The 56,322-nt window shown below is 61.4% G+C and carries 52 protein-coding genes, 2 tRNA genes and 1 pseudogene (2 of these 55 running past the window's edge); 17 read left to right on the plus strand and 38 right to left on the minus strand.

The annotated features are described in order from the left end of the window. Nucleotides 1–16: the start of a hypothetical protein gene (locus ACILSL_RS07880; RefSeq protein ID WP_395731457.1), read on the minus strand. The gene continues 236 nt to the left of window position 1, outside the view; the window shows 16 of its 252 coding nt (coding positions 1–16); it begins with the start codon at nt 14–16; its stop codon lies off the left edge, out of view. A 109-nt stretch (nt 17–125) separates the two neighbouring features. Here ACILSL_RS07880 and ACILSL_RS07885 point away from each other — a divergent pair, with 109 nt between their 5' ends. The 4 genes from ACILSL_RS07885 to ACILSL_RS07900 all read left to right on the plus strand — a co-directional run bounded on the left by ACILSL_RS07885 (nt 126) and on the right by ACILSL_RS07900 (nt 3,345). Next, the gene (locus ACILSL_RS07885; protein ID WP_395731458.1) at nt 126–1,340 is read left to right on the plus strand and encodes a Tm-1-like ATP-binding domain-containing protein; all 1,215 of its coding nucleotides are present in this window, start codon (nt 126–128) and stop codon (nt 1,338–1,340) included. Nucleotides 1,341–1,402: 62 nt separating this feature from the next. Continuing rightward, nucleotides 1,403–1,996: a hypothetical protein gene (locus ACILSL_RS07890; protein WP_395731459.1), complete on the plus strand. Its 594-nt coding sequence runs from the start codon at nt 1,403–1,405 to the stop codon at nt 1,994–1,996. A gap of 204 nt (nt 1,997–2,200) precedes the next feature. Then, nucleotides 2,201–2,794 (plus strand): hypothetical protein, encoded by a 594-nt coding sequence (locus ACILSL_RS07895; RefSeq protein ID WP_395731460.1) that lies wholly within the window; start codon nt 2,201–2,203, stop codon nt 2,792–2,794. Between the two features lie 17 nt (nt 2,795–2,811). Continuing rightward, nucleotides 2,812–3,345 carry a hypothetical protein gene (locus ACILSL_RS07900; protein ID WP_395731461.1) on the plus strand — a complete coding sequence of 178 codons (534 nt, stop codon included), beginning with the start codon at nt 2,812–2,814 and terminating at the stop codon, nt 3,343–3,345. Nucleotides 3,346–3,362: 17 nt separating this feature from the next. Here ACILSL_RS07900 and ACILSL_RS07905 read toward each other — a convergent pair whose 3' ends face one another. The 9 genes from ACILSL_RS07905 to ACILSL_RS07945 all read right to left on the minus strand — a co-directional run bounded on the left by ACILSL_RS07905 (nt 3,363) and on the right by ACILSL_RS07945 (nt 13,222). After that, nucleotides 3,363–3,644, minus strand: a complete 282-nt coding sequence (locus tag ACILSL_RS07905) for a DUF167 domain-containing protein (protein WP_395731462.1) — start codon at nt 3,642–3,644, stop codon at nt 3,363–3,365. A gap of 2 nt (nt 3,645–3,646) precedes the next feature. Then, on the minus strand, nt 3,647–5,941 hold the full coding sequence (locus ACILSL_RS07910; RefSeq protein ID WP_395731463.1) for a hypothetical protein: 2,295 nt from the start codon (nt 5,939–5,941) through the stop codon (nt 3,647–3,649). Nucleotides 5,942–5,959: 18 nt separating this feature from the next. Further along, complete coding sequence (locus tag ACILSL_RS07915) at nt 5,960–8,116, minus strand: BatA domain-containing protein (RefSeq protein ID WP_395731464.1); 2,157 nt, start codon at nt 8,114–8,116, stop codon at nt 5,960–5,962. Further along, the gene (locus ACILSL_RS07920) at nt 8,113–9,006 is read right to left on the minus strand and encodes a DUF58 domain-containing protein (protein WP_395731465.1); all 894 of its coding nucleotides are present in this window, start codon (nt 9,004–9,006) and stop codon (nt 8,113–8,115) included. Before ACILSL_RS07920 ends, ACILSL_RS07915 begins: the two co-directional genes overlap by 4 nt. 27 nt (nt 9,007–9,033) lie before the next feature. Beyond that, nucleotides 9,034–10,035, minus strand: a complete 1,002-nt coding sequence (locus tag ACILSL_RS07925; RefSeq protein WP_395731466.1) for an AAA family ATPase — start codon at nt 10,033–10,035, stop codon at nt 9,034–9,036. Between the two features lie 159 nt (nt 10,036–10,194). Next, the gene (ispF, locus tag ACILSL_RS07930) at nt 10,195–10,671 is read right to left on the minus strand and encodes a 2-C-methyl-D-erythritol 2,4-cyclodiphosphate synthase (protein WP_395731467.1); all 477 of its coding nucleotides are present in this window, start codon (nt 10,669–10,671) and stop codon (nt 10,195–10,197) included. Nucleotides 10,672–10,680: 9 nt separating this feature from the next. Then, a complete protein-coding gene (locus ACILSL_RS07935) occupies nt 10,681–12,006 on the minus strand; it encodes a histidinol-phosphatase HisJ family protein (protein ID WP_395731468.1) in 1,326 nt (441 codons plus the stop codon). 81 nt (nt 12,007–12,087) lie between these two features. Then, nucleotides 12,088–13,023: a hypothetical protein gene (locus ACILSL_RS07940; RefSeq protein ID WP_395731469.1), complete on the minus strand. Its 936-nt coding sequence runs from the start codon at nt 13,021–13,023 to the stop codon at nt 12,088–12,090. 124 nt (nt 13,024–13,147) lie between these two features. Further along, nucleotides 13,148–13,222, minus strand: a tRNA-Thr gene (locus ACILSL_RS07945). Nucleotides 13,223–13,410: 188 nt separating this feature from the next. On the opposite strand from ACILSL_RS07945, the gene ACILSL_RS07950 reads away from it, so the two are divergent. The 6 genes from ACILSL_RS07950 (at nt 13,411) to ACILSL_RS07975 (ending at nt 17,680) form a co-directional block, all read left to right on the plus strand. Further along, nucleotides 13,411–13,620 carry a hypothetical protein gene (locus tag ACILSL_RS07950; protein WP_395731470.1) on the plus strand — a complete coding sequence of 70 codons (210 nt, stop codon included), beginning with the start codon at nt 13,411–13,413 and terminating at the stop codon, nt 13,618–13,620. A 55-nt stretch (nt 13,621–13,675) separates the two neighbouring features. Continuing rightward, on the plus strand, nt 13,676–15,142 hold the full coding sequence (locus tag ACILSL_RS07955; RefSeq protein ID WP_395731471.1) for a sulfatase: 1,467 nt from the start codon (nt 13,676–13,678) through the stop codon (nt 15,140–15,142). A gap of 80 nt (nt 15,143–15,222) precedes the next feature. Beyond that, nucleotides 15,223–15,642, plus strand: coding sequence for an exosortase system-associated protein, TIGR04073 family (locus ACILSL_RS07960; protein WP_395731472.1), 420 nt, complete (start codon nt 15,223–15,225; stop codon nt 15,640–15,642). Between the two features lie 99 nt (nt 15,643–15,741). Beyond that, complete coding sequence (gatC, locus tag ACILSL_RS07965) at nt 15,742–16,032, plus strand: Asp-tRNA(Asn)/Glu-tRNA(Gln) amidotransferase subunit GatC (protein WP_395731473.1); 291 nt, start codon at nt 15,742–15,744, stop codon at nt 16,030–16,032. 40 nt (nt 16,033–16,072) lie between these two features. Next, a complete protein-coding gene (gatA, locus tag ACILSL_RS07970; protein WP_395731474.1) occupies nt 16,073–17,494 on the plus strand; it encodes an Asp-tRNA(Asn)/Glu-tRNA(Gln) amidotransferase subunit GatA in 1,422 nt (473 codons plus the stop codon). Between the two features lie 109 nt (nt 17,495–17,603). Continuing rightward, nucleotides 17,604–17,680 (plus strand) — tRNA-Arg (locus ACILSL_RS07975). Nucleotides 17,681–17,795: 115 nt separating this feature from the next. Here the strand turns inward: ACILSL_RS07975 and ACILSL_RS07980 are convergent. Then, nucleotides 17,796–17,960 carry a hypothetical protein gene (locus tag ACILSL_RS07980; RefSeq protein ID WP_395731475.1) on the minus strand — a complete coding sequence of 55 codons (165 nt, stop codon included), beginning with the start codon at nt 17,958–17,960 and terminating at the stop codon, nt 17,796–17,798. A gap of 339 nt (nt 17,961–18,299) precedes the next feature. On the opposite strand from ACILSL_RS07980, the gene ACILSL_RS07985 reads away from it, so the two are divergent. The 7 genes from ACILSL_RS07985 to ACILSL_RS08015 are packed head-to-tail and all read left to right on the plus strand — an operon-like array spanning nt 18,300 to nt 24,623. Continuing rightward, nucleotides 18,300–18,878: a hypothetical protein gene (locus ACILSL_RS07985; RefSeq protein WP_395731476.1), complete on the plus strand. Its 579-nt coding sequence runs from the start codon at nt 18,300–18,302 to the stop codon at nt 18,876–18,878. A gap of 14 nt (nt 18,879–18,892) precedes the next feature. Further along, the gene (locus ACILSL_RS07990) at nt 18,893–19,450 is read left to right on the plus strand and encodes a hypothetical protein (RefSeq protein ID WP_395731477.1); all 558 of its coding nucleotides are present in this window, start codon (nt 18,893–18,895) and stop codon (nt 19,448–19,450) included. Continuing rightward, on the plus strand, nt 19,447–20,535 hold the full coding sequence (locus tag ACILSL_RS07995) for a hypothetical protein (protein WP_395731478.1): 1,089 nt from the start codon (nt 19,447–19,449) through the stop codon (nt 20,533–20,535). The genes ACILSL_RS07990 and ACILSL_RS07995 overlap by 4 nt, the downstream gene beginning before the upstream one ends. Continuing rightward, nucleotides 20,532–20,987, plus strand: coding sequence for a hypothetical protein (locus tag ACILSL_RS08000; RefSeq protein ID WP_395731479.1), 456 nt, complete (start codon nt 20,532–20,534; stop codon nt 20,985–20,987). Before ACILSL_RS07995 ends, ACILSL_RS08000 begins: the two co-directional genes overlap by 4 nt. Continuing rightward, a complete protein-coding gene (locus ACILSL_RS08005) occupies nt 20,984–21,514 on the plus strand; it encodes a type II secretion system protein (RefSeq protein WP_395731480.1) in 531 nt (176 codons plus the stop codon). The genes ACILSL_RS08000 and ACILSL_RS08005 overlap by 4 nt, the downstream gene beginning before the upstream one ends. Next, entirely contained in the window at nt 21,511–23,460 is a 1,950-nt protein-coding gene (locus ACILSL_RS08010; protein WP_395731481.1) for a hypothetical protein, read from the plus strand. The genes ACILSL_RS08005 and ACILSL_RS08010 overlap by 4 nt, the downstream gene beginning before the upstream one ends. A gap of 8 nt (nt 23,461–23,468) precedes the next feature. Then, a complete protein-coding gene (locus ACILSL_RS08015; protein ID WP_395731482.1) occupies nt 23,469–24,623 on the plus strand; it encodes a type IV pilus twitching motility protein PilT in 1,155 nt (384 codons plus the stop codon). Here ACILSL_RS08015 and ACILSL_RS08020 read toward each other — a convergent pair. The 27 genes and pseudogenes from ACILSL_RS08020 to ACILSL_RS08150 all read right to left on the minus strand — a co-directional run. After that, the gene (locus tag ACILSL_RS08020) at nt 24,601–25,518 is read right to left on the minus strand and encodes a hypothetical protein (protein ID WP_395731483.1); all 918 of its coding nucleotides are present in this window, start codon (nt 25,516–25,518) and stop codon (nt 24,601–24,603) included. The two genes, ACILSL_RS08015 and ACILSL_RS08020, sit on opposite strands and share 23 nt — an antisense overlap. Continuing rightward, nucleotides 25,494–26,273 carry a hypothetical protein gene (locus ACILSL_RS08025; protein WP_395731484.1) on the minus strand — a complete coding sequence of 260 codons (780 nt, stop codon included), beginning with the start codon at nt 26,271–26,273 and terminating at the stop codon, nt 25,494–25,496. The genes ACILSL_RS08020 and ACILSL_RS08025 overlap by 25 nt, the downstream gene beginning before the upstream one ends. After that, complete coding sequence (locus ACILSL_RS08030; protein ID WP_395731485.1) at nt 26,270–26,950, minus strand: ATP-binding cassette domain-containing protein; 681 nt, start codon at nt 26,948–26,950, stop codon at nt 26,270–26,272. Before ACILSL_RS08030 ends, ACILSL_RS08025 begins: the two co-directional genes overlap by 4 nt. A 19-nt stretch (nt 26,951–26,969) precedes the next feature. Next, entirely contained in the window at nt 26,970–27,380 is a 411-nt protein-coding gene (locus ACILSL_RS08035; RefSeq protein ID WP_395731486.1) for a type II secretion system protein, read from the minus strand. A 3-nt stretch (nt 27,381–27,383) separates the two neighbouring features. Next, nucleotides 27,384–27,749 carry a hypothetical protein gene (locus ACILSL_RS08040; RefSeq protein ID WP_395731487.1) on the minus strand — a complete coding sequence of 122 codons (366 nt, stop codon included), beginning with the start codon at nt 27,747–27,749 and terminating at the stop codon, nt 27,384–27,386. Between the two features lie 15 nt (nt 27,750–27,764). Continuing rightward, on the minus strand, nt 27,765–28,982 hold the full coding sequence (locus ACILSL_RS08045; protein WP_395731488.1) for a type II secretion system F family protein: 1,218 nt from the start codon (nt 28,980–28,982) through the stop codon (nt 27,765–27,767). A 3-nt stretch (nt 28,983–28,985) separates the two neighbouring features. Continuing rightward, entirely contained in the window at nt 28,986–30,677 is a 1,692-nt protein-coding gene (locus ACILSL_RS08050) for a GspE/PulE family protein (RefSeq protein WP_395731489.1), read from the minus strand. Then, on the minus strand, nt 30,674–31,261 hold the full coding sequence (locus ACILSL_RS08055) for a hypothetical protein (RefSeq protein WP_395731490.1): 588 nt from the start codon (nt 31,259–31,261) through the stop codon (nt 30,674–30,676). The genes ACILSL_RS08050 and ACILSL_RS08055 overlap by 4 nt, the downstream gene beginning before the upstream one ends. A gap of 63 nt (nt 31,262–31,324) precedes the next feature. After that, on the minus strand, nt 31,325–33,160 hold the full coding sequence (locus ACILSL_RS08060) for a type II secretion system protein GspD (RefSeq protein ID WP_395731491.1): 1,836 nt from the start codon (nt 33,158–33,160) through the stop codon (nt 31,325–31,327). An 8-nt stretch (nt 33,161–33,168) separates the two neighbouring features. Next, complete coding sequence (locus ACILSL_RS08065) at nt 33,169–33,786, minus strand: hypothetical protein (RefSeq protein ID WP_395731492.1); 618 nt, start codon at nt 33,784–33,786, stop codon at nt 33,169–33,171. After that, a complete protein-coding gene (locus ACILSL_RS08070) occupies nt 33,783–34,346 on the minus strand; it encodes a hypothetical protein (protein WP_395731493.1) in 564 nt (187 codons plus the stop codon). Before ACILSL_RS08070 ends, ACILSL_RS08065 begins: the two co-directional genes overlap by 4 nt. An 8-nt stretch (nt 34,347–34,354) precedes the next feature. After that, nucleotides 34,355–36,196: a hypothetical protein gene (locus ACILSL_RS08075; RefSeq protein ID WP_395731494.1), complete on the minus strand. Its 1,842-nt coding sequence runs from the start codon at nt 36,194–36,196 to the stop codon at nt 34,355–34,357. A 44-nt stretch (nt 36,197–36,240) separates the two neighbouring features. After that, entirely contained in the window at nt 36,241–36,675 is a 435-nt protein-coding gene (locus tag ACILSL_RS08080; protein WP_395731495.1) for a type II secretion system protein, read from the minus strand. 475 nt (nt 36,676–37,150) lie between these two features. Further along, a pseudogene (locus ACILSL_RS08085) lies at nt 37,151–37,867 on the minus strand (sulfate/molybdate ABC transporter ATP-binding protein); the annotation flags it as partial. Continuing rightward, the gene (gene cysW / locus ACILSL_RS08090) at nt 37,864–38,724 is read right to left on the minus strand and encodes a sulfate ABC transporter permease subunit CysW (protein ID WP_395731496.1); all 861 of its coding nucleotides are present in this window, start codon (nt 38,722–38,724) and stop codon (nt 37,864–37,866) included. The pseudogene ACILSL_RS08085 and the gene cysW, both read right to left, overlap by 4 nt. Before the next feature lie 56 nt (nt 38,725–38,780). Further along, nucleotides 38,781–39,608, minus strand: coding sequence for a sulfate ABC transporter permease subunit CysT (gene cysT / locus ACILSL_RS08095; protein ID WP_395731497.1), 828 nt, complete (start codon nt 39,606–39,608; stop codon nt 38,781–38,783). A gap of 90 nt (nt 39,609–39,698) precedes the next feature. Next, nucleotides 39,699–40,688 carry a sulfate ABC transporter substrate-binding protein gene (locus ACILSL_RS08100; RefSeq protein WP_395731498.1) on the minus strand — a complete coding sequence of 330 codons (990 nt, stop codon included), beginning with the start codon at nt 40,686–40,688 and terminating at the stop codon, nt 39,699–39,701. Between the two features lie 59 nt (nt 40,689–40,747). Further along, entirely contained in the window at nt 40,748–42,175 is a 1,428-nt protein-coding gene (locus ACILSL_RS08105; protein ID WP_395731499.1) for an alginate export family protein, read from the minus strand. 240 nt (nt 42,176–42,415) lie between these two features. Continuing rightward, a complete protein-coding gene (locus ACILSL_RS08110; protein ID WP_395731500.1) occupies nt 42,416–46,138 on the minus strand; it encodes a beta strand repeat-containing protein in 3,723 nt (1,240 codons plus the stop codon). 269 nt (nt 46,139–46,407) lie between these two features. Further along, nucleotides 46,408–47,025 carry a Verru_Chthon cassette protein D gene (vccD, locus tag ACILSL_RS08115; protein ID WP_395731501.1) on the minus strand — a complete coding sequence of 206 codons (618 nt, stop codon included), beginning with the start codon at nt 47,023–47,025 and terminating at the stop codon, nt 46,408–46,410. A gap of 14 nt (nt 47,026–47,039) precedes the next feature. Next, entirely contained in the window at nt 47,040–48,140 is a 1,101-nt protein-coding gene (vccC, locus tag ACILSL_RS08120) for a Verru_Chthon cassette protein C (RefSeq protein WP_395731502.1), read from the minus strand. Further along, entirely contained in the window at nt 48,137–48,622 is a 486-nt protein-coding gene (gene vccB / locus ACILSL_RS08125; protein ID WP_395731503.1) for a Verru_Chthon cassette protein B, read from the minus strand. Before vccB ends, vccC begins: the two co-directional genes overlap by 4 nt. A gap of 30 nt (nt 48,623–48,652) precedes the next feature. After that, on the minus strand, nt 48,653–52,981 hold the full coding sequence (vccA, locus tag ACILSL_RS08130; RefSeq protein ID WP_395731504.1) for a Verru_Chthon cassette protein A: 4,329 nt from the start codon (nt 52,979–52,981) through the stop codon (nt 48,653–48,655). 476 nt (nt 52,982–53,457) lie between these two features. Then, the gene (locus tag ACILSL_RS08135; RefSeq protein ID WP_395731505.1) at nt 53,458–54,426 is read right to left on the minus strand and encodes a CNNM domain-containing protein; all 969 of its coding nucleotides are present in this window, start codon (nt 54,424–54,426) and stop codon (nt 53,458–53,460) included. 69 nt (nt 54,427–54,495) lie between these two features. Beyond that, entirely contained in the window at nt 54,496–55,272 is a 777-nt protein-coding gene (locus ACILSL_RS08140; protein WP_395731506.1) for a succinylglutamate desuccinylase/aspartoacylase family protein, read from the minus strand. 5 nt (nt 55,273–55,277) lie between these two features. Then, nucleotides 55,278–56,240 (minus strand): cysteine synthase A, encoded by a 963-nt coding sequence (cysK, locus tag ACILSL_RS08145; protein WP_395731507.1) that lies wholly within the window; start codon nt 56,238–56,240, stop codon nt 55,278–55,280. Nucleotides 56,241–56,271: 31 nt separating this feature from the next. After that, nucleotides 56,272–56,322, minus strand: partial view of a YezD family protein gene (locus ACILSL_RS08150; RefSeq protein ID WP_395731508.1) — the end only. The gene runs 132 nt beyond the window's last position; the window shows 51 of its 183 coding nt (coding positions 133–183); the start codon falls outside the window, past its right edge — the gene reads right to left on this strand; the stop codon is at nt 56,272–56,274.

The raw sequence follows: 56,322 nt of genomic DNA on the forward strand, positions 1-56,322 counted from the left end.
GACGTTCGGCGATCATGGTGTGAAGATAAAGGCCCACGACTGACCCGTCAACCCTGGTGCAGCCCGGATAGGAGGTGGTGTGAAACGGTTGCTGTTCTTTGGCTCCCCGCTTTTATCCTGCCATCATGGCAACCATCGCAGTTCTCGGCACGCTCGACACCAAAGGTCACGAACACGCCTACGTGGCGGAAATCATCCGCGCACGCGGGCATCAGACGCTGCTGATTGACACGGGCAGCGGGGATGTGCCGCAGGTGCAGCCGGACGTGACGCGGGAGCAGGTCGCGGCGGCAGGGAAGGTGGATCTAGCAGGCATCATGGAGCGTCAGGACCGTGGCGAGGCGGTGACTGCCATGGCAGGCGCGGCGGCAGCGTTTTTGTCGGCTTTGGTTGCAAGCGGGAAGATGCAGGGCGTGATTTCGCTCGGCGGCGGCGGAGGCACGGCCATCGGCACAGCAGCCATGCGGGCGCTGCCGGTGGGTTTTCCGAAGGTCATGGTGTCCACGCTGGCGGCTGGCAATGTGGCGCCGTATGTGGGCACGAAGGACATCGTGATGTTTCCGAGCATCGTGGACGTGAGCGGCATCAATCGTATTTCCCGCGTGCTGCTGGCCCGCGCGGCGGGGGCGATTTGTGGAATGGTGGAAACGACGGTGCCCGAGGGCGCGGACAAGCCGCTGATCGCCGCCTCGATGTTTGGCAACACGACTGAGTGCGTGAACCGGGCGAAGCAGGTGCTGGAAGACGCCGGGTATGAAGTGCTGGTATTTCATGCTACGGGCACGGGCGGCAGGATCATGGAGTCGCTGATCGAAAGCGGCATGTTTGCCGGTGTGCTGGACATCACCACCACGGAATGGGCGGATGAACTCGTGGGCGGCATCCTGGGTGCAGGACCCACCCGGCTGGATGCCGCTGGCAAGGCGGGCGTTCCAGCCATCGTGACGCCGGGCTGTCTCGACATGGTGAACTTCGGCGAGCGCGCGAGTGTGCCGTCGAAGTTTGAAGGACGACACTTTTACATTCACAATCCGCAGGTGACTCTGATGCGCACGGATGCTGCCGAATGCGCGGAACTGGGCCGCATCCTGGCGGAGAAGGTGAATGCTTACAGCGGCCCCGTGACCGTCCTGCTGCCGCTGCAGGCCATCAGTATCATCAGCGCCGCAGGCAAGCCGTTCCATGATGCCGAGGCGGATGCGGCGCTGTTTGACGCCATCCGCCAGCATCTGCGGCCCGGCATTCCGCTGGTGGAGATGGATTGTGAGATCAATGCGCCGGAGTTTGCGGCGGCGTGTGCCAATGCCTTGCTGGGCAGCATGCCTGGTAAGGCAGGCTGATTGCAATCTCACGACTGTAATATCATTGCAACCGTGAGTCGTCCGACCACCTTGGCGGCCACATGTACTACCCGCTCAACTTCCGCTTCAAGCTCATGACAGTCTCGCCGGAGATTGATGTCACGGATGCTTATGGCGGCACGATCTGCCATGTGAGGCAGCAGTTTTTTCGCTTGAAAGAGAAGGTGGAGGTGTTCGCGGATGACTCGGAGCGGACACTGCTGGCGACGATTGAGGCGGACCGCATCATCGACTGGTCGGCACGCTACACGTTCAAATCTCCCACGGGTCAGGTTCTGGGGGCGGTGGGCCGGCGCGGAATGAAATCCATGTGGAAGGCGCACTACGATGTGTTTGCTTCCGGCGAGGAAAAACCGACGTTTACGATCCAGAATCTTAATCCTCTTATCACCATGGTGGACGCCCTTGTGAGCGATATGGGCATGAACATGCTCTCAGGCTACTTGCTGCGCCCGAGCTACCTTGCCACCCGTCGCGAAGGCGGAACTCCCACGATGCGCCTGACCAAGCAGCCTTCGCTTTTCGACGAAGGAAGCTTTGGATTGAAGCAGGAAGGTCCAGCGGACGAAGGCGAACAACTGGCCCTGATGCTGTCTTTCCTCATGATGAGTTTGCTGGAGCAGGCCCGGGATTAAGGGGAAACAGCCTTGTTGCGTTGCAACAGAAATCCCTGATCTGGACGGGCAAAGCTGCTGCCAAGCAAAGTGGCTCCTGGCACTGCCGAGTGCGAGACATGTCAGGCATGTGCCAGGGCAAACTTTCCAAGATGAGCTCCGATTGCAAATCCACGGCCGTTCTGTCATTGCATGCCAGAGTGATGACGCCACCTTGGCTCTCTCATGCACTACCCGCTGACTTTCCACTTCAAGCTTCTGGCCTTCTCTCCGCAGATCTACGTGACGGATGCCCATGGCGGCACGGTTTGCTATGTGAAGCAGAAGCTGTTTCGCTTCAAAGAGAAGGTGGAGGTGTTTGCGGATGACACGATGAGGGTGCAGCTGGCGACGATTGAGGCGGACCGCATCATCGACTGGTCGGCGCGTTACACTTTCAAATCTCCCACGGGTCAGGTGCTTGGCGCCATTGGCCGACGCGGAATGAAGTCGCTGTGGAGAGCGCACTACGATGTCTTTGCTCCAGGAGCGCAGACACCGACATTTGCGATTCAGGAAGCGAATCCGTGGACGAAAATGCTGGATGGCTTGGTGGGCGAGATTCCCATCGTGGGAATATTCACCGGCTACATGCTGCACCCGAGCTACATCGCAACTCGTGGCGAAGCGTGTGCTCCCACGCTTCGCCTGACCAAGCAGCCCGCACTTTTCGAAGGCCGCTTTGGACTGACGCAGGAAGGCCCGGCCGATGAGGGCGAGCAACTGGCGCTGCTGCTGTCTTTCCTGATGATGAATCTGCTGGAGCGGGCGCGAGGGTGAGCCTTAAATCCGCGTCAATGAAACTCGCACTTCGAGTGGTGGCCTTGGTTGGCGGGCAAATGGCGGCCGTCCTGTTGCTGGCACGTGCCGTGAGATACAAGACTGATTCGTTCAGCGGAATGAGTGTGCATTTTTGGGCGGCCTGCGCTTACGGCATCCCGGCGTTTCTCGCGTTTCTAGGCTGCCTTCGTTTTGTGAGGCTGCCACTGGTGGATTTTCGAGGGAGGATTCTCAGTGTTGCTGTGGCATTGCTCAGTGTGTTCGTTGGTTTTTACGCGAGTCTCGTCGTTCTGCAGCAAAGCGACATGTGGCTCACGTCTCGTTACATCCAGCGAATGCAGGCTCAGCTTCAGGCCGACGCGCGCTTTAAGGAGGTCCGGCTGATCGGCTATAGCGATGATTACATCCTGTTCCCGTACATTCCGGTTGGAGGGAGCGTGGCGAGTGAGGAGGACCTTGCTGAACTCAAGAGCAGATTGAACGCGTCAAATCCTCCCGCTCATATAGGTGCTGGCAGGCATCTTGTGCGGAAGGTGTCGGTCGATCAGTAGTTCCTCGACTTTCGCGATTACTTCGGCAGCCGCTCCATAACCGCCGCAGGGACTTCGAGGGACTTCTGCCGGCCCGACGTGCCGCGCAGCAGGGTGATCTGGCCTTTCGGGCAGTCCAGTTCATCGGCGAGGAAGCGGATGAGTTCGGTGTTGGCTTTGCCATCCACGGGCGGGGCGTGCAGTTTCACCAGCAGCACGGGGCGGCCTTTTTCATCGGCGGTCCAGCCGGCGAATTCAGATTTTTTGGCGTTCGGAGTCACGCGAACGGCAAGTTGGGCACGATCTTTAGGGGCGGCCATGTTCAGACGAGTTTGAGGCGCTTGCGCATGAGCCACTCGACGGTGAGCAGCAGGATGGCGGCACCAAACCACCACCAGCTGGACCAGAGATTGGTCTCCTGGGTGATGACCTGCTTGCGGTCGATGCTTTGCAGCAGACTGGGGAGATCGGTGGCGGCCTGTTCTTCACGCAGGAAACGACCGCCGCTGTTGGTGGCCATGGTTTCGAGCAGCGTGCGATTCATGGTGAGCGTGGCCCACTCGGGATTGCCGGTGTCAGAGACGTGGAGGGAGAGGCGTGCCTCACTGCGCGGTGCGCTGGGGCTTTCGGCCACGGCGATCTCATAGGTGCCAGCTTTGAGCGGTGGCGTGAGTGCGCGATAGACGCCGATGTGAGTGGGGTCTGCTTCGAGCTGCAGGGTTGCTACATCTGCGCCGTCGTGGATGAGGTAGGCGCGGGGTTGTGCATCAGTAACGATGTCGCCTTTGTCATTGCGCACGCGCACACGGATTTCGGAGGCTTCGCCGGGCGAGTAACGCAGGCGGTCGGTGCCGACGGAGAGCTTCTTTTGATCGATCTGAAACGGCGGGGCGGCGATCCACGCGCCGAGCTGCATCCACAGGCGCTGATGATACAAGTCCGCGACCTGGAAGCGCCAGCGCCAGAGTTCATCCGTGCCGAGGTAAAGCACCGCACCGGCACCGACCTGACGAAAGACGATGGTGGGCTGCTGGGCTTTGGCGAGCGTGATGGCGGCTGGCAGGGGCTCCACGTTCGCGTGCCAGTTCACTTTGGAAAGCGTGGGCCAGAGCGCGGTGTTGGCGCTGGGGCTGTCGCTGAGGCGCAGTGCATCGAAGCGCTGGCCATCGGTGGTGAGTTCGAGGCTGGTGGGCTGATGCCTGGTGTTGGAGGGGCCAAACTTGACGGGGATGAGCGGGGCTGTTTTGCCCTGGCTCCATTCGTGCAGTTTGCCGCGCTGACCATCGATCATGATCAAGCCACCGCCGCGTTTTTCGACGAACTCAAGGATCCAGTCGAGGCTTTCCGGCTTGAGGCGGGTTGGTATGACTTCACCAAGAATGATGAGGTCATAGCTGAGCAGCTCGTCGCGTGTTTTGGGGAAGTCTTTTTGCAGGGGGGCGGTGGCGGCGTTGTCGGCCATGTCATCAAAGATGGCGGTGGCCTGCCAGCGCTCATCGCGGTCGAAGTGATTGTGGATGTAGCGTGATTCCCAGCGCGGACGGCCATCGAGGATGAGCACTTTGCGTTTCTTCTCCAGCAGGTGAATGGAGAGCTCGCGGGCGTTGTTGGAGCGTGTCTTTTCCAGCGCGGCGCGGTCGCCGCTGGCGGAGATGAGGATGTTCACGCTGCGCAGGGTTTTATCGCGCTGACCGGGGGCGGGTGGTGGCAGTTCGGTGACGGGGAAGATGAAATCGAAACCCTTCTCGCCTTTGCCATCGGTGGTGAAGTCTTTTTTCCACAGCACCTTGCCCTGGCTTTCAATGCGCACATTCGCAGGAACCCCGGCGGGCATGCTGTCGTTGACGGTGAGTCGGCCCTGGAAGTTTTCCTTGGAGAAGACGGATTCGGGAGCTGTGACAGCCAGCAGGGCCAGATCTGGCGGAGGGATTTCAGTGCCGAAACCGATGGTGAAGATGGCCGTGCCGCTGGCCTTCAGCGCGGTGCTGAATTCTTCGGGAGAGCCGGTGGAATTGTGCTGGCCGTCCGAGAGCACCACGAGTGCGGTACCCGCAGTCACGGGACCGAGGGCGGCGCGCAGGGTTTGATCGAGATTGGTGATGGGAGAGGTGGCGGGCAGCTCAAACGTGGCGGGCATGTCGCCGGAGGTGTCCTTGCCACCCTGGCGGTACCACCACAGGCGCTGAGTGTTCATGCCACGCAGGGCCACGAGCTCCACATCCTGCGTCTCAGCGAGTTTTTTCAGCAGCGGTGTGGTGCCTTTGAGCAGGAGATCTTCGGCGCGCAGAAAGCGGGCTTTGGAAGTGCCAGCGGCAGCCCCGGCGGCTTCATCGGTGAGCTGCATGCTGGCGGAGCTGTCCACCGCGACGATGACGCGGCCAAGCTGACGCAAGGTGGTAACGTGGCGCAGGATGGGACCCGCGAGCGCGAGCACGAGAATGAAGACCGCCAGCGAACGCAGGATCGCGGGCACCTGCGCCGCGCGGCTGCTGACGAATTTTAATTCGCGGCGGTAGAGAAACCACATCAGCGCCGCAAGACCGAACGCGAGCACGACCACCGGGAGCGGCGAATAGCCGCCGGTGAAGCGCAGGGAGGTTTCGGTTTGGGGTGTCATTCAGTCAGTCAGATTGTTTCAGCCCTTGGCGATGTGTTGCTGCAGCAGCACTTCGGCGAAAAGAAGGACCAGCAGGGCGATGAGGAGGGGCTGCCAGAGTTCGCTGCCATGACGGCGGGTGCGGTCGAGGGCCTGGTAAGCGGGCAGGGTGTCGGCGTAGGCGGCGTCGTAACGGGTGGCGATTTTTTGGATGTCAGCGGGAGGCAGGGCTTTGAGATCGGACTCGGTGCCGTCGATGTTGAAGGCGAGGAGCATGGTCTTTTCGGTGCCGACTTTTTGCAGTTGGAAGATGCCGGGCTGGGTGATGGCGGGGCTTTGGACGAAGACGGCGTCACCTTCTTTGACGGACTTCAATGTCTGCGTCTGACCGGTGGGATCGCGCAGGGTGAACTCGGAGCCGAGTTCGGCTTGTTCTAGCGGCAGGCGAATGGAGGAACCCACGAGCTGCCACGCGGGAGCGCTGCCGACGGTGGCGAGGTAGGTGGTGAGGCGCTGCATCAGCGGGACGAAGAAGGGCTGCAGTGGCAGATTGCTCCACTCGGCATTGGCCGTGGTGGCGGCGGCGATGACGCGGCCACGCCCGTATTTCTTCTCGATCATCAGCGGCACATTGCGGTCGAGATTGAAGATGCGCTGAGTTTGATCCCCCTGCGGCGTGAACTCCAGCCAGTGACGGAACTCGGCGTCCTGGAGGCGGCCCGCACGTGCGTCATTGAAATACAGCGCGGAGGGATGCGTGAAGCGCTGCATAAGGATGCGCGCAGGCTGGGAGTCGGAATCGGCGCGGGCCTGGCCCTTGATGGCGGCGGGATACAGGCCTTCGCCTTTGCGGAAGAAGTCGCGGTTGTACCAGTCCAGGTCGCAGTCAGGTCCGGCGAAGACGAGCAGGCCGCCGCCTGCTTTGACGAATTTGTCGATCTCATTCTGAGTGTTGCCTTGCAGGCGCTGCACATCGGCCATGATGATGACTTCCTGCTGACGGAGGTCTTCATTGCGTAATTTGCGCAGATCGATTTTCTTGGTGCGGATGAGATCCTTCAGCGTGGCTGCTGCGACGGTGTGCGGCGTGAGGGCGATCTCCAGGAAGTCGGTGGCGCCGCTGAGCGGTTCTTTGCCGGGGCTGCCATCAATGAGCAGGACGTTGAGCTGATTGCGCACCTGCACGATGGAGTGGAAGGCGTTGTCATCGGCGAAGCTGTCGCCCTCAAGGCGGACGGAGAGGGAGTGGTCGCCGACTTTGTCGAAGGCATGCGTGAAGGAGAGCACAGCCTCGCCTTCGGGGGCGAGTGACACGCGCGCGGTGCGCAGGCGCGCGCCGTCGGCTTCGAGATGCACGGGGATGTCCTGCCAGGGACGCTTGCCGTGGTTTTTGATGCGGACGCGCAGGCCGATGGGCTGGGACTCTGCGGCGACGAGTGCGGAGATGTCGGCGCTGGCGATGCTGATGTTCTCCGCGAGATCACTGCCCACGCGGAAGAAAGTGATCTGCGGCTTGGGCTCCTGCTTGCTGAGATTTTCGAGTGCGGGCAGCTCGGCCCCGTCGGCGATGGCTTTCCAATCAGCTTCCTGGAAATCGGAAAGGATGACGACTTCGCGTGCGGCATTGGGCGAATCCTTCAAGGCCGAAGTGGCAGCCTGGAAGGCAGCGTTTGCCGCCAGCGGACCGGACATGGAGGGCACCTCGCTGAGCTGCTTGGGAATGAGGGTGCGATCCGTGGTGGCCTGATCCAGCAGCTTGCGCGGCGTGCCGCCGGAGAGAACTACCTGGGCGCTGGAGCCGTCCGGCAGATCGGTGAGCATGGTCTGCATGTCCTGCCGCGCCTGCTGCATGACGGTGCCGCCGGGCAGCGTGGTCTGGGCGGCGGGGGCGCGCATGGAGAAGGAGTCATCCAGCATGACGATGAGCGAGGAGCTGCCGAGCCCGAGTGAGCGCAACGCCGTGAGCACCGGTCGTGCGAGACACAAGGCGAGTACGATGGGAATGGCGATGCGGATGATGAGCAGCAGAAGCTGCTCGACCTTCATCTTGCGCTTCCGCTGGCGGATGACCTCGTGCAGCAGGTGCATGGCACCCCAGCGCACGGTGACGACCTTCCGCTTGTTGAGCAGGTGGATGATCAGCGGAATGAGGAATGCCGCTGCGCCGAAGAGAAGGATGGCGTTGAGGAAACTCATCGCATTCTCAATGCTAAATAACTCCGCAGCGCGGCGGAGTGGGATTCATCGGTAGGCAGGCTCAAGTAATCGACCTGATGTTTGCGAAAGCCTTCTTTGAGCTGTTCGGCGAAATTCTGCTGGGCCTCGATGTAGCGCTGGCGAATCGTGGCGGGGTCGAGGAGGAGGAAGTCGTCGTCGTTTTCGAGGTTTTCAAAGCGGGCCCAGTTGCCAAAGGGGAAGTCAATTTCATCGCGGTCCCAGAGTTGGAGCGCGATGATCTCGTGGCCCTTTTTGCGCAGGACGCCGATGGAACGCAGCAGGGCTGCGGGGTCGTCGAAGAAGTCGCTGATGAGGATGACAAGGCCGCGTCGCTTGAGGCGCTGGGCGAGGGATTCGAGCACCGGGGCGAGGCTGGTGTCCTTGCCGGGCTCGGTCTTGACCATCGTCTCAAGCAGCAGATGCAGGTGCGTGATCTTGGTGCGGCAGGGGATGACGTCGCGGATTTTGGAGTCGAAGGTGATGAGGCCCACGGCATCCTGCTGGCTCATGAGCAGGTAGGCCAAGGAGGCGGCGAGCTTGCGGGCGTAGTCGAACTTCTGTACGCCCTTCTGGCCGCGATAGCCCATGCTGCCGCTGGCATCGAGCACGACGGTGGCGCGCAGGTTGGTCTCCTCATCAAACTCACGGATGTAGAAGCGGTCGGTGCGGCCGAAGATCTTCCAGTCGAGGCGGCGGATTTCATCGCCCTGTACATAGGGGCGGTGCTGGCGGAACTCGACGCTGAAGCCCTTGTGCGGGGAGGCATGCTGACCGGTGGTGAAGCCTTCGACAACCGTGCGCGCAAAGAGCTGCAGAGACTGCAGACTGGTGATGTCTTCGGCTTGAAGGATGTCTGAAAGCGTGGCCACTGGGGAGGGGAAATGGGAGAGCCGCGATTACAGCACGCGCGCATCGCTCTTCTTCGTCTTCTTCACCAGCTCGGCGATGATCTGATCCACGGTGATGCCTTCGGCTTCGGCGTGGAAGGTGGGAACGAGGCGGTGGCGCAGGGCAGGGGCGGCGAGGGCCTCGATGTCATCCGTGGTGACGTGCGTGCGGCCCTGGAGAAGGGCGCGGACTTTGCCGGCGAGGACGAGCATCTGGCTGGCACGCGGGCCGGCACCCCAGCTGAGCATGCTCTTCACGTATTCGGAGGCGTCGGGTTCGGTCGGCCGTGTGGCGCGGACGAGATCGAGCACGAAGTCGATGACGTGATCCGGCACCGGCACCTTGCGTGCGAGCTGCTGGGCGGCCTGCAATTCCTCGGCGGTGATGACGGCCTCGATTTCCTGCGTCTCGCCGCCGGTGGTGCGGGCGATGATTTCGCGCTCGTCGTTGCGAGTGGGGTAATCGACTTTGATGAGGAAGAGGAAGCGGTCTTTCTGGGCTTCGGGGAGCGGGTAGGTGCCTTCCTGCTCGATGGGGTTCATCGTGGCGAGCACGAAGAAGGGCTTGGGCAGTTCATGCGTGACCTGACCGACGGTGACGTGCTTTTCCTGCATGGCCTCCAGCAGGGCGGCCTGGGTCTTGGGCGGCGTACGGTTGATTTCGTCCGCGAGGATGATCTGGGAAAAGATCGGGCCAGGCTGGAAGATGAGCTTGCGGCGGCCGGTCTCCGCGTCTTCCTGGATGATCTCGGTGCCGGTGATGTCGGCAGGCATCAGGTCAGGCGTGAACTGGATGCGGCGGAAGCTCAGGTGCATCGCGTCCGAGAGCGACTTGACGAGGAGGGTCTTGGCCAGGCCGGGCACCCCTTCCAGAAGGCTGTGGCCACCGGCGGCGATGGCGATAAACACCTGCTCAATGACGGCCTCCTGTCCGACGATGCGTCTGCCGAGAGCAGCTTTGAGTTTGTTGTAACCTGAGACGAGAGCGGCGGCAGCAGCGGAGTCGGACATGGGGGGGAGATGACGAAATCAGAATGACGAGTGACGATTAAGGCCGTGAGAGGCTTCAACAGAGGAGGAGTGAACACGAGGACGGAGCACGAGTTCTTTCCACTCTTGCATACATGCTGGCAAGAAGACAAAAAAGAAGGATTCGCCAGGCCGGCTGGATCAGATTTTGCTGACGCAGGCGACGGCCATGGCGGCGATGCCTTCCTCACGCCCGACGAAGCCGAGGCGCTCGTTGGTGGTGGCTTTGACGCCGACCTGATCGGGCTGGATGCCCAATGCGGCGGCGATGTTCTTTTTCATCGCGGCGGCGTGGGGATTCACCTTGGGCGCTTCAGCGATGAGAGACGAATCCACGTTCTCAATGCGCATGCCCTTGTCTGAGGCGATCTGGGCGCACTTTTCGAGAATTTTGAGGCTGCAGATGCCTTCGATGGTGGGATCACTGGGTGGAAACCAGTAGCCGATGTCGGGCTCGCCAAGGGCGCCGAGCACGGCGTCTGCGATAGCGTGGCTGAGCACGTCCGCATCCGAATGGCCTTTGAGGCCGCGCGAATGCGGGATGGTGACACCGCCGAGGACGAGCGGGCGGCCTGTTTCAAAGGAATGTACGTCGTAACCGATGCCTGTGCGAACCATGGGAAGAAATCAGGCGTTGTGGTCGGCGGCTTTCTTCAAGCTGGCAAGCACCTCGGAGATGGGGAGGTCGATGCGCTGGCGGTTGAGGAAGTAGCTGACGTTTTCGTAGCCTGCTTCAGTCAGGTGGTTCAAGGCGGTGACGAAATGCTCGCCGACGCGAACCGCGCGATGCGAGTCGGAGCCGAGGACGATGGGGATCTTGCGATCGGCCATCATGCGCAGCATTTCATTCCCCGGATTCATTTCGGAGTAGCTCTTGTTGAGGCCGGAGGTGTTCAGCTCCATGGCCACACCGGTGGCCGCGATGCGGTCGAGAGCGGTGGCGACGGTGTTTTTGACGATGGCAAAGCACCAGGAGTCCGGGTGGTAGTTTTTGACCAGGTCAGGGTGTGCCAGAGAGTCGTAGAGGCCGGATTCGGCCGATCTGGCAAGGTGCTCGAAGTAGGTGCGGCGGAAGTTTTCGATGGTGCCGGTTTCGAACTTGTTGAGGTATTCCTTGGCCTGCCAGTGGACGGCGCCGAGCACGTAGTGGAAGTCGGCACGCTTGTGGAGGTTGGCGATGTATTCCTCACAACCGGGGAAGTATTCGCTTTCGATGCCCAAGCGGATGTCGAGCTTGCCCTTGAAGGCATCGGCGGCGCGCTGCACGAGCGCGACGTAGGTGTCGAATTCGCTCTCTGACATGCGCACCGTGGGCCAGAAGCCGTTCGGCATGGGGCAGTGGCAGGTGAAAATGATGCCTTTGAGGCCGGCTTTGAGGGCCTGCTGGGCATACTCTTCCGGCTCACCCCAGGCATGCTTGCACAGCGGGGTGTGCATGTGGGAATCGTAAAACAAAGCGCCAGTCTTGGTGGGGCCGGGAGGGGGCAGCGGCTGGGCCGGTGCTTTCTTGACCACGGCGACCACCGGAGCGGGGGGCTCTACGGGTACAGCCACTTCCACCGTCGGAACTGGGGCGGGAACGGGGGCCTTTTTGGCGGGCGCGGGCTTCGCAGGAGCGGGCGCTGGTGGGGCTTTGACAGCCACAGGGGCTTTGGCGGCGGCAGGCTTGGAAGGAGCGGGGGGCTGCGGTTTGGCCGCTTTAGCCGCCGACTTGGGGGCTGGCTTGGCCGGAGCAGGAGCGGGCTTCGCCGCGACAGTTTTAGTTTTTGGCAGAGGAGCCTTGGCCGCAGGTTTCTTCACCACGGGCTTGGGGGAAGGAGCTTTTTTGACCACCTTCTTAGGGGCAGGCTTCGACGCTGGTTTTTTAGGCACCGCCTTTTTGGCAGGAAGCGGCTTCTTTTGGGGCAGCGTTTTCTTGGCTGGCACGGATTTGGCTTTGGTTTTGGAGGCCACGGCTTTTTTGGATTTTGCCGCAACAGGCCTGGCCTTACCTTGGGCCGCCTTTTTCGTGTTTCGTTTAGGTTTGCTCACAGTCTAGCTCCTGGTTCCATGCAATATCAGCCATCCTTTTCCTTCGACATCCGCGATCCGTGCGTTTTTACCGCTGCCAACTGGGCCTGGAAAACAAAGTCGTAAAGTTAAAGGGACATCTTTCCAGTTTCCGGTCTGCAGTTGCTGGAGAAGGGGAATGAATTTAGGATCTTTACGATCAAAGTAGGCATAGACGACGTCATTATCGTCGGGATGCTTGATTTCGAGCAGTTCGCTGCCCATCGGAGCCGCCTCCGGTGGAATATTCTGAGGTTTGGACGCGATCACACGGAAGAGCGTGGGCGCGGACGGCTGGGTTTTGATAAATTCCTCCCAGTCGATTTCGCCGTAACGAACGGAACTTTCCCAGTCCACCCGGAAGGTGCCGTCCGCCATTTCTTCAATGATGAGGCTGACAGGCTCGGCATTGGCAAAGACGGCCTGGGCATACCCGAGACGGTAGCCTTCCTCCTCCACCGGAAGTGCCCAGCCCAGAGCTTTCCACTCGTGTGGCGTATGGGGATGGCTGCTGTAGTAATGCTCCATCAAGGGACGCACCCGCTGGGGATCACGGACAAAAGCGAACTGCTGGTCTGTGGTGGAGGCGGCAAAAAAGCGCCGAAGAGTCTGTTCGATTTGGGGTCTTTTGCTCTCGATGTCCACGATGGAGGAGGGGCTCGGGGCACCTGAACCCATGAGTTTCAGCGCGCTGGACTGGGAGCTGACCGGAGTGTTGGCGCTGACTTCATGGGGGGCGGCGCCAGCGGACGGACGGATTTCGGAGGGATCTCCCAAAAGAGCAGGCTGCTCTTTGGCATTGCCCGACCAGTGATGATCCTTGTCATTATCATACACCGACTGTACGTACTCAGGATTGACCCGGGCGGACTCCCAGAGCTTGATCATGACGACCCGTACAACAGTGGCGATCATGATCACCAAGGCCATGCAGCCGAGAATGGTGGCAACGGCGTTGATCATGGCCTCTCTGCGCCGGGCTCGGCTGCGGCGTGGCGGATCATTGTCAGCGATGCTCGGATGTGTCATGGCAAACACGCGTTGGTGGAGCCGAAGGCGGGATTTGAACCCGCGACCCTCGCATTACGAATGCGATGCTCTACCACTGAGCTACTCCGGCATGAACGTGTGACTTTAAGACGCTAATTATATAAGGGGTGCTCAGATCTTGTCATTTGCTTTCTTTGGCAGGTGGAAAAATTCTTAGCTCAAGGGCGGCTGAGGAAAGCTGGGGGAGGGGCGGATGACTGCCGCCCGCCTCCCGACACCTCGTGCTTGAATCTTGGGTGAACTCACGGAACATGGCCCATGCCCAGTCCGACCATCACTGCACAAGCTGGAACTCCCTATGGTGAATTTCTTGCCGAGCAGGAGGAAATTCAACGCCTGAAGTGGCTCGCCAGCGAGAGCGAAGGCCATGACATCGGGTTTGAGTTCGCGCTCAATGACTGGGCCCAGAACCACCGCGCCGAGTGGCGCAGCATGCGAAACCGCATGCAGCAGCAGCGGCAGGACTGAGTTTTTGCCCGCCGGCCGGGCAATATTGCTGAGAATGATGCGTTATGAGCCGGTCATGATTTGTCGTGCTGCCGCCCTTGGGGTGATGTTATTGCTGTTTGTCCCACCGCTGCACGCTGCGGCGCGCACCAACGTTTTGTTCATCATGGCGGACGACCTGCGGCCGGAGCTGGGCTGCTACGGCTCGGTGGCAGTCACGCCCCATCTGGATGCGCTGGCCAGACGCGGCATGCTTTTCCGGAAAGCCTACTGCCAGCAGGCAGTGTGCAATCCCTCCCGCTCCTCCATGCTGACCGGGCAGCGGCCGGACACCCTGGGGCTGTATGTGAATGGGACGCATTTTCGTGAGATGAAGCCGGCGGTGAACACGCTGCCAGGGTGGATGAAGGAGCACGGCTACACCACCCGCTGCGTGGGCAAAATCTTCCACAACTGGCACACCCAGGAGCATGGTGACCCGCGCTCCTGGAGCGCTCCGGAATTCCTGCACTATGCAAATCATGGCGATGACGTGCCGCAGGTCAGCGAGCCGCTGCCGCCAAACCTGGCCACGCTCTCCAGCACCCTGCGCCAGTACGGCAAGGTGCCGCTGTGTGAGTGCCGTGATGTGCCGGATGAAGCCTATTATGATGGGCGGGTGGCTGCCGAGGCCGTGCGTGTGCTGGGAGAGATCAAAGACGAGCCGTTTTTTCTGGCCGTTGGTTTTTGGAAGCCGCACGCCCCGTTCAATGCCCCCAAAAAATACTGGGACATGTATCAGCGGGACCGGCTGCCGGTGCTCGATCCCGCACGGCCTGCCGCCGCACCGGAGATCGCCTTTCATCAGAGCACGGAGATTCTGGGGCCGGTGAAGGATCAAAAGCAGCCCACCGCAGAGCAGGCGGCGGAGATGAGGCATGGGTATTTCGCTGCCATCAGCTACATGGACGCCCAGCTGGGGAAGGTGACTGCCGCGCTGGAAAAGCAGGGCCTGCTGGACTCCACCCTCATCGTCTTCTGGGGAGATCACGGGTATCATATAGGCGAGCACAGCCTATGGGCCAAGACCTCGAATTTCGAACTCGATGCACGCGTGCCGCTCATCATTGCACCACCGCAGGCAAAGCATGCCGGGGGCAGCACGGATGCCCTGGTGGAAATGGTGGATCTTTTTCCCACCATCACCGCCCTGTGCGCTGTCCCGGATGCGCCGGGCCTGGACGGGGTCAGCCTTGTGCCGCTGCTCAACGATCCCATGGCCAAAGTCAAAGACGCCGCCTACACGCAGTTTCCACGGCCTGCCTATCCGGACCGCACCCCGCGTGGCAGGCCGGAGGTGATGGGCGTGAGCGTCCGCACCCCGACGCTGCGCTACACCGAATGGCGGGATTTTGACACAGGCAGCGTAGTGGCCAGCGAGCTGTACGAGCACGTCCGTGATGCGGCGGAAATGAACAATGTGATCGCTACTCCGGCTGATCGTGCGGCCCTTGAACAGGCGCAGCAGCTTTTGGTACGCCAATTTCCGCGTGGAAAGCGATAAAACAGGAAAAAGGACTGTAAAAAAGCGCAACTTAATGGTTGCCAATGACGCCCAAATTTTGTTAATCATCATTAAGCCACATGAAAAATCGTTTTCTATTCCTTGCCCTCACCGTCTGCGCCCTTTCCAGCATCGCTTATGGTGACATCCAGTCTCCTCCCGGACACCACTTTACCTGGAGCCGGAAACTCAGTCGCGGTATCGGCAACGTTCTGTTTGGCTGGTTCGAATACCCGGCCGTCTGGCGCAAGTCAAACGAGTCGGATGGCTCCATCGCAGCTGCTTCCGACATGATCGTCGAAGGGACCAAGCGCACCTTGGTGAGAGCTGGTTACGGCCTCTATGAGATTGCCACCTTCCCAGTTCCTAGCTGGAAGCGCACCTACCGCCCACCTTATCACCACAAGGAAAATGTGGACACCTGGTGGGGCTACACCGAGTTCGCTCCTGAAGTGGGCTTCCGCTCCGAGGTTCCTTACTCCACTTCTCAAGGCTGGTAACCGCCAGCAAGGCAAGTTTCTCAAGGCACAGACTGCAAACAGTCTGTGCCTTTTGTTTGCAAAGCAGGGTTCCTGCTGGCAAGAAAGAACCGTTTCCTCATGCCTGAAGCTCATAAGATCGACATCCACCATGTGGCCAAGCTGGCCCGGCTTACGCTCACCGACGAAGAAGCCAAGCGCTTCGAGTCCCAGTTAGATGGCATTCTGACCTACATCGACACGCTGACGCGTTACGATCTGGAAGGAGTGGAGCCGACGGCGCATGCCATGCCCGTCTATGATGTGCTGAGGGCGGATGAACCCCGACCTGGGTTTACCCAGGAGCAGGCGCTTTCCAATGCGCCCAAACGTATCGCCGACCAGATCCAGATCCCCAAGGTGATCGAGTAACCGTCCACCCGCTGCCGCTGCTTCCAGCTTTCTTTTTCCTATGCTCGCCTCCTCCACCATCGCAGCCCTGCGCAAAGGCATCACTGCGGGTGAAATCACACCACGAGACATCGTTTTGGATGTCGCCAAATCCATCGAAGCAGGCAATGCTGAGATCGGTGCTTATTTGTCCTGGGACGTCGATGCCGCGCTCGCGGAAGCCGACCGCGCCGATGTCACGAAGCCGCTGGGTGGCATCCCCATCGCGGTGAAGGACAATATGAACGTGACCGGCCAGCCCTGCACCTGCGGCTCGCGCATTCTGGCTGAAAACTACACGGCGCCCTACGATGCGGGCGCCATTCAGAAGCTGCGGGCGGGTGGTGCCATCCCCTTTGGCCGGCTGAACATGGATGAATTTGCCATGGGCTCCAGCACGGAGAACTCCGCGCTCGGCGTCACGCGCAATCCGCGTGATCTTTCCCGCGTCCCCGGCGGCTCCAGCGGTGGCAGTGCGGCAGCGGTGGCGGGGGATCTCGCCATTGCGGCTTTGGGTTCAGACACGGGCGGCTCCATCCGTCAGCCTGCGGCGCTCTGCGGCTGCGTGGGCATCAAGCCCACCTATGGCCGTGTGTCCCGTTATGGACTCGTGGCGTTCGCTTCTTCGCTGGACCAGATCGGCCCGGTGACCAAGACGGTGGAAGACTCCGCCCTTTTGCTGAATCACCTCTGTGGTTACGACGCGCACGACTCAACTTCGCTGAATATCGAGGTGCCTGATTTTACCGCCGCACTCGGCCAGGACATCAAGGGCCTGCGCATCGGTTTGCCCAAAGAGTACTACATCGACGGCATCCACGCCGGGGTGTCGGCCAGCGTGCAGGCGGCCATCCGCCAGCTGGAATCTCTCGGGGCCATCATTGAAGAAATCAGCCTGCCGCATACGGAGCTCGGTGTGGCCACTTATTACGTGCTCGCACCTGCAGAGGCATCGGCCAACCTCGCCCGCTTTGACGGTGTGCGTTACGGCCACCGCAGCAGCAGTGCAGGGGATTTGATGGAGCAGTACACCAAGTCCCGTTCGGAAGGTTTCGGTCCCGAGGTGAAACGACGCATCCTGCTGGGCACCTACATGCTCAGCTCCGGCTACTATGACGCGTATTACATCCGTGCGCAGAAGGCGCGCACGCTGATCCGCAATGACTTCACGGAGGCCTTCAAGAAGGTGGACGTGATCCTTTCCCCCACCAGCCCCACCCCTGCGCACAAGCTGGGAGAACTCAAAGACAACCCGCTGGCCGCCTACCTGGAAGACGTGTTCACCATTCCCGTGAATCTGGCCGGCCTCCCCGGCATCAGCCTGCCATGCGGTACGGTGGAGGTGGAAGGCAGGGCACTTCCCGTGGGACTTCAGATCGTGGGCAAGGCGCTGGACGAAGCCACCGTGCTGCGTGTGGCGCATGCGTATGAGCAGTCGCGCTGAGCAGCTTGAATAAAGTGAAGAAAAACTCTCCACAGAGTTTGACAAAAGAACGCACTGGTCTACTCTCGTTCCCCGCTGCTTCAAACACAGCGGCTCAAAAAAAATCAACGCACCCGTAGCTCAACGGATTAGAGCATCTGACTACGGATCAGAAGGTTTCAGGTTCGAATCCTGACGGGTGCGCCACTCATCAATGATGAGTTATGTGGCTTTGGTCCCTTTGCTAAAAATTAGCGTGTGCACTTTTCAAGGAATGCGCAATTACCTGGACTCTGAGTTTTTGACCCTGCAATCACGCCTCTCAGGCCATCAAACTCAGCGCCAACTGCAGCAAAAAAATCGGCCTGCCCCAGTTCAGCAGCCACAGCTTCAGCGCCTCGGTTGAAGTCGAACTCAACGGCATCACCCAGATGGCTGGCAGCACCTTGTCCTCTTTGAGGATCTGGCGGCCTCTCTCTTCGCGCACTTTTTAACCGCGTTTTATACTCGTAGGACGCCAGGTCTTGTCGATTCACTTGGCAGAACTGGAGGGACAGTTTTTTCCGGTGCTGGTTCTCAGTGACCGTCATCGCGATGGCCGATCCGCCACGATCATGGTGCTCGCTGAGCCTGAGGGCAATAGCCCGAGGCTAAGATCACGTAGCAGTCGCATGGATGCACACGAATTCGTCCCGACTCAGGGATCGGCAGGTGAATGAAACTATATTTATTATGATTACTATTATTCGAGGGAATAAATGTACGATCTCATCAAGGAGCCAATTCAGAAAATAAGACCGCAAACAACTACTGAGGGACCCATCCTATGAAAACGTCATTCCTACTCTCCTGTTTGTTGGCTGCGGCACTGGCCAGTTCAGGTGCCAAGGCAGACATCCTGCTCGGCGCGCCCGGGGTGCCTGCGGGCACACGCATTGCGACCAAGGTGCCGTTCAAAATCAGTTACACTCTGCCGAACTCCTACAAGTTCATCTTTTCCGGCATTCAGGCCAAGGGCGACACCCTGGGGGCTCCTGGTGCCTCGGGCACCAATGGCAATGGCGGACAGTTTCATCTGAAGGCCGCCGTCTCGGGAGTCGGGTGTGCTTCGGAGCGTGCAGGACAGCTCGAGTTCCGTGACATTCAGGACTACAATCTCTCGCCGCTCCAGACGCTCCTTGTTTCTCCCATCGCCGTGTTCCAGGCGACCACCACCCCCATCACCATCAGTCTGGAATGGTCGGGCCAGGGGAATGCCCACAAGCCCAACGGGATCTTCAACATCCTGGGTGAGTATCAAAAAGACCCACCGGTCCCAACGGGGTCGCTCAGCTTTTCCTCGGGTGCCTGGATTCTTGAAGAGAGTCCCAATCCCGAGGGAACCGTGACCATTGTTCGTCAGTAACCCCGGAATTTTCCATGAAGCCCGTCCGTCCATTCCGACCTGCCACACGCTTCGGCGTCGAATTGGTCCTCGGCATCATCGCGATCACGGGCTGCCTGTCGGCCCAGCAGGCGCGGGATGTGGTGAGCGAGGAAGCTCTGCGCAAGCAGGTGGCCGAGGCACCCAGCCTGAAATCTCAACTCACCGCGAAAGCCAGGCCACTCACGAAGGCAGCTCCGTCCATTCAAAGTTCGCTCTGGACGAATTCGATTATTCTGGCGGACGGTGAGAAGTTCACCCTCGTTCCCGTGGGTTCCATTCTGCATCTGCCTGCGGAACTGCGGGGCCATGTCGCGGCCTCACCCCAGGGTGACTTCACCTTCTGGCCAAGCTTTCTGAAACGCAACACCACCTGGCTGGCTGCCAAAGAGGTGTCCCTGTCACTTTCACGCGGCAATGCCCAGGAGGCGAAAACTCTGCTCAAAACCCTGTCCTATGACAAGCGCCTCATTGTCGCCACCTACAAAGGGGGGCCGATCACGATCCTTGAACCAGCGCCCACACATTCGGGTTCCAATCGCGCCTCACCGTGAATTCGAACACACTATTCTGTCTCTGCTGCTTCAGCACCGCCCTGTTCGGACAGACTCCCGAAGCCTGGGTGCGGCAGACCGACCTGACCACCGGCCAGATCTACGACACCCCCATCACGGGAGGCGGCGGAGCCTACACGGCCCCCATGCAGGTCAGCAAAAGCGGTTCGCTCTTTGAGCTCTTTGCGCGCGGCACGGCCTGGGACAGCAACATCTACCTGCTCGACACCAAAGTCATCGGAACGTACAATCCCCAGGTGTCCGTCAGCATCTCCTCGGAAGACGACTATGTGCGTGGAGATCCGGCTGGATCGAGCTTTGTGAAACGCACCCGTGCCGACCGGTCCTTCTCCGTGAACATCCAGGTGCAGGGGCTCGTGCCGGACAGCAGCAACCCCTCCGAGCACGACGTCTATCTGGGCGTTCAGGGCAAGAATTATGACCCTGAAACCTACTCGTCCTTGAACCAGGCTCAGTATTTGATCGATGAATCCAATCTGGAAAACGGCAGTTACACCTTCGGCCCCATCTATCATCAGCTCACATCGCCCACGCTGAGTTCAGGCAACGGCGAGCAGACTTTCACCATCGTTCGTTATGCCTCCTACCAGGTGCCAGACACGATCATCGCCCAGCCGAAAATCGAGATCTGGCCTGTGGCCTCGGCGAGCGTCAGCAACATCACTCCTGGGCAGGTCTTCATCGACCGCATTCCGTCTCTTGTGGTAACGCTCAGTCATCTGTACCCGGACTCCCGCACCTACGTGCAGGTTTACAAGGGCAACCAGGTGCTGGGGACCTCGGGCAAGCTGGTGAATGGGACCGAACTGCGGTTCGGCGGATACTACAATCCGGATCAGGCGCAGAGTTCCACCAATGTGCCGCAGAGCCTGACGGTGTCTGTCGATGACCTTTCCAACTATGCCTCAGAGGATGGCACTTACACGCTGGAGGTCGTCACTCACACGCCGTTCTTTGGGCGCACGGCCGAGCGTTTATTCCACGTCACCTTTGAAGTGGACCGCGTCATCACTTCTCGCGGCCAGATCAGCACCACGGAGCTTGCCAGCCCTGTTTCGCCATGAAGCCGCCACGTCGCCAGCGCCTCCGTCCACACGGAAGTTTGCTGATCGAGGTGTCAGCCGCTCTCGCGCTGACCGCCGCGCTGGCGCTGATCATGATGCGCGCCTCCTTGCTCGCGATTTCGGGCAATCAATGGACCATCATGCAGACGCTGACCGACGCCTATCTCTCACGTGAAAGCGCCCTGTCCAACCGCCTGCCTTTTGCTGATCTCACCGCCTCCCAGTCTGCTTGGCCGGATATCGCGGTTGATCCGGTGCCGGAACTGACCGTCACCTTGGGCCGCGTCGCCGGCGGTCAGGCGATGCAGGGCACCTTGCGGCGCTTTCGCGCAGCCGAGGTCGCCTCCAATGCGGAGACCCCGCTCACGGTATGGCGGCTGCATTCCGTACTGAGCTATCGCGTCGGCAGCCAGGAATACCTCAAGAGCCGCTCCACCCTGCGTCTCCAATGAAATGGCCGCTCCATCACTCCCGTCTGAATCCCAGGGGGTTCACTCTGATGGAGATTTCCACCGCCATGGGCCTCATGGTCATGCTCAGTGCTGCCTTGGTGGTCATGCTCCAGCAGCATCTGAGCTTCATGGGAATGGCCCGGCGGCAGAACTTCCTGGCTCAAGAGGCTCCGCAGATCGGCAACATCCTGGGCCGGATCTTTCAGCAGGCAGATCACTTCTTCATCTACTCCAGCCGTGAAAGCGCGCTCAGTGGTGGCACGCCGGTCATTCAAAATGGCACTGCGGTGCGGCTGTTTTTCAAAACCGCCGTACAGACCACCCAGGAGCGCCTGATCGCAGCGGAGACCAGCAGCAAAGGCACTGCGCTGCGGTTCTATACCCCCCAGCCTGACGGCTCCGAAACTTCCTGGCTGATCTGCCAGGGACTCCAGAGCGCTGTTTTCAATGCCAGCGAAGGAATTCTCACGGTCACGCTCACCGGACCGAATGGCGAAGAAATCACCTACTGCGGAGCCAGCCGATGAACCCACACACTCTCAAACGTAACGCAGGTTATGTCTCGCTGCCGATCGTGACCGGACTGGCCATCATGTTCACCCTCAGCCTGACGATGCTCTTCAAGAGCACGCTGATGAATCGTGACCAGGCCTCGAAGTCACAACTGCGCGTGGACTACCGTCAGCGCGAGGAAGCACTCCTGCATGCGCTCGTCGCCTCCTTTCCAGGCAGGGCCATGGATTGCATGAAAGCCGGTTATGCCGAGGGAGCCGACTATGCATGGAGCAACATTTTTGCCGAAGCCGTGGCACTTTCAGCCTCCTCACAACGCCTGTCCCCTGACATCCTGCAAAGCCTCAATCTGGGCGGCAAACTCAGTGGCGATGTCGGCGACAACAACAGCAGCGCCGTGCAGAGCTGGATCACTTCGCTGACAGGTGAACCCGGACGCGTGACGCCCGGCACCACCGATTATGCCGACGTGTTTGCACTGCCCGCCTTCGCGGGAAAGGTGCCGCCGCTGCTGGATCTGAGCGCCACATTGCAAACCGCAGACGCCCTGCGCCCAGTCGTCACACCGCTGAAGCATTACCCGACACAAGTTCCTGGTCTGCTGGCGGATGTGACCGCGTATCCGGTTTACAACTTAATCGCCTACCCCAACATCCGTTTTGGATATGCCGCCCCGGGGGAGCCGTTCGTGGCGAAGCGCAACTGGTGGGCCTTCACCGTAAACTACGGCAGCAGCGCCGGCACCGTGGCACGGCATTACGTGCTGTCACTGTATGAAATTCCATCTCAAATGCCGATCGAGGCCGCCACGTTTGCCGCCATTGGCACGCATCAGGACGGCACGGCGTGGAATGTGGATACGGTCAGCATTCAAGGTTCCGTCTATGCTGCGCGCATGAGTGTGGCCGGGGCTTACGGTGCGGCACGGCTTGCCGGGCGCAGCGGCATCGAGATGACCGCCGATCTCGATCTCGGGGGAGTCACCGTGGGCTCTGATTTTGATGCGCTGGGTGAACGTGAACGCCTCCAGGCAGCCCAAGGCACGGATGTGCTGCCCGTCGCTTTGTCGGCCAACTCCGGCCGCCTTGCTTTCCTGCCGCTGCCCACGGGTTCCCGCTACCTGCGTCGCAGCCCGCCGGACACCACGGTGAACGCGTTTGATGATTACACTGCGGGGGGGCAGCGTTGTCGCATCACTGTCGAGGCCACGGCAATGGTCAGCTATGAAGATCAGACACCGACCAGCATTCGCGTGAGTTTCCCCAATTCCGCCGGCGGCACAGGCACGGTGGTGCTGGAGCGCGGCAACAACTGGCCAACCGTCTTTGAACCGGGTGGCGCCAACATTCCATTTCAGACCGAGCTGACCAACAGCAACCGCTCCTGCCTAACTTTTTACCCGTCATTGCTGGATGCATGGCTGCAGGCACAGAGCGCGGGCGGCGTGGCGACGAACAACAGTCTCTACTTCGGCGTGGACCCGTCGCTGGACCCGATCAACGTCCGTGTCGTCAGCGATCCACCCGCCCCGGAAGACATGTGCGTCATCATCCGTCAGGGCAAAAATCTTACCAACTACACCGCCGGGCTCAGCATCGTCGCCCCGTTGCGGGTCTATGTGGGGGACGACCTGAACGCGACCCCTGCTGCTGCCCCGCCCGCCGGCTCGGGCTTGGCGGCTGGCGCGGAATTTTATCCGCCGCTCTCCATCTACGCCGCTGAACTGCGCGTGGGCACCACCGGATTCAACCGGCCCATCGAACACCACGGGCAGCTCGGCAGCCTCGCCGCTGGCACTGCCAATGTCTGGCAGCCGCTGGACATGAGATCAGGCAGTGATGACGCGGTGCATACCGACAGCATCACCGCGGAGCTCAAGCCTTTGCGCAGTCCCGCCGAACTCCCGCCTGTCCATCCCATGAACTGGCTGGTTGTCATCGAAGAGATTCCTCAAGACTGAAATTTTTCATGTGTTCCACGCACTCCACCAACAATATCCTCGGTGATCTCGCCACCGCCTTCGCCGGACGTGAAATCTCCGATGTACAGGTGCGTACCGGTGGGCTGATCTACCTTCATACAAATCGCGGACTGGAGGTCGCCGAGGACTTCGGCATCCAGGATGCAGAAGCCGTGGGCCGGCTGGCGGAGGCGCTCTTCATGCGCCAGTCCGTCGAGATCTGGACCGAGGCAGATGCCATCGGCGGTGCAGCGCGCATGTGGGATCTGGTGCGCAGCCGTCGGGTCATCGACTTCAGCTGTGAAGAAGGCGCGCTTGGATCTCCGGTGCGCATGCGCGTGCAGGTGCATCTCAGCGAGCAAGGCCTGGGTGTCACCTGCCGCTGGCTGCGTGCGAAAATCAATCAACTCGAAACGCTCGGCATCGACCCGCTCATCTCCGACAGCCTGCGCGAGCTGATGCAGCGCCGCTTTGGCCTCGGGCTCATCACGGGCCCCACCGGCTCGGGTAAATCCACCACCCTCGCCGCAGTCCTCGACTGGGTGCGGCGCCATTTCCCCAAGCACATTGTCACCATCGAAGACCCGATCGAGTATCGCTACGACGCCATGATGGACGACCCCAACCAGCCTGGGGTGCGGCTTCCGGCCCCTTCGCTCGTCACCCAGCAGGAAGTCGGCAGGCACACGCTGTCCTATCAGAGCGGCCTGAAGGAGGTGCTGCGCAAAACGCCCAACATCATCCTCATCGGTGAAATTCGTGATCGTGAAACCATGGAGACCTGTATCGAGGCCGCGCAGACGGGCCACTTCGTGCTCTCCACCCTGCACACCCGGGGTGCGGTGAAGACGATCGACCGTATCCTCGAGTTCTTTCCCAAAGATCAGCAGTCCGGCATCCTGCATCGGCTCAGCGAGACCCTGACCTTTGTGCTCTCCCAGGGGCTGCTCACCGGGTTCAATGGACGCGTGCTCGTGACCGAATACCTGCAAAACACCAGCGAAGCCGTGGCGGCAGGCATGCGCGCCTATGACGGCAGCGCCACCTCGCTGGCAGATGCCCTCCGCTATAAAGGCAACCTGCGCTGGGACCAAAGCCTCATCAATCTCTACCGCGCCGGCCACATCTCCGAAGACATCTTCAACGCGAACTTGATGGGTTGACGCTCGCAGTCGCAACCCCCGGCGGCAGCACCGGCAGGATCATTTCACGGATGCGCATGAGCAGTTTCGCATGCGCCTCGAGCTCCTGGCGGCGCACCTCCGGCACGCCGTCCCACCAGCCTTCCTCCTCGGCGCTGCTGCGCAGGCGGCGGTAGCGTTCCAGACATTCCTTCAGGGCATGCCATTCACGGCTGACCGCCTTCTCATCGCGGCTGGTGTTGCCCGGTTGGAGCTGGTCGTTGAGCAGATTGATCGCGGCGCCCGCACCGGTCAGTGCATCAGACATGCTCCCGCCTTCACGCATTCCATACGCCATGGCGTTTTGAGAGAGCGCATTGATGGCCGCCCGTGCGGCTTCAGGCGACTGGGTGCGGGAGGCGATGTGAAAGTGCAGAATCTCATACAACGTCGCATCCCCCGGATCGAGCTGGTAGGCGAAACGCAGCCGCACGTCTGCGGCGGCATGCAGATACTGCTGATGGGCATTCGAAAGTGGCACGGTGCTGGAACGCCGCGTGCGGCTCTTTTCGAGACGTGAGAGCGCATCCACCCCCGCCTGCAGCCATGATGTCTCGCCCGGCGTCTGTGTGGGTGGCACCGGTGCTGGCATGCCTCTGCGGGAAAACCGCCCCGGTGGTGGTGGCGGCGGCGGCGGTGCCCCTGTGCCCGCCTGCGCACTCGCAGCCGGCGCGGCACTCTCTCCCCCATGCCAGTAGCTGTAGAGCGAGTCGCGTATCAAACGCGCCGCCAGACTTCCATACGCGCTTCCTGGCAGCGCAAACGCGGGTGGAGTTGCCGTGGCATGCAAGGCCGTCCGCGAGCAGGACAGCGCATGTCCGCCCCACCAGAGACCGCCTGCGGCAGTCAGCGTCAGGAGCGTGTGCGAAAGAGACATAACCCAGAGATGGAGATGGCGGCACCCTGCAGGCCGAGCGTGCCTGCCACAGCGGCAAAGTCCGCGAACGGCAGCGGACCCATTTTAAACACCAGCCGTGGCGTCAGATCGGCCAGATGATAATGCGGCAGCGCCAGCCAGAACGACTGCAGCACTCCCGAATCCGCGCCACCCAGCAGCGGGGCCAGCCACGCAGCGCCAAACAAGCCCAGCAGCAGCAGCCCGGTGGGCACCAGAAACGCAATGACCTCCGCCGTGCGTGTGCCCAGCGCCACCGCCAGCAGGCACAGCGGCGCTGCGCACAGACTGTAGAGCAGGCCATATTGAAACACCAGGGTCGTCCACATGCGCGCCTCCTCAGGCCGCTTTGGCAAAGTCCACGTCAGACAAAAGACCACCGCGATCAGCACCACCGCCAGCATCCAGACCCAGATCGCCGCGCTGAGTTGCAGACACTGGCTGATGCGCCCCGTGCCGCCGGCATGCAGATGCTCCAGCATGCCCTCGCGCCGCATGCGGTGCCCGAGCGCCGAGGCTTGAAACGGCAGCCAGGTGAATAGCGCGATCCAGGCATAAAACCAGGCCGCCTGCGCACGTGCGGGCTGTAGAATCTGCGGGTTTTCCTCCCACGGCGTCAGCAGCGGCGCGATCCAGATAAACAGGCCGGCTCCCAGCAGCAGCAGCCAGCAGCTGCCACGCCCCATGAGTCCGGCAAAGCTGAGGCGAAACAAAGGCCAGGCGCGCAGGGAGCTCATGATTGCAAAGTGCGGTAGGTTTCCATCCAGGTGCTGCCGCTGCGGCTCGTGGCATGCCGCAGCTGACCACCGGCAATGGTCAGCAGCGAGTCCGCCTCCCGCACGCACTCCAGTTCATGCATGATGACGAGGCGCAGCGTTTGCGTGCCTGCCGTGGCCCAGAGCTGCGTCACCTGCTCGCGCGTTTCGGCATCCAGACCGGTGAGCGGCTCATCCATGAGCAGCACGCTGGCTTCACTCTGCGCCGCCTTCACCTCGGCCAGAATCAACAGCACCTTCTGGCGGTTGCCCCGGGAAAGCTTGCCGATCGGCGTGGTCAAATTCAGCCGCAGCGTGTCGGCCAGCTTTTCCGCAGCGGCGAGTGATGCGCCCGTGAACCAGGCACGGAAGAACGTGCGCGATTTCATTTCTGGATCGACCCGCAGCTCATCCGCGAAGTAATGCACCTGCGCCTCGGTCGTTACCCGGCCTTGCAACGCCGGAGACAACCCGGCAAGCGTTCGCAGCAGGGTCGTTTTGCCCGAGCCGTTCGGCGCCACCAGCAGGTGCAGCCCCATGCCGGCGCGGATGTCGCCGCCTACTTCCACCAGGCAGCGCGCCTTCCGCTGCCACGGCAGACCGGTGTGGTAGCCGAAGCGGGTTCCGCCGGGGATGTGCAAAAGTGTTTCAGTAACCATGCTGTTGTGGCAACTAATTTCACTGCCCGACATCCCAAAGTCCATCACTTCCATTCGATGAAGGGTCATAGACGGACGATCCCAGCATGAGAAGCGGTGGCATGACGGTGTGATCGACAGACAGAGACTCATTGTCCAGACTGAGCACCGCCGGCATCGTCACCCAGCCCTGCGGCAGATAGAGTTGCAGCTGATCCGTGGGCACCCCTGCAATGTCCGCGGTGGGATGATCGGAGAGATAGGCGCGCTGGGCGGCAAACACCGCCAGGAGCGACACCGAGGCATCTTTGCCACGCTGCCAGTCACGCACGGTGGCAATGTTCATGCCTGCAAAGGTGGCCAGTCCCAGCAGCAGTCCGATCACAAGGCTGATCTCGATGAGTGTGAAGCCGCCATTGAGGCGGGCAGGACGGGGATGGAGGTTCCTCATGCTTCAGGATTGGGGTTTGAGGCTCTGCGCCACTTCCGCCTTGGGAATGATTTTCACGGCCCCCTGACGCACACTGAGCATGGCGGCTGGCACCGTGGCTGCGGCCGGTGACGCAGGCAGGTTCTTGGTGAACTCCGCAGGCAGCGTGGCGCGACGATGAATGAACAAAATACGCGCACGGTCTGGATTCGTACCAGGAGCAGCAGCCGCCTGCTGTGACGACACCGGCTTGATCAATGCGGCTGCGGCTTTGGCCGGCGCCGGAGCGGCCATGCCAGGGATGGGCCGGGGAACGAGCTTCTGCGGATCAGCCGCCAGGACCGCCGTGGAGGCGAGCAGCAGGGAAAAAAACAAGAAGCGTGTTTTCATAAGGGTGGGGTGAGTTCACATGTTGCCCGACTGCATCATGCGCGGCCCCATCAGGAAGATGGGCAGCATGGAGCCGGTGAAGACGAAGCCGATGAGCACCACGGCCATGGCCAGGGTGATGAAATTGATGACCTGGGTGAAATCCGCCATGGTCGCGGCGGTGTCCTCCTCGTAGATGTCACGCAGCAGCTCCAGCTGCTGTGGCAGGGAGGCCGAACGCTCGCCGATGCCGATCATGTGGATGACCTGCGGATCCAGCGTGGTGTTGCGCTTCAGCGCCTCGGCAAACGGCACGCCGGAGGATTCATAGACCTGAGAGGCCTTGATGAAGTCCAGATACATCGGCGTGCCCTGCAGCACCCGCGCGGACAAAGCGGAGGCGCGGGCGAGATTGATGCCATTGGCATACAGCATCTGCAGCGTTCCGATGTAGGCGCTCTGGCGCAGGCCCATGACCAGCTTCGTCAGCAGCCGCCAGTGTTTCATGAAGAAGAGCAGCAGCTTCTGCCGGAAGGCCTCCGAGCGAAACAGGGAGGTGATGAAGGTCACCAGCGCGATGACAAAGAAAGGCCACGTGTGCTGCACCACATGGCTCACCGAAAAGATAAACACCGAAATCTGATCCGGTTCCTGGCGCACGCTTTTCAATGTCTCCTCCACCTGGGACACGACAAAAATCTGCGAATAAATGAAGAGGCCGATCTGAAACAGCACCACCAACGACGGCACCAGCAGCGCCGTGCGCAGCTTGCTGGCAAACATGAGCTCAATCTTGATCCGGCGCGCAAGGGAGGCGAACGCATCACCCAGTTGTCCGGCATCCGCACCGGCCTCGATGATGGTGATGATGGTGCTGTCAAACGTCTGCTCCTTGGCAAAGGCGATGTGGACCGGCATCCCGGCTTCAAGCCGGTTGCGAATGTTCATCAGCGACGATTGCAGCTCCGGATCAGGCAGCCCCTGCGAGTAGTACAGCAGCGCGTCTGCCGTGCTGATGTTCGCCTTCAGCATGGAGGCGAGGCCGCGGAAGAGCTTGATGAGCTCTTTGCGGGAGACGGGCTTCCTGGACTTTTCACTCTTCGGCGTGCCGGCGAGGGACTTGATCAGGGCCACTCGGAAGCCAGGCTTGCTGACGATCAGCGCGGCCTGCTCGCGGTTCGGCGCCTCGCACTCGATCACCTTGGCGATCTCGGGCCGCTTGATGTTGCGGAGGGTGACTTGGAAGGCGTTCATGGCTCAGGTTTCGTAGGTGAGATCGAGCACCTTTTTCAGCGCATCAAGGTCGGTCCTGCCCTCGGCCATCAGCTTCAGGCCATTGTCGCGCAGCGATGGCAGCCCCGACTCCCGGCGCACTTCCTCCTCGAGTTCATAGGGCGTGATCTCCCCCTTGGCCAGCTTGTCCCCGAGCTTCGGAGTGATGGGCAAAATCTCCAGGATCGCGGTGCGCCCGGAGTAACCACGTCCATGACACTCTGCGCAGCCTTCCTTGTGATGCTTGAACAGCGGGCGCTTTGCCCAGGACGCATCGAGATGAAACAGCCGGATCTCACGTTCCGACACACCTTCGATGCTCTCCTTGCAGCTCGGGCACAGCAGCTTGACCAGCCGCTGCGCACAGGCCGCCTTCAGCGTCTGTGCGATCTTCCAGCGCTCCATGCCAAGCTGCTGAAAGCGCTCAATGATCTGCGAAGCGCGTGGCGTATGAATCGTGGTCAGCACCTTGTGGCCCGTGATGGCGGCCTCAATGGCCAGCTCTGCCGATTCACGATCACGCACCTCACCCATGAGGATGATGTCTGGATCGGAGCGCATGAAGCTGGCGATCATCGGTTTGAACTCGGTCGAGTCGCGCAGGTCGCAGTGCGTCACGCCGGGAATCTCGTCTTCGACCGGATTCTCCAGCGTCAGGATGTTGTCCTCCGGGTGGTTCAGCTCCCTCAGCATCGCGTTCAGCGTGGTCGATTTGCCGGAACCGGTGGGACCCGACATCACGATGATGCCGGAGGGCACCGCCATGGCTTTGTCGAGCTCAAACAAGGTCTCCTCATCAAAGGCCAGCGTACCCATGCCGAGCCGTGCCTCCAGATGCGTCTTGTCCAGCAGACGCATGGTGACGTGGTAGCCCCGGTACGTGCGGTGCCGCTCATAGCGCACCCCGACGGCGCGTCCGTAGTAGCTGGCGGTGAAGCGGCCCGAGATGCCCGGACGCTTGCTGCGCTCCTCCGGTGCGAGGCGCATGAGATTAAGCAGAAACGCATCCACCCGGTCACGCAGCTTCACCGGCATTTCGAACCGCACCCCGAGGGCCCCATCGACGCGGAAACAGTACTGGAAGCTGGTTTTTTCCGTCTTGATGTGGATGTCCGAAGCGTGCTGTTTGATCGCATCACTCACCATGCTGGCCACCAGCTGGGCGATCGGCTCATCGTATTGACGCGTGACATCAAAGTCCGGCGTTTCGTTGGAGAACTCCTCCACTTCCACCGCCTCGAGTTCCGCACGGCTTGGTCCCGAGGAACTGGAGGATCCCTCGATCATGGAGGACACCTCGGAGGCGAGCGTGACCACCTTCAACACTTCATCCTCCGGGAAACGCGCCGCACAGTAATCATCCGCCCGGTAGTCCCACGGATTCGCGACTGCCAGCAGCACCTGCTGCGCGTTGCGCCGCAGCGGCACGAACATGCCACGTGACATCACCACGGGATCGCAGTAGCCGACAAACTCCGCATCCGCCATCTCCCGCACCTGGGGAAAGGCCGGCAGCCCCGCAGCACGACCGACGGCGCCCAGCATGCGCGTTTTCGACGTGCGGCGCACCAGCGCTTCATCCGATTGACCTTCCTGACCGCCCGTGGCCGCCCGCAGCTGGCTGATGATCAGCCGCTGGATCGTGTGATTGAACTCGATGCCGAGATTCAGATTCATGGGGCAAAATGTCGCTGCATGAGCAGCTGCCATGCAGGCAGGTCGGTGAAGAAGCTGAAGACGAAAGGCGCATCACCTTCAGACGTACGGTTCAACTCCTGGCTGATCCAGAAAGACGCCGCCAGAGCTGAAACAGGATTGAGGGAGGTGACATGAACGATGCTCGTCTCTCCTGCCAGGATCGCAGGACAACCAAGCGCCATGCACACCGGGCGCAGGACCGGACAGTGCTCATACAATGCCGAGGCCCGGCCCGACAAGGGACCGAAACTCCAGCAATGCACGCGGTCGTTCAGGCTGTTGCGCAGCAGCCTCTGCATCCGCGCCAGTTCGCCCTCGGCCGTCAGCGCATGCTTTTGCGCCTGGTATTCTGCAGCGAATTCCAGGAAGTCGGGCATGAAGCCGGACGCCGCAGCAAGCTTCTCGCCATAGGCGGCCAGCAAGGGCGCGGATTCACTCTCCGCCAGATAATCACTCTGCTGGAGGTACATCACCGTGGTTCCCGCGATGCGATCAAGCACCGGACGCATGCTGTTGCGGTCCGTCTTGGCCGGGAGCTGCAGGTTAGGAAGAGGGGCTGACATGAAAATCTGCGTGATCAATGGCGCTCACGTGGCCGGAGACGGACTCCGAACACCGTCCGCGATTTACTGGCTGGGGGACTTTTTCGAGAACAGACGCCTGACCCACGACTGCTTCGGCGCAGGCGGCGGCTCGGGCTCGGGCCTCGGGTTTTTGACATTGGGCAGGTTTTGATACCAAGTGGTCGGCTGCAGCTCGATGTTGGTGTCCTGAATGTCATCCGGCTGCATGCCGGACAGCTCACGCACATGCCAGTTCATTTCAGCCATGCCTGCACCCGCACGCGAGGCATCATACACACGCGGAGTGATGATGAAGACCAGGCTGACCTGTTCGAGCTTCTTGGTGTTCGAGCTGAACAGCTTGCCTACCAGCGGAATGGTGCTCAGCACGGGCACCTTGTTGTTCCCATCGCTGCTGCTGTAGTCATAGAAGCCGCCAAGAAACAGCGACTGTCCCGCCGGAATGCGGCTGATGGCCTCGACCGTGGACTCGCTCACCCGTGGAAACATATTGTTGCCACGACCTGCGATGAGTTCGACAATCTTGGCCACCCGCGGACGCAGCTTCATGCGCACCGTGCCATCAGGCAGCAGCGTGGGCGTCACCGAGAGCGTGACACCGATCTCGCGGTTCTTTTCCGGCTGCTCAGTCGCGCTCGGATCTTCCTTGTCAATCTTGTAGCGCACCACATCGGTCACGTTCTGGCCCGCCGCAGTGTTGGTGATGTTGGACGTGATGACAGGGTAGCGGTCCACGATGGAGATCAGGCCCTGCTCGTTGTCCTCGGTGATGATGCTGGGGCAGGCCTCCTGCGTGACGATGTTGGCATTCACCAGGGCGCGCAGAATGGCCTGCACCTGCATGTTGTCGAACACGAGCCCTCCCCCCTGCTGGTTGATCTGATTGATCGAGTCCACCGGCGCGGCCAGGCTGCCGGTGCGCGTCACCGTGCTGACGTCTGGCAGGTTGAAAAGTGCGTTCAGACTCTGGTGCGTGGTCAGGTTGGTTCCAGTGTCCCCCAGTGCCCGGCTCCAGTCCACCCCCACCTGGCGGCCTTGGTCGCGCTTGATGCGCAGCACCCGGACGTTGACCAGGATCTGCGGCTTGGCCTTGTCGATTCCTTCCAGCAGCTTGCGCACCCGTTCGAGCTTGATGCTGTTGTCGCTGACGAGCAGCGTGTTCGTTTTCTCTTCAAACTCGATCTGTCCGATGTCGTGCGTGAGCATGGGGCGGATGATGGACTTCAGCTTCTCGAAGTCGGACTGAACTGCGCCCGGGGTTGCTTTAGCACCACCACCACCACCTTCCTCATCACCACTGTCCTGCGCGGCAGGGGCGGATATGCTGCGGTTGAGCGGAGCCCCCCGCAGGTACTTCAGCGTGTAGCTCATCACCTCCACCGGGAGCTTCGCGAGCTGGGCCTCGTTCATGAGCCTGACACTGGAACGCTGCTGATGCAGCGTGAGCCCAAAATTGACCGCCAGCTCCTCCATCTGCTGCTGCGGGTCGTCCGTGCGGAGATGCCCGGTGATGTTGAACTGCGGATCGTTCAGTTCATTGTTGTAAAAGTACTGCAGGCCGGCGCTGTGCGCGAGGTATTGGAACACCTCGTTGATCGGAGCGTTGTCAATCCAGTATCCGTCGTCCGAATGCTGCGGCGGCTTGGGCAGACTGTTGAAACGCGAGGAGACGTCCACCGTGGCGGCCGGCAGGTTTTGCAACGGTTGCACCTGCGATGCTGGCACCTCCAACGGTTGCACCTGCGATGCCGGCACCGCCAACGGTTGCGCCTGCGCTGTCGGCACCGCCAACGGTTGCACCTGCGCTGTCGGCACCGCCTCCTGGGCGGTGAGGGCAAAGCTCGCACCCAGGCTCGCCAGAGAAAAGATCTGCAACATGCGTCGGCTCATGGTTTCGTGGGTTGTGTGGGTTTTGTGGGTTGTGTAGGTTCCATCGGCGTCATCCGGCCCTCCATCTGGGAGGCGATTTTTTGCAACGGTTCGATGCTGAGATGCGGCAGGATGTCGTGCTTGAGCACGCCTGACTCATCGCGTTGAATATCGTGGAAATGCAGTTGCGTGGCGCCCACCTCCATGACTTGCGCCCGAAAGACTTCCCCCTTGTAGGCCAGTTCGATCACGTCGCCTTCCGCCGCACGGAGGCCACCGATGAGGAACTCTTTGCGCTGCAGATTCACGCCGTTGATCTTCAGCGTCTGCAGCGCCTGGTTCAGCGTGATTTTAGGCGTCGCACGATAAACGTCTTCGGTGATCACGGGGGCGTCATCCTCGCGGGGAAAGGTGGACAGGCCAAAGGGGTCCATGTTGCGCTGACGCACGCCCATTTTCTTCGCCATCGCCTCGATCTCCTCCGCCTTCGGCAGCAGCTCCGAGCGCGGCAGCCAGCTCGCAGTGCCATTGCCGATGAACAACGGCGCGCGTTTGGCCGCCGCAGCTTTGGCCTGCGCCAGCGCCGGGGCCTCGGCGGCTGCAAACAGCATGACGATGCACAGGATGAGTCTCATTTCTTCTCCTCCTCCGCCTTCCAGCAGGTATGCGTCATTTCCATCACCAGGAACTCACGCTGGTTCAGCAGCTGGTCGGTCTTGCGGGTGATCTTCAGCTCCTCCAGCACGGCCTGCGGCATGAGCGACTCCACCTGCAGCAGCGCCTCCTGCAGCGGCCCCAGCCCCCCTTGAAAACTGCTCTTCACACGGGCCAGATCAGTCTTGACCTGGCGTCCCAGGCGGCCACGGTCGAGCGGGAATACCAGTCCGCTGCGCTCCAGTTCGATCTCCTTGTACTTCGGCAGCAGCGCGTCCAAAATGCGGGTGAAGAGATGGCCGGGATCCGCCTTGAGCAGCGCTTTCTGATCCTGAAACGTCTTGCGCTTGGGCGCCAGCACCTCCTCCAGCTTCTTCATCGCGGCGAGGCGCTGCGTCTGCTCCTTGTAGAGTTCCGCTTTCTGCGCACGCACCGCGCTCAGCTTGCTGACACCGGCGACCACCCCGCCTAGCAGCAGGCAGTTGAACATCGCGGGCATGATCAGACCGTAACGAAGGATGGGACGGGTGTACGCGCTCATGGGATGATTCAGAAGGGTTTGTCCAGCGGGAGGGAAAGCGCGTCCTTGTCCGTCAGGCTCTGGGTGATCGTGGCCTCAAAACTGAACGGAAAGGCCAGTGAAGGATCACGTGCAAGGTCGCCGGCGGATGCCTGCGGATTGAAGCGTGAGTTGCGCCCCTGGGTCAGGGCGATCGTCATCTGGCGGGTTGGCCCTGGCCGGCAGGCGTCATCTCCGGTAACGTCGGCCACCCGTTCGAAGAAGGCGCTCAAACCACGCTGACTGTTCAATGTGCTGAGCAGCTGCAGCGCCTTCGGTTTGACCAGCCCCTTGAAGATCCAGGTCCGTTCCATGCCGGTGGATTCGGGTTTGGCCCCTTTGCCTGCAGGCACCGGAGCGCGGGACGCCTCCGTATTGTAAACAAAGCTGTCCAGTCTCACCCCCGAATCCTCCGGGAACAACTGCAGAAGAAACTCGACCGTCACCCAGCCGCGCGAGCGCGGCTGCAGCAGACGGGTGACGATGTCGATCTCCTTTTTCTCTTGCAGCAGCTTGGTATGCTTATCCTGCGTCAGCTTCATCTGATAGGGCGTTAGCTCCCAGGAAGGGTGGTTCATCGCAGCAAAGAGCGACCAGGTGCCGTACCCGCCGGTGCCGATCAAGGAAAAGACCAGCAGGTAGATGAACCAGGATGAAAAGCGCAGCAGGCGCAGATCACTCAGATTTGGATACCGCTGATCCAGCCGTGCCGTGTCCATGAAGCTCTGCCGCGCCCAGCCTCTCCACAGCGAACGGAAGCTCTCCGTCCGGGCCAGCGGCGTGTTCCCGCCGCTCACCTGCTCGACTGCCGCAGTGTCATAGATCAAAAACTCAGGCCGGCTCCCCGGCACCTCTTTCAGCGCCGGATGCTCTTCAAGATTCAGCAGTTCAAACTGGATCGGCTGACGGCTGATGGCGTACATCTCCAGTTCCTGCGCAACCGACTGCAGCACCCGCGCCTGGGTGGAAACGACCAGCACCTTGGGCACCGCCAGTTCGGCGCCCAGCGCCATGTTCCACAGGATGTCCCCAAAGCCCGTCGGCACCTGGGAGCCGCCACGGTGGCTGAGGCTGCGCACCGTGGAGAGCTCGCCCTGCGGGCTGATGGCAAAAACGGCGGTAAATTTGTAAAAACTGACGGCCACCAGGCTGCCGCCTTCCAAGTTCGATTTCAGCAGCGGCAGCGCCGCCAGCGTTTCCACCGGGGCGCAGGTCACCGCCACGCGCACGGGTATCCGTAAATCCTCGGCGCAGTCCAGCAGCTTCAGCAGGAACGCCTCGCGGGTGCGTGACAGCGACACCGCAGTGCAGCGTGGCTGCCCCGGGGCCGAGCCCCAAAATGGCAGCAGACGCCAGGTGTTTGCCTCCACCGAAACCTCGCGGTCAGCCAGCACCTCGCGCGGATCATCGACTAAATTGTAGCGCAGGATCTGAAAGTCATCCCCTGTCTCGCTGGTCACCTCTCCCGCTTGGGCGATCTCAGCCAGCCCAAACTCATCTGCGACGTGCAAGATCACCCCGAGAGCCTTCGGCTTCTCCTGAAAGTAAGTGGCAGACATCAGCTCACCGAGAATCTCCCCCACCCCTTCTCCGGTCGTCAGATTGGCCAGCGGCAGCGTCGGACCCGGCCGCCAGCTCTGGTGCTGCTTGGAAAACACGGCGGAGCAGACCTCGCGACCGCCATCAAACCACAGATGCCACTGCCATGACAGCTCCTCCGGCATCCGATACCAGTGACTGTCCACGCCCCGGCTCGTCTTCGACGCCACTGTGCGCGCCTGACGGTAGATGTCAGGTGCTTTGAGTTCACAGGGATCAGTGATAGTGAGCATGGAGCGGACAGGCTGGTGATCGGATGCGGGAGAGCTAGACTGGCTTACCAATCGGTTGTGTCGGCGGCCACCAGGACGTGAGTCGAGGTCGCTCCGGTGCCTGCAAAATCGCAGTTGCCGTACGGGGTGCCGACCGTTGGAACAGTGCCCAGCCATGTGTAGGCGCCGCCTGAAGGACAGACGGGCGCATTCTCCATCAGGAGACCGGCACCAAAGACACTCGCCTGTGCCAAAGCCGCACCGACGTTCAGGTTTTGCATGTTGGCGGCGGATCGCACCGCCTTCTGGACGGCGGCGAGCTGCATCTTGCATTTGGCCTTGTCAGCGCCCTGCCGGTAGCTGCCTAAGCCTAGGAAAACCACTGCGATCAATCCTAGGAGGAGAGCGATTACGAGGCTGATTTCAATGAGAGTCATCCCGGAACGATTGAAGCGTTGGGAGAGACGACGATTTAGTGCGGTGTGTGTGTTGATTTTCATTGCTTTAGTGTTGCCGTGGAAGGCGCAGATATAATATCCATAAATATCATTCGGTATAAAAATAAATGCTTCAGGTTTTGACTAAATTCACCTAAATGAATACTTAGACACCCCAGCTGTATCCGGGGCAGAGTCGCGTTTTTGTTCTCATCAAACCCTGCGCGAACTATCAGTCTGTTGACAAACCTGCGTTAATAGTAGTCCTAAGATACTTTTTTATTCTGGCAGCGCAAAGTCATGCCACAACAAGGGGGCTCTGGATCATGGCCGGAGTACAATGGATCACTTTTCACGCGCCATCATCAAACGCGATTGTTGGCCCAGGCGAGGCTTGGACGCGCCATTTCAAGGTTCGCGTCAACGCCACCGGCCAGTGTTTGTTTGCAGCGGTCTTTTCCGGTGACTTGAAGGGGGCAGCCTTTCGCGATCGTGGTTCACCACGGTTTGCCCACCCTCCTCAAATCATCACACAATCGAGGAAGTCTGCGACGAACTCATTTTTCGGATGCTCGCGAAGCTGCTGCGGTGAACCGATTTGCTGGATGTCGCCTTCATGCAGAACGACTACGCGGTCGGCCAGTTCGAAGGCTTCATCTTGATCGTGGGTGACGAAGAGGGTGGTGACTTTGGTTTCGTCGTGAAACTGGCGGAGCCATTTGCGCAGGGTTTTGCGCACCTTGGCATCGAGGGCGCCGAAGGGTTCGTCGAGCAGGAGGACCTGCGGGCCGACCGCAAGTGCGCGGGCGAGTGCGACGCGCTGCTTCTGGCCGCCGCTGAGCTGCGAAGGGTAGCGATCTCCGTAGCCTTCCAGGGCGATGCGGCGCAGGAGTTCGGCGACGGCTTTGTCGATCTCTTCGCGGTCGGGCCGCGTGGCACGAGGCAAGACGCGGAGACCGAAGGCGATGTTTTCCGCGACGGTCATGTGATTGAAGAGGGCGTAGTTCTGGAAGACGAAGCCTGCCTTGCGCTCATAGGCGCTGTGGTTGGTGACATCGGTGCCATGGAACTGGATGCTGCCTGCGCCGGCGTCGGCGAATTCGAGTCCGGCGATGATGCGCAGCAGCGTGGTCTTGCCGCTGCCGCTGGGGCCGAGCAGGGCGACGAGTTCGCCGGTTTTGACTTCGAGGTCGACGTTTTTCAGCGCTTGAAAGCTGCCGAATGATTTGGAGATGTGGTGGATGTGGATGCTCATGCTGCTCCTCGGCGGGTGGTCGTCAGAGTTTTTAAAATCAGGGTTACCAGCGCCAGCAGGGCAAGCATGGAGGCGACGGCAAAGGCGGGGACGAACTGGTATTCGTTGTACAAAACTTCGATGTGCAGCGGCACAGTGTTGGTCTTGTTGCGGATGTGGCCGCTGACCACGGACACGGCGCCGAACTCGCCCATGCTGCGGGCGTTGCAGAGGATGATGCCGTAGAGCAGGCCCCATTTGATCTTCGGCAGGGTGACGCGCCAGAACATCTGGAAGCCGTTCGCGCCCAGGGTCATGGCGGCCTCCTCCTCAGCCTGGCCCTGCGCCTCCATCTGTGGGGCCAGGATACGGGCGACGAAGGTGAAGGTGACGAAGATGGTGCTGAGCACGATGCCCGGCAGCGCAAAAATGATCTTGAAGCCGTGCTCTTTCAGCGCCGGGCCAAACAATCCCTGCGCGCCAAAGAGCAGCACATAGACCATGCCGGCGATGACGGGGGAGACCCACAGGGGAAGCTCGATGAGCGACGTGAGGAGGCGTTTGCCACGAAACTGAAAGCGGGAGACGCACCACGCGGCGGCGAGACCAAAGAGCGTGTTCAGCGGCACGGTGATGGCGGCGACTTTCAGCGTGAGCCAGATGGCGTGCATCGTGGCTCCATCATCAAAGGCCTCGATAAAGCCTTCCCAGCCTTTGCGGAAGGCTTCCTGAAAGATGACGACGAGCGGCAGCACAAACATGAGACCCATGAAGGCCACGGCGGTGCCGATGATCAGGCAGCGCGAGAAGAGGGAGTCGGAGGTTGCTTTGCGGGGCCTGACGGTGCGCGGCGGATGGATGTCGATGATGGCGGCCATGCTTGAGAAATGACGGATGGGGAATCAGCAGGTGGGACGATGGTGGGAGCGCCTCGTCATTTCATGCCTGTGCGTTTGCGGCTCCACTGCGCGAGCAGATTGGACAGCACGAGGATGGTGAAGGATGCGGCGAGCATGACGACGCCGATGGTGGCGGCGCCGGAGTAGTCGTATTCCTCCAGGCGCATGGTGATGAGCAGGGGGGCGATCTCGGTTTTGAAAGGCAGATTGCCAGAGATGAAGACGACGCTGCCGTACTCACCGACCGCGCGGCCAAAGGCGAGCGTCATGCCTGCGAGGGTGGAGGGCAGCAGCGCTGGAAACACGACACGTGTGAGTGTCTGCCAGCGGTTCGCGCCGAGGCAGGCGGCGGCTTCCTCGACATCCATGGAGAGATCTGCAATGACGGGCTGCAGGGTGCGCACCACGAAAGGAAAGCCGACGAAGGTGAGCGCGATGGTGATGCCGAGTGGTGCGTACGCCGCCTTGATGTCATGCTGCGCCAGCCAGGCACCGATCCAGCCATTGGGTGCATAAAGCGTGACGAGAGCGATGCCCGCGACGGCGGTGGGCAGTGCGAAGGGGAGATCCACCATGGCATCCAGCAGGCGGCGGCCGGGGAAGGAGTAGCGCTCCAGCGCCCACGCGGTGATCAGGCCGAAGACCGCATTCACCAGCGCGGCGGCGAAGGCCGTGCCAAAGCTGAGCTTCAGCGAGGAGATCACCCGTGCCTGCGTCAGCGTGGCGAGCATGTGCTCCCAGCCGCCGCTGGTGGCCTTCCACATGAGCATGGACAGCGGAAAGAGCACGATGAGGCTCAGGTAGGTGATGGTGAATCCGAGCGAGAGCTTGAAGCCGGGAAGGATGTGGCGTGGGCGTGACAAGGGATGAAGCAGGCTGGTGATAAACGAGCGCGAGGTGTCATGTGAATGCACCTCTCAGAGGAGAAGTGCATTCACGGCGGGGCGGTGGGCTTACTTCCCTTGATAGATCTGGTCAAAGATGCCGCCGTCGTCGAAGTGCTGCTTCTGGGCCTTGCCCCAGCCGCCGAAGTCGCCGTCGATGGTGACAAGGTTCAGCTTGGGAAAGCGGGCGCTGTATTTGGCAGCGGCTGTGGCTTCACGCGGGCGGTAGTAGTTTTTGCCAATGATGTCCTGCGCCTCGGGAGAGTAGAGGTATTCGAGGTAGGCTTTGGCGACTTCAGCGGTGCCTTTTTTCTCAGCGTTCTTGTCCACTACGGCCACGGTCGGCTCGGCGAGGATGCTGATGGAGGGCACGATGATCTGGGTCTGGCCGGGGAACTCGCGCTGGATGAGCCAGGCTTCATTTTCCCAGGAAAGGAACACATCGCCGATGCCACGCTGTGCAAAGGTGGTGGTGGCGGCACGCGCCCCGGTGTCCAGCACGGGCACGTTTTTGAAGAGCGCGGCGATGAACTCTTTCGCCTTGGCTTCGCTGCCGGTTTTCTTCAGGGCATAGGCCCAGGCGGCAAGGTAGTTCCAGCGGGCGCCGCCGGAGGTTTTCGGATTTGGAGTGATGACGTTCACGCCTTCTTTCACGAGGTCATCCCAGTCCTGGATGTTCTTCGGGTTCCCCTTGCGCACGACAAACACGATGGTGCTGGTGTAAGGCGCGCTGCTGTGGGGCAGGCGCTTCTGCCAGTCCTTCGCGATCAAGCCAGCCTGCTGGCCGATCACGTCAATGTCTCCTGCGAGAGCCAGCGTCACGACATCGGCTTCAAGGCCGTCAATGACGGCACGCGCCTGCTTGCCGGAGCCGCCGTGCGACTGGTCGATGCTGACTTTTTTGCCGGTGGTTTCCTTGTAGTGTTTGGCGAAGGCCTTGTTGTACTCCGAGTAGAGTTCGCGGGTGGGATCGTAGGAGACGTTGAGCAGCTCAAAGTCGGCTGCGTGGGCGGTGAGGCCGAAGAGGGCGGCGGAGAGGAGTGAGAGTGTTTTGTTCATGGTAGTTTATGGTATGGTGAAAATAGTTTTGAGTGACGGGAAGGAGGGCGTTCACTTCTTCAAAAGAAGCGGTGGCTGAATTCGAAGTAAGCGAAGTTGGTGCTGGGGCGCTGCAGCTGGCGCTCCACAAAGCCGCCCGCAGCAAAGTAGGCGTAGCCGATGGTGATCTCTGTTTTCGGGCTGAAGGTGTAGCGGGCGCGGATGTCGAACTCCTGGCCCAGGAAGTTCCCACTGGCCCCTGTGCGGTTTCGGGCGTTGTTGGCCGCGTAGAAGCGGTCCGTGCCGCTGGCCAGCCAGTAGTAGCTGTAGCCAAAGTCCACGCGCAGGTTGTGGCGCGGCTTGAGTTCCACCCGGACTTTCGGCGTGCTGATGTTTTCAAAGACGATGTAGTCGTTCGCGGACCACGGACGGCCGAAGCCAAAGAAGCGCTCAAAGCGGTTGTCCGTGCTGTCGTTCGGATTGCGGTCGCCGCTGGCGTAGCCGTAAAACAGGCTGACGCGCGGCTTCCAAGGATTGGAGCTGAGGGTGTAGCCCACCTCCACCGTGCCGGCATAGGCACGCACTTTGCTGGTGCCATTCTGGCCAAACTGGTAGTTCATGCTGGCGTCGTAGTCGAAGCCCGTGGCGCCGATGATGCCGTAGCCACGCAGGCCGGGATTATGCACGGTGCGCTCTGCCACGCCCCGGTAGGCGGACTGATGCAGCGCGAGGTAATAAGGCTCCAGCGTGATGATGTCTGACCACTGGCGCAAATGGCCGATGACGGCATACATCCATTGCTGCTCCACCGGCCGGTCCAGCTGATACAGCAGACGGTTCAGCGGCTGCACGGCGAGGAGGTCAATCTGCCAGTCACTGCTTTCCTGGCCAATGCTGCCGTGAAAGCCCTGAAAGACGTTTGCGGTGTTGCGCCACTGGTTGTTGCCGATGAGGCGACGGTCAAGAAACTCGAAGTTGTGAATCCCGTAGCGGATGCTGAAGGGCCGGGCGTTGCCGATGGCGTCATGTCCGAAGAGGTCCTTGAAATAGAGCTCCACGTAGGCGCGGATGACCTCGAACTCATTCACGTCGCGGTTGTCACGGGCGTACCGGCTGTTTTCGCGGCGTGAGTCCTGCATTTCAAACGCAAAGCGAAAGGGGTCGAGGATGTCCTTGATGCCGATGTAGGCACGCGTGCGGTGGAGCAGCGGCTGGTCCACTCCCTTCTGCGCACGGCGCAGGTCGTTGTCGCGGTACTCGTAGCGGAAGCGGTAGTCCAGGCCCACATCGAGCCATTTGACGTTCAGCAGCGAATCGACGCCCAGCTCGCTGGCGTTGCGCACATACTTCGGCGGATCAGGATCACGCGTTGTGCTGTAGCTGAGCGGGTTTTGATAATAGGTGCCGCGAGTGGTCTGTCTGGAGCCTTCCTCAGCGCCGTTGGCGAGAGAGGCAATGAGTGTAAGCAGACCCAGCAGGGATGCTTTGGAGGTTTTAAAAAGGGACATGGGCAGCGACGGTAAAAGGTTGGGAGCCGGTGTTTCTGTTGGGATGATCTGAAGCCGAAAAAGCCCGAATGGAAAGCCGCATCGCAATGCGATGAAGCCTCGAACACTTCCGGGGGACCGGTCAGTCATTGGAAAGGCGGGGAATCCGTGAGGGGCTCCTGCGGCCATGTGGCGACTATATATTCCCACAAACTACATAGGGCAAGTAGGGATTAAAAACTTTTTTCCAGGCCGTTCGGGTCATGCCAGGCGGCGCCTGCGACGAAACACCAGCCAGAACAGGCCGGGCGTGACCAGGAGAGCGCGGGAGGGCTCGGGGATGGCGATGACGCTGAGCGTGCCGCTGGAGTAAAGCTGGCTCCAGTCCCAGGCGAGGCCCAGTGCGCTGAGATCCGGCAGGCCGGAGACGGTGTCGAAGGTGCCGGAGACGGAGGACCAGTCGATGAGCTTCCACGAAGATCCTGCCGCCCATGTGCCGTCCGCCAGCGTGGGTGTGCTGCGGATGCTGAGCGTGGCTCCGCTGAGCGTCACGGCACCGCCACTGAAGACCAGGAGATCATTGCTGGCACCGGGCGCATTCAGCAGGCCGCTCGCCGCACCACCGATGAGGTCGAGCTCGATGCTGCCGCCGAGGGTGAAACCGGCCGCAGCCTGCAGCGTGAGGATTTGCGCATCCGGGACACCGTCCTGGCCGGCGAAGATCACAGCGCCGCTTTGCTGGGTGAAATACGCCCCCGCACTGAGAGAGCCTGCGGTGCCGCCGCCCCCCAGGCGTGCACCGCTGCCGATGATCACTGATCCGGTGCCGGTGGCGGAACCCGATGCATTGTTCACGAGCAGGCTGCCGCCATTGACCAGGGTGCCGCCGCTGTAGGTGCTGGCTCCGTCGAGAATCCACACACCGGCATCCTGCTTCACCAGCGCCACGGCATTGGTGCCGCTGGTGCCCGCGCCGATGTTGTTGATGATCGCGCCCTGGATCGTGTTTGCGTCCGTGCTGGCACCGCCGAGGGTGAGCAGGCGTGCCGTGCTGGCTGCGGCTGCGCCTACGTTCATGGCGCTGTTCAGCGTGGCGGCGGTGAAGACGAGCGCGCCGCTGCCGTTGCTGAGAATCGTTGCGCCACCAGTGGCGGTTGCGCCAGTACCAGTGCCAACTTGAATGCGCCGGTTCGTGCTGTCGCCTGCGCCCAGGTAGCTCAGCGTGCCGGTGTTTGCGGTGCTGCCAAAACGGATGATGCCCGAGGTCGTGTCCTTGTCCGCCGTGCCCAGTGCTCCTGCCACGCCGATGTTTCCCAGCGCATCAATCTCCGTGACGCCATTGTTGAGCTGCGCCTGCCCGGTGAAGGTGTTGGCGCCGCTCAGGCGCAGCGTGCCGCCGTTGCCCTTCGTCAGGCCAAAGCCGCCGCTGATGACGCCGGATACCAGCACATCCACCGCCGCACGCGGACTGTCATTGACGACGATGCTGCGGTCTGCGTTCAGCACGAGATTGGCCGAGATGGTTGCCTGGCCGTTTTCAAAACCAGCCGAGCCCGCGTTGTAGATCACATTCCCCCCGAGGGTGAAGCTGCCGCCGCTGGTGCTGCTCACCAGGCTGGCGGTTTGTCCGGCCACGGTGGTGGCCGCACCGCCCAAGGTGAGCGCTCCGACCACCGTAGCAGCGGTGCCGCCGACATCGAGCAGGCCCGTGTTAACCGCCAGATTGGATGAGGTGGCGATGCTGCCGCCGCCGGTGAGTTTGAGGGTGCCGCCATTCACCGTGGTGGCGCCGGTGTAGGTGTTTGGGGCGGACAGGATCCAGGTGCCTGTGTCGGATTTGGCAAGAGCCAGCGTGCCGCTGCCATCTGCGATGGCGCTTTGGATTGTGTTCCCGTCCGTGTTGGAACCTGCGAGCATGAGCGTTTTGGTGCCGGTGCCGGTGTTTGAAATGACGCCGGTGAAAACCAGCGCGCCGCTGCCGCTGCTGCTGAGGGTGGCTGTGCCATTGGTGGTGGCGACGAGATTGAGGCTGCGGTTCGTGGATGCACCCGAGCCCGTGTAAACCAAGGTGCCTGCCGCGGAGATGCCGCTGCCGAGATTGATCGTGCCACCCGCGCCGGCGGCGCTGCTGACACCGGCGTCTTCGAGGGAGGTGACGGTGAGCGTGCCCTGATTCACGGAAAGTGCGCCGGTGAAGGAGCTGGTGCCGGAGAGTGTCCAGGCTCCCAGACCTGTCTTCACCACTGACAATGCGCCGCCGGTGTTGTCCACGAGCGATGCCTGGAATTCGTTGGCGCCGGTGCTGGTGCCGCCAAGGGTGAAGGTTTTTGCTGCGGTGCCCGAATTGGAAAATGAGCCGCTGAAAATGAGGGAACCACTGCCAATATTCGTGATTGTGCCGCCGCCGGTGCCGCTGGAGGCGAGAACGATGGAGCGATTGGTTGAAGCACTGGAACCGGTGTAAATGAGGGTGCCGGTCTGCATTGCGCTGCCGAGATTGATCGTGGTGCCCGCACCGATGGCGCTCGCCGTGCCGCTGTCGGCGATGGTGTTGATCGTGAGCGAGGCGCGGTTGATCGAAACCGAACCCGTGAAGGTGTTCAGGCCGGAGAGCAGCCAGGTGCCAGTGTCTGCCTTCGTCACCGCCACCACGCCGCCATTACCACCGTCGGAGATGACGCCACGAAATTCGTTGTTTGTGGCGGTGCCGTTGAGCGTGAGCGTCTTCGTCCCTGTGGTGGCGGCGTTGGTCACTGCGCCGGTGAGGATCAGGGCACCCGTGCCGCTGGCAATGATGGTGGCCCCGCCTGCGCCGGCGGAAGCGAGATTGAGTGTGCGGTTCGTGCTGGCTGCCGCGCCCGAATAAGACAGCGTGCCCGTCTGCGCGCCGCTGCCAAAATTGATCACGCTTCCCGCACCGATGGCGCTGCTGGTGCCGCTGTCCGCGATGCTGTTGATCGAAAGAATGCCCTGATTGATCGTCGTGCTGCCAGTGTAGGAGTTCAGCCCTGACAGCACCCAGGTTCCGCCAGCCATCTTGGTGACTGCGAGGGTTCCACCATGGCCGCCATCGCCGAGGGTGCTCTGGATTTCATTGTTGTCCGTGCTGGTGCCTCCCAGCGTCAGCGTCTTCGTTCCGCTGGTGCCTGCATTGGTGAAGGTTCCGGTGAAGATCAGAGGCCCGTTGCCATTCACGCTGTTGTTGTTGATCGTGGCTCCTCCAGTGGTGGTGGCCGCGAGGTTCACCGTGCGGTTGGTCGCGCCGCCCGCTGTTCCCAGATAGGTGAGGGCGGCGCCCGTCGTGGTGGCGCTGCCGATGTTGATCACGCTTCCAGCACCGATGGCGCTGTTCAAGCCGCTGTCCGCGATGCTGTTGATGGTCAGGACTCCCTGGTTCACGGAGATGGAACCCGTGAAGGAGTTGCTCCCTGAAAGCGTGGCAGCACCCACGCCGGCTTTGATGAAGCCAAACGAGCCGCCGCTTTCACTGAGACTGCCGTCGATCACAAAGGTGGTGCCTGTCCCCGCTGTCAGGGTGCGGGTGCCGCTGAGGATCAGCCCCAGGCTCAAAGTATGCGTGTGGCTGCCCGTGATGCCGCTGGAGGTGATGTTCCCCCCGAGCGTAAGCGCATTCCCTGTCAGGGTAAATCCCGTGCCGGTGCCGCCATCATTGGTGAAGGTGAGTGCGTTCGTGCCGCCGAGCGTGAGGCTGGTGAGATCATTCGTGACGGCGGGCGACAGGCCGGCGGTATTGAGATCAAACGTCAGGCTGTCTCCGCTCGTGGGCAGGGTGTTGCTCACCCAGTTGGTGTTGGTTCCGGAGGTGCCGGAGCCCCAGTTGGAGTCGATGTCCCCCTGCCAGGTCAGAGTGGCGGCGGGGGCGGAGGTGGAGATTGAAAAGAGGGCGGACAGGACGAGAGCCGGCACGAGCCGGAACATCGCCCGGATGGCGGAGGGGGACCGCCAGGAGGCGTGAGGGGACATTTTTTGTGGGGCATCCGGCATTCCGCTGGTTGCGGTCACGCTGGCTGGTGAGGTGGGGTGCCTTCGGCCTTCCGGGGATGCGGATCAGCCGTGCCATGGCCGTGGAGGTCAGGGCTTGATAATTCTACTTTTAGAGTAGGAATTAAATACCCTATATATCCTATTCGTCAAATATGCATTAAAATGGTTTCATTACTATTTTTGTCACATTCCGGGCGCCGCCCCGGCGGTTCGATGACGGCGGCGGCATGGCGTGATGACTGAAATGATCAGGGCTGAAAGGTGCGGAGGCGGCCGGTGGCGGGGTCGATCTGGAGGGTGACGAAGTTCTGGAGCTTCTTGTCCCGCAGATGAGCATCCTTTTCATGCAGGGTGAGAAACCACGGCTTTGCGGGCTGGAGTGCAGGGCTGCCGTCTGAGTGAAAGCGCAGGGCGATGTAGCGGCCGTAGATGTCTGCGGTGCTGTCCTGAAAACCGAGATCGATGATGGATGAATGAACAGCGTCGGCGCTGATCTCGATTTCCAGATCGAGACTGGTCATGGCGCCGACGGGTTCAAAGGCATCGGTGGTGGTGGTCGCGGGGGTTTCATACTCAGGCGGTCGGAGTGTGAGGATGCGCAGCTTGCGCAGGGTGGGACGTCCGCCGAGGAGGTCTTCGACTTCATAAAGACGAAGCTCGGCGTCGGTGTTGAACAGGATGGCCAGGGACTGGGCCTCCAAAAGGCGGTTTTGAACGGTGTCAGCCGCCGTGCGCAGGCGCGCGGCGGCGGCGATGCCTGCGATGTAGGGCGCACTGGCCACGGCGAGGACGGCGAGAATGCTGACGACGACGAGGATTTCGATCAAGGTGAAGCCCGGGCGTGGCCGCTGGGTGCGGAGAGTCATGAGAGGTGCGTTTTTTAATAGCTGCGTGAGTCCCAGCGGGCATTGCGCAGCGGGACGGTGCTGGAGAAGACCTCGTAGTGGAGGTGCTTTTGATTGAGCCATGCCTCGAGGCTGGCGAGGTCGCTGTCGTAAGCGGTGGCATCGGTGAAGGGTGCACGGGCCTGCGTCAGATAATCCACGGGGGTCTCACCATGCTCCTGCGCCCATCTGGCGGCGGAGACTTCATCCAGCGCGACCATGGTGACGAGGACGAGTGGCGGCAGGAGGTGCTGCGTGCCCTGCGTGGCATTGCCTGCGGCATCGACGGTGACTTTTTCCACCTCAGGCGTGGCGTTGTTCACGTCGAGCGAGTTGTAGGTGTAGTTTGGCGCGATCCAATGGGCTGGCTTTCTGGTGGCGAGCGCCGCTTCTGCCGAGACACGTGGGGAGAGCACCAGGAGGATGATGTTTTCCGCCACGGTGCGGACGGATTGATCGAGGTCCTGGCGGAACCAGTCGGCAGGATGCGTGTAGATGGTGTTGCCTTGAAACGGCATGGCCTGCTCAGAGGGCGGACGATATTCCACGAGGCGGTAGCGGTGGCGCACGGGGATGGAGTGGGCGGAGAGGAAGGGCGGACGGTTGGTGCTGTCATCACCGAACTGCACGGCATAACCCCGTGCGTTCAGCAGGCTGCCGAGGCCGCTTTGCTCATGGGTGAGGCCCAGGGGAGCCTGAAAGAAGAGGGCATGACCTGGGGAGTCCGCCGGGGTGGTCTTTCTGCCGAGCAGCGTGCTGGCCGTGCCGGCTTGAAACTGCAGCTCTGAAAAGCGGATGTAGGCACTGGGTGCTGTGACGGCGCCTGTGGGCGCTGCGCTGGAGCTGGTGGACTGGTAGTAGTAGTCCCAGTAGGAGTTCAGAGTGGCCTGAGAGAGCGTCTTGGTGATGAGTTCAAACGCCTGGCGCGCCTCACGAAACTGCTGCGTCTTGTGGTGCACGCCGGTGACGGAGCGCCGCACGGAGTCGAGGGCCGAAACGCAGGCGAGCATGAGCATGGTGAGCAGGAACATGGAGGCCATGAGCTCCACGATCGTAAACGCCCGCGTCCGGCGTGATGGGATGAACGAGGGTTTCATTTGCCGGTCCTCGCGACGACGTAGGAGTAGAGCTTGTAGCTGGCAGGCTGGGCTTCGGAGAAATCGAAATCAGCGGCGGATGTCTGCTTCAGCTTCATGGTGACGCGGCGGAGAAAGGCGTCGTTGATGTCGGAGCTGCCGGGCAGCAGAACGTCGGTGGCCGGTGCGCCGACTTCAGCGACGAAGGCGATGTCGTCCCTGCTCCGGCCGGCTGGATCCACGGGCACGGCGTAGGCGTCGAAGTAGTAGCGCTGCTTGTGCGCGGCGGTGGCTGACTGCGACTGGTCGAGCGAGCCGAGGATGTGCTGGGAGATGCGGCTGGTGGCGGCGATCTCCCCTGCGCTGCGGACATTGTTCAAACCATGCGGCAGCAGGCTCATGATGGTGGTGATGCCAAAAGCGGCGATGCCCAGGGCGAGGGTGACTTCGACGAGGGAGAAGCCCTGCGGGCGTTTGCGGAGGCTGGAGGTGCGGATGTTCATATTATTTATTTTGGGTTTTTTGGGGAGGGTTCAGTTGCCGAACTTGCGTTTTTCGAGGACGCGGAACTGATAGTGATTGTCCAGGCTTTCGGACGAGGAGGCGGTGCTGTTCGTGAAGTCCGGGAGATCCGCCTGTGCGGGATCAAGAAAGCGGTCCACCACGGCGGAGCCGCGAAACTCGCTCTCAAACCTGTCGGCATCGGTGATGGTGCTGACGGGTGACGAGCGGGCCTTGCGGATGACCTGGGCGATGTAGTGGACGCGGTAGGTGTTTGAGCGCGTGGTGAGGCGCGGGTAGAGATTGGTGTAGGGGCGCTCGCGGGTGTTGTCTCCGGTGAGGCGGCGGCTGGCCCAGAAGCTTTCCATCTGGGTGTAGTCCGCGACATCACGGTCCGGCACGAGGTGGACATCGCAGATCTCGCTGGGGCTGAGGAAGACCTGGCCGGCTTTGAAACGCTGCTCGAACTGGGAGAGCGTTTTTTCCGCGTCGATCTTGTAATGCCAGCGATGGCCGCCTGACGTGGTCCAGAAGGTGTTTTGATCCGTGGGGCTGGGGAAGACCTTGTAGCTGGGCGCGTCGCTGGTGGGCACGGCGGTGATGCGCTCGCTGGCAAAGAGGGCGTGCAGGCCGCTGGCGCGGCGGATGTTGGTGAATGGGAGGATCTGGTAGTTGAGATTGATCTTGCCGGCGGTGGAGAAGGGCTCGCTGATGGCGTAGGGCTCGACGACGGGCATCCAGAAGTATTCGAGCAGCAGGTGGTCCGGCGGATTGGTGCCGCCGAGTTTGGACGGGCCGCCGGGGTGGCCCTGCTGCGGGCGGAACTGCAGGGTGCGCCAGGGCTTGCCAGACTTCACACCCGTGGGCAGCGAGCCGAGCGCACCGGGGGAGGCGATGAGGCGATTGGGCGTGAAGAAGACGCCGTCCACCGTGGTATGCTGGTTGGATTCCCCAAGGTAGGGGACGCCGTTGACGACATTGTTCACGTTGCCTTCGTCAGGCTTGTTGATGTACGGGCCGTCACGCGCGGGGCCGGGGCCGTTGTCAAAGTCACCGTAGAGCTGTGCGGCGGTGGTGGCGGCGCTGAAGTAGGGGAGATCCGGAATGCGAGTGTTTGGATAGGTGGCACCGGCCTTGGTGGGGACGAGGCGGCTGGCAAAATCCGACTTGGAGCCGTAGTCGTAACCTGGAAGCTGATTGGAGACGAAATTGGAAAAGCTGTGGGCGAGCCTGCGTGTGCCGTAGTAACGGTGCGGCTGCCACTGGCCGGCATCCACCACGGTCATGGCGGAAGTGAGGCGATAGTCGCCGTGCTTGATGGTGACCGTTTGCACGACGTCGCTGCCTTCTTCGATCTCGGCCTGCGCCACGCTGGTGGAGACCTGGGGTTTGAAAAGGCGGACCGCCGAGTCCTCGGCATCAAAGCCGAAGAAGCAGGCACCACGGGCGGGCTGTGAGCCGGTGCGGGCAGCCACGTTATCCCGGAAGATGCGGCCGCGCTGGGTGGCGGTGCTGTTTTTGGTGACGGTGCTGTAAAAGCCTGATGCATCGTTTCGGATGGCGGTCTCCTGGGCCTTGTTGAGGCTGATGCCGAGGGCGCCACGGCTGTAGAAGGTCCACCAGGCGGGAGCTTCCAGCTTGTCATTGGCTGCGGCCATGGCCTTGTTGAACTGCCGGACCAGCGTGGGGGCGGGCATGGTGGGGGCGGCAGGGAAGCCGGGGGTGAGCGTCTGCACCAGCATGGCCTGGGTGTCTCCGCTGGCGGGGATGCGGTTGAGATGTCCGCTGTAGATTTCGATGCTGAGATCCGCCTGGGAGAAGTTCATGGGCTTGCTGCCGTCACGGCCCACGTCGATGTCGACGAAGCTGCTGAGGAGGTTGTAGTTGATCACGCTGGTGTCCTCGCCGGAAGAGTCGGAGGGTTTGACCTTCCAGTCGGCATGTCCCCAGTTGTTGTCGGCGGTCATGGGTGCGCGGGCGACGGCTTCGCGGCCACGCAGGACGCCTTTGAGGCCGATGCCGTAGCCGCCGGTCATCTGGCTGCCGGTGTTGGTGGCGCGGCGTCCGGTGTAGAAGAGTTCGCTGTCATTGGGGAAGAGCTGCTGGCCGTTGACACGAAACTTCTTGAGGCCGGAGACGCGCACGGTGAACTCGGGCTCCAGAAGTGTGTAGCCTGCGGCGGGCACGAAGAACTCCAGCAGCAGGCGTGACTGGATGCGGCGGATGCCGGGCTGAAGAGGTGTGTTTTTGTTGAGCTGAAAGTTCCAATTCACCGACTTGTAGCCTGGATGTGCGGGATCAGGGCCGTAAGGGAAGCCGCCGGTTTTTGGCCAGGTCTTGGTGTCTGCCTTTTCGCCACGGAAGGGATTGGGCGTGGGCACGGGTGGGAAATTGGAATACCAGCGGGCCTGCGGCGTGGCACCGTCAATGGTGGGCGCGGTGCGGCCGCCGGGCCTGCCCATGGCGGGATAGACTTCAGGATAGGTGTTGGCGGGATCATCCGTGTTGTCTGCGGCGCAGATGAAATGCAGGCCGACTTCGGTGATGGTGGGAAAGCGGCCGATGCCTTGGTAAGTTTTGCCACCGGTGGGCCACTGCGAAGGCGTGACCTGGCCGTGGCCGGGGTATCCCAGCGCCTCCACCAGCCCTGAGGAGCTGGCGTCCGGGTTGTCTGGGTCTGCATTGAAAAAGCGTGGATCGGTGAAGGTCTTGAACTTGAAGGTGCGTGATGAGTCCGTGGCGTAGCCGAGCAGGTAGTTCTGCGTGGCATCGACACCGGGAGTGATGACCTTGGGGTCCTGCACGATGTTGCCGTCATGCAGGTTGGTGCTGCGGACGTAGTCGAAGATTTCGACCAGGATCTGCTGCAGATCGTCACCGTACTTGGCTGAGAAATTCTGGCTGGGCACGGCGGCATAGCCGGGCATGGGGTTTTGCAGCAGGGTGTAGAGGTAATTCAGCAGGGCCTGGTTTTCCGGACGCTGGATGTCCTGCGTGGTGGAGTCGGCATTGCCACGCTGGAAGATGTATTTGCGCAGGCCGCCAGCGCCGCCCTGGCGCAGGGTGGAGCAGAAGGCGATGAGCTGATCATACGAGGTGCCGTAGTCGGTGCCACGATAGCTGACGGGCCACAGCGCGATCTTGGGCAGGCCATGCAGATTCAGCTCCGGCGAGCGGCTCTGGGCGGTGAGGAAAAAGCCTTTCCGCTGCAAGACGTCGCGTGCCTGCACCCCCAGGCCGAAGTTGTTCTCCGAGCGATCCTCCTGCAGCAGAAATTCATCCAGGCTGGCGTAGAGCCGTTCTTTGCGAAAGGAGGCGAGCTTGATCTGTGCGATCCTGGGGTCATGGTATGAAATGGTGCCGCTGACGGAGCCGCCGGCGCCGATCTTGGGTGTGAGGCGGTAGATCAGGTCCTTGTCCGGAGGGGTGAGGGTCTTGCCGGGAAAGAGGATGGGGCTGAGCGCCGTGGTGGCGGGGTGGCCGGGGTAGCGCTGGAGTTCGCCGTTCACCGGCTGATAGCGGGCATAGGCGGCATCCTCTTCGTGGTAGAAGGTGGGGACGGCCCAGGGGGTGGGCTCGGAGGCGGTGTTGATGTTCACCTTGCTGCTCTCATCATCGGCCCAGAAGGCGATGCGTCCGACGATGGGATTGTCCGCTGTCGGTGAGACGGCGGCGGCGAACTTGTTTTGCTCATCGAGCGTGCCCAGCGTGCCATCGCGCAGCAGATACAGCCACTCCACTGGCATGGGCAGGCGCTGGGTGTCTCCGCCGCTGGTCTTCACTCCGGTGATGGTGCGGCCATTGACGAGCTTGTCTGAATACGAGAAGCCGCTGACGGTGTCGGTCTGCCCGGTCATGGCACGTGGATCGATGATGGGGAAATGCAGCGTGGTGGTGCCTGCGGTGTCGACACGGTGGATCGGACGGTTGAGGTCAACATAGCGCGCCTTCAGCTCCTGCCAGTTTGTGGGCGGAGTGTCATTGAGCAGGGAGGCTTCCGCATCGGTCCCGCCATTCACGACCATCTTGGAGCTGGAGTAGAGCTTGTAAGCGGCGAGCAGGTCTCCGGAGGCATCATGCTGACGGATGAGTCCGGGCTGGGAGGTCCAGACTTCGCGGCCCTTGTTCTGTGCATTTGGCGTGGTGCCTTTGCGCAGCTGAGCGATGGCCACGTCCACGGCGAGATCGCCAAACTGGCGCACCTGCTGGCCGCTGGCGTAGCGGGTGGCTCCTTTGAGCTCTGAGCCGGACATGGAGTACACGGCGAGCATGAGGGTGAGCATCAGTGCGAGCATGAGCACGACCATGACCAGGGCCATGCCACGGCGGAGCTTTGTGTGAGGGAGCAAAAGATTTTTCATGGAGAGAGCGGAAGGGGCAAAGCGGTGGCGCTGGTACAGCGCGCGGCCAGGTGTGAAGGGCGGGAGCCGCCGGGGGGATGGGATGCGCGCCGTGAAAAAACACAGCGGAGAGACGCGGCCACGTCAGCGGCTGAGGACCGCGCGGTGCTGCAAAGACGGCCGGTCTGGCCGTGACAGCACCCTGCTCAGGGCATCAACAAAGGCGAAGCATGTCCGGAGCCGAGGCAGGGATGGTGCAGGATGTTGGGGAGTGTTTCATGAAGGCTTTCCTGGGGGAATCCGCAGCCTTTCCCATCAAAGAGGGATCAGGGAGCGGGGTGCTCTTGAGATGGAACCTTCCGTTTGCCGGATCGGTGCAGGGCGGCGTTTTTGATGCGCCACTTTAACTCATATCGTAACAGTGGGATATTAAGCTTTAAATCATCCTTGTCTAGTAGGATATTAAAACTTTTTCAGACCGGGGCGGGGGATTGCGCTCAGATTCGGGCGCCCATGAGCACCTTCATGACGTCGTCCATCGTGATCCAGCCGGTCATTTGGCCGCTGGCATCCTCCACGAGAGAGGCGATCTCGCTCCGTTCGAGAAACAGGGTCAGCAGCTGGGTGAGGGATGCCGTGCTGCTGATGTGCAGCACGGGGCGGATGAGGGATGTCCAGCCGGTGCCGGGGTCCGTCAGGTTTTGCAGGAAGAGCTCGCGCACGCGGATGTAGCCGGTGATCTGGTCCGCCGCGCCGTTGCTGCTCACGGGGTAGCTGCGGTGGAGCTTGGGGCCGAGCGCCTGCACGTTTTCCAGGAGGGACTTGCGTGCATCGAAGATCTTCACGGCCTCCTGCGGCACCATGGCGGTCTTGATGCGGCGGGCGCTGAGCGTGGCCGCATGGATCATGATGATCTCTTCATGATTGTGCAGCAGCTGCTCGGACCTGGCCGACTGCACCAGGGTGATGATGTCCATGATGTGGTCGCTCTGGCCGCGGCCATCGCCTGCGCCGCTCTTGAGCTTCTCGCAGAATTTTTCCATCAGCAGGATGAGCGGGTGGCAGACAAGCATCATCCACGTGAGCGGCGCAATCAACCGGGGGGCAAAGCGGGCGGCCTGATGAACACCGATGATCTTGGGGGCCATTTCACCGCCGAAGAGCACGGCGGCGCTCATTATGATGGAAAACAGCCACAGCCATTCGGCGCCATAGATCCAGGTGAAGAGCGCGCCGGCGAGTGTGGCGAGGCCGGTGTTTGCCAGCGTATTGAAGGCCAGGATGGCGGAGATGGGGCGCTCGATCCGGTTCTTGAGCAGGAGCCAGCGGGCGGCATGCTGAATGCCTTTTTTTTCCTGCAGCTTTAAATCCAGCGGATTGAGGCTGAGCAGGACGGCCTCGGTGAGAGAGCAGAAAAACGACACGCCGAGGCTGGCGGCGCAGGTGAGCAAAAAGAACGGCAGCATAGGGCGTGCAGGCCGGCGCGGGAGCGCACCGGTGCCTGCGCATCAATCATTCCCCGGATAGGGAGGAGGTTAGAGATTCGGAGCGTAAGACTGCAGCTGGCGATAACGCGCGAGGATGGTTTTCACGGCGACAACCGTGGCGGAGACCTGCTGGGGCATGGGGGCCAGTGACGGAGTTTCAAAGACGATCTCCAGCGCCGAGGAAGACTGCCCCGGCGGGGCGGTGAGCATGCCGAGATAACCTTCGCGAATGATGCCTTTGTCGGCGAGGAAGCCGTCGATCACCTGGGAGTCATTGCGCGGGAGAATCTTGGAGGCCTCCTGCAGCGCGGGCTTCAGCAGATGCTCACTGAGGAACGAGCCGCCGACGAAGCCGTACAGGCCGTCGCTGTCCTCATCCGAATGCAGGGAGATGAGGCCGTCGTATTTTTCACGGCGCAGCTCGCCTTCGAGATACTGGATTTCAGGCTCGTCGGATTCATGCCAGAACTGGCGGTTGAGATCGACGCCGCTGCCGGAGTGGCGCGTGCGGGACCTGCGGCCGGTGGGGTTGCACACCGGATAGATGTGGAGTTCGTAATCGTGGAGCTCCACGGGCTGCTCGGAGGCCCAGCGGATGAGATCAAAGGCGGCCAGGGTGCCTGCTTCTTCATCGCCATGAATGCCGGCGAAGATGGCAAACTTGAAGCCATAGCCGGGATTGAGCGGCTTGGAGATGATCTTCGGAATGAAGGTGCTGCGCTCGATTTCGGGGGTGGGCTCGCGCAGGACGAAATAACGGCGGCGTGTGAGGGGGCGGGGGATGCTGTCCCCGGTGTAAACGAGTGATGAGGGAATGGCTGACATGGCGGTTAGGATCCGGCTTTGTTGCGGGCTGCTTCGGCGAGGGCGGTGGAGAGGTAGCGTTCACCCGTGCTGCAACCCACGGTGACAATGAGCTTTCCGGCATTCTCCGGGCGTGCGGCCACCTGCAGCGCGGCCCAGACATTGGCACCGGTGGAAATGCCCACGAGCAGGCCCTCCTCACGGGCGAGACGCTGCGCCGTGTGGATGGCGTCCTCGTTGCTGACTTTGATGACTTCATCGAGGATGCTGATATTGAGGTTCTTCGGCACAAAGCCGGCACCGGTGCCTTGGATCTTGTGCGGGCCAGGCACCACGGGCTCGCCGTTCAGCGTCTGCGTGATCACCGGGGAGGCCGCAGGCTCCACGGCGATGGATTTGAAGCCGGGTCTGCGCGATTTGAGCACTTCGCTGACGCCGGTGATCGTGCCGCCCGTGCCGACGGCGGCGACGAAGATGTCGATCCTGCCCTCGGTATCCGCCCAGATTTCTTCTGCGGTGGTTTTGCGGTGGATCTCGGGGTTGGCGGGGTTTTCAAACTGCTGGGGAATCCAGGAGCCGGGGGTGGTGGCGTGCAGTTCGTTCGCCCGCTCGATGGCGCCCTTCATGCCTTTGGCGCCGGGTGTCAGCTCCAGTTCGGCGCCGAGCAGCACCAGCAGCGTGCGGCGCTCCAGGCTCATGGTTTCAGGCATGGTGAGGATGAGGCGGTAGCCTTTGGCGGCGGCCACAAAGGCCAGGGCGATGCCGGTGTTGCCTGAAGTGGGCTCGATGATTGTGGTGCCGGGCTGGAGGCGGCCGTCAGCCTCCGCCGCTTCGATCATGGCGCGGCCGATGCGGTCTTTCACGCTGCCGAGGGGCTCTTTGAACTCGGCTTTGAGGGCGATGGTGGCATTCACCCCTGCGGAGATGCGGCCGAGCTTGATGAGAGGGGTGTGGCCGATGGCGTCAACGATGCTGGTGTGGTAGGACATGGCTTTGTGTGGTGGTGAAATGGGGCGGGGCTTACTTCCTGGCCGGAAAGGTGTGGGGCTCGCTGGGAAGGCGGGTCTTTTC

The sequence above is a fragment of the Prosthecobacter sp. genome, assembly GCF_044222345.1.
Lineage (GTDB): Bacteria > Verrucomicrobiota > Verrucomicrobiia > Verrucomicrobiales > Verrucomicrobiaceae > Prosthecobacter.

What these genes read in the sequence shown, in the direction of transcription:
- ACILSL_RS07885 (WP_395731458.1), top strand. Translation starts at nt 126, where the DNA reads ATGGCAACCATCGCAGTTCTCGGCACGCTCGACACCAAAGGTCACGAA.
- ACILSL_RS07890 (WP_395731459.1), top strand. Translation starts at nt 1,403, where the DNA reads ATGTACTACCCGCTCAACTTCCGCTTCAAGCTCATGACAGTCTCGCCG.
- ACILSL_RS07895 (WP_395731460.1), top strand. Translation starts at nt 2,201, where the DNA reads ATGCACTACCCGCTGACTTTCCACTTCAAGCTTCTGGCCTTCTCTCCG.
- ACILSL_RS07900 (WP_395731461.1), top strand. Translation starts at nt 2,812, where the DNA reads ATGAAACTCGCACTTCGAGTGGTGGCCTTGGTTGGCGGGCAAATGGCG.
- ACILSL_RS07905 (WP_395731462.1), bottom strand. Translation starts at nt 3,644, where the DNA reads ATGGCCGCCCCTAAAGATCGTGCCCAACTTGCCGTTCGCGTGACTCCG.
- ACILSL_RS07910 (WP_395731463.1), bottom strand. Translation starts at nt 5,941, where the DNA reads ATGACACCCCAAACCGAAACCTCCCTGCGCTTCACCGGCGGCTATTCG.
- ACILSL_RS07915 (WP_395731464.1), bottom strand. Translation starts at nt 8,116, where the DNA reads ATGAGTTTCCTCAACGCCATCCTTCTCTTCGGCGCAGCGGCATTCCTC.
- ACILSL_RS07925 (WP_395731466.1), bottom strand. Translation starts at nt 10,035, where the DNA reads ATGTCCGACTCCGCTGCTGCCGCCGCTCTCGTCTCAGGTTACAACAAA.
- ispF (WP_395731467.1), bottom strand. Translation starts at nt 10,671, where the DNA reads ATGGTTCGCACAGGCATCGGTTACGACGTACATTCCTTTGAAACAGGC.
- ACILSL_RS07950 (WP_395731470.1), top strand. Translation starts at nt 13,411, where the DNA reads ATGCCCAGTCCGACCATCACTGCACAAGCTGGAACTCCCTATGGTGAA.
- ACILSL_RS07955 (WP_395731471.1), top strand. Translation starts at nt 13,676, where the DNA reads ATGATTTGTCGTGCTGCCGCCCTTGGGGTGATGTTATTGCTGTTTGTC.
- ACILSL_RS07960 (WP_395731472.1), top strand. Translation starts at nt 15,223, where the DNA reads ATGAAAAATCGTTTTCTATTCCTTGCCCTCACCGTCTGCGCCCTTTCC.
- gatC (WP_395731473.1), top strand. Translation starts at nt 15,742, where the DNA reads ATGCCTGAAGCTCATAAGATCGACATCCACCATGTGGCCAAGCTGGCC.
- gatA (WP_395731474.1), top strand. Translation starts at nt 16,073, where the DNA reads ATGCTCGCCTCCTCCACCATCGCAGCCCTGCGCAAAGGCATCACTGCG.
- ACILSL_RS07985 (WP_395731476.1), top strand. Translation starts at nt 18,300, where the DNA reads ATGAAAACGTCATTCCTACTCTCCTGTTTGTTGGCTGCGGCACTGGCC.
- ACILSL_RS07990 (WP_395731477.1), top strand. Translation starts at nt 18,893, where the DNA reads ATGAAGCCCGTCCGTCCATTCCGACCTGCCACACGCTTCGGCGTCGAA.
- ACILSL_RS08000 (WP_395731479.1), top strand. Translation starts at nt 20,532, where the DNA reads ATGAAGCCGCCACGTCGCCAGCGCCTCCGTCCACACGGAAGTTTGCTG.
- ACILSL_RS08005 (WP_395731480.1), top strand. Translation starts at nt 20,984, where the DNA reads ATGAAATGGCCGCTCCATCACTCCCGTCTGAATCCCAGGGGGTTCACT.
- ACILSL_RS08010 (WP_395731481.1), top strand. Translation starts at nt 21,511, where the DNA reads ATGAACCCACACACTCTCAAACGTAACGCAGGTTATGTCTCGCTGCCG.
- ACILSL_RS08015 (WP_395731482.1), top strand. Translation starts at nt 23,469, where the DNA reads ATGTGTTCCACGCACTCCACCAACAATATCCTCGGTGATCTCGCCACC.
- ACILSL_RS08020 (WP_395731483.1), bottom strand. Translation starts at nt 25,518, where the DNA reads ATGTCTCTTTCGCACACGCTCCTGACGCTGACTGCCGCAGGCGGTCTC.
- ACILSL_RS08025 (WP_395731484.1), bottom strand. Translation starts at nt 26,273, where the DNA reads ATGAGCTCCCTGCGCGCCTGGCCTTTGTTTCGCCTCAGCTTTGCCGGA.
- ACILSL_RS08030 (WP_395731485.1), bottom strand. Translation starts at nt 26,950, where the DNA reads ATGGTTACTGAAACACTTTTGCACATCCCCGGCGGAACCCGCTTCGGC.
- ACILSL_RS08035 (WP_395731486.1), bottom strand. Translation starts at nt 27,380, where the DNA reads ATGAGGAACCTCCATCCCCGTCCTGCCCGCCTCAATGGCGGCTTCACA.
- ACILSL_RS08040 (WP_395731487.1), bottom strand. Translation starts at nt 27,749, where the DNA reads ATGAAAACACGCTTCTTGTTTTTTTCCCTGCTGCTCGCCTCCACGGCG.
- ACILSL_RS08045 (WP_395731488.1), bottom strand. Translation starts at nt 28,982, where the DNA reads ATGAACGCCTTCCAAGTCACCCTCCGCAACATCAAGCGGCCCGAGATC.
- ACILSL_RS08050 (WP_395731489.1), bottom strand. Translation starts at nt 30,677, where the DNA reads ATGAATCTGAATCTCGGCATCGAGTTCAATCACACGATCCAGCGGCTG.
- ACILSL_RS08055 (WP_395731490.1), bottom strand. Translation starts at nt 31,261, where the DNA reads ATGTCAGCCCCTCTTCCTAACCTGCAGCTCCCGGCCAAGACGGACCGC.
- ACILSL_RS08060 (WP_395731491.1), bottom strand. Translation starts at nt 33,160, where the DNA reads ATGTTGCAGATCTTTTCTCTGGCGAGCCTGGGTGCGAGCTTTGCCCTC.
- ACILSL_RS08065 (WP_395731492.1), bottom strand. Translation starts at nt 33,786, where the DNA reads ATGAGACTCATCCTGTGCATCGTCATGCTGTTTGCAGCCGCCGAGGCC.
- ACILSL_RS08070 (WP_395731493.1), bottom strand. Translation starts at nt 34,346, where the DNA reads ATGAGCGCGTACACCCGTCCCATCCTTCGTTACGGTCTGATCATGCCC.
- ACILSL_RS08075 (WP_395731494.1), bottom strand. Translation starts at nt 36,196, where the DNA reads ATGCTCACTATCACTGATCCCTGTGAACTCAAAGCACCTGACATCTAC.
- ACILSL_RS08080 (WP_395731495.1), bottom strand. Translation starts at nt 36,675, where the DNA reads ATGAAAATCAACACACACACCGCACTAAATCGTCGTCTCTCCCAACGC.
- cysW (WP_395731496.1), bottom strand. Translation starts at nt 38,724, where the DNA reads ATGGCCGCCATCATCGACATCCATCCGCCGCGCACCGTCAGGCCCCGC.
- ACILSL_RS08100 (WP_395731498.1), bottom strand. Translation starts at nt 40,688, where the DNA reads ATGAACAAAACACTCTCACTCCTCTCCGCCGCCCTCTTCGGCCTCACC.
- ACILSL_RS08105 (WP_395731499.1), bottom strand. Translation starts at nt 42,175, where the DNA reads ATGTCCCTTTTTAAAACCTCCAAAGCATCCCTGCTGGGTCTGCTTACA.
- ACILSL_RS08110 (WP_395731500.1), bottom strand. Translation starts at nt 46,138, where the DNA reads ATGTCCCCTCACGCCTCCTGGCGGTCCCCCTCCGCCATCCGGGCGATG.
- vccD (WP_395731501.1), bottom strand. Translation starts at nt 47,025, where the DNA reads ATGACTCTCCGCACCCAGCGGCCACGCCCGGGCTTCACCTTGATCGAA.
- vccC (WP_395731502.1), bottom strand. Translation starts at nt 48,140, where the DNA reads ATGAAACCCTCGTTCATCCCATCACGCCGGACGCGGGCGTTTACGATC.
- vccB (WP_395731503.1), bottom strand. Translation starts at nt 48,622, where the DNA reads ATGAACATCCGCACCTCCAGCCTCCGCAAACGCCCGCAGGGCTTCTCC.
- vccA (WP_395731504.1), bottom strand. Translation starts at nt 52,981, where the DNA reads ATGAAAAATCTTTTGCTCCCTCACACAAAGCTCCGCCGTGGCATGGCC.
- ACILSL_RS08135 (WP_395731505.1), bottom strand. Translation starts at nt 54,426, where the DNA reads ATGCTGCCGTTCTTTTTGCTCACCTGCGCCGCCAGCCTCGGCGTGTCG.
- ACILSL_RS08140 (WP_395731506.1), bottom strand. Translation starts at nt 55,272, where the DNA reads ATGTCAGCCATTCCCTCATCACTCGTTTACACCGGGGACAGCATCCCC.
- cysK (WP_395731507.1), bottom strand. Translation starts at nt 56,240, where the DNA reads ATGTCCTACCACACCAGCATCGTTGACGCCATCGGCCACACCCCTCTC.